The sequence below is a fragment of the Streptomyces sp. NPDC016309 genome, assembly GCF_043077235.1.
Lineage (GTDB): Bacteria > Actinomycetota > Actinomycetes > Streptomycetales > Streptomycetaceae > Streptomyces.
In genome coordinates this window covers 402,890-458,146 of record NZ_JBIBSG010000006.1, presented here as the reverse complement: position 1 = coordinate 458,146, position 55,257 = coordinate 402,890, and the positions used below count along the sequence as shown (strand labels likewise).

Genomic DNA, 55,257 nt, shown 5'->3' with positions numbered 1-55,257 from the left:
GGCGCGCGGGCGGCGACGGCCCTGTCGGTGCTGGTGCTGGCGGCGGGCGGGATCGGGCACGCCATCGTGACCGGGCTGGACACCGAGATCGGCCGGGTCGATCCGTTCAAGGACATGAAGAACCGCCCCGCGCCGGGGCACGGCACGAACATCCTGGTGGTCGGCACCGACGGGCGCGACAGGATCACGCCGCGGGAGAAGGAGAAGTACCGGCTCGGCGGCGCGCCCTGCCGCTGCACCGACACGATCATGCTGCTGCACGTCTCCGCCGACCGTAAGCGGGCCAGCATGGTGTCGCTCCCCCGCGACTCGTACGCCGAGATTCCGCCCCACACCGACGCCACCACCGGCAAGCACCACCACCGGCACCCGGTGAAGCTGAACGCCGCCTACGCGGAGGGCGGGCCGAACCTCACCGTACGGACCGTCGAGCACATGACCGGCGTCAAGATCGACCACTACCTGGAGCTGGACTTCACCAGCTTCATGCGGACCGTCGACGCCATCGGGGGCGTGGAGATCTGCACCGCCAAGCCGATGAAGGACGCGTACACCGGCCTGGACCTCGCGGCCGGCACCCACAAGCTGGACGGCGGCCAGGCCCTCCAGTACGTGCGCTCCCGCCATGTCGACGGGGCGTCCGACCTGGGGCGCATGCAGCGCCAGCAGCGGTTCATGGCGGCCCTCATCGACCAGGGGACGAGCAACGGCACCCTGCTGAATCCGGTGCGGTTCCAGCAGGTCGTCACCTCCATGCTCAGCTCCGTGCGGGCCGACGAGGGCTTCGGCGCGGAGCAGATGCTGGCCCTGGCGAAGGCGATGCGGGGCTTCACGGCGGCGTCGTCGGAATTCACCTCCGTACCCGTCAGCAGCGTCAGCTTCCCGGTCAAGGGCATCGGCTCCACCGTGAAGTGGGACCCGGTGAAGGCGAAGAAGCTGTTCGCGGCGGTACGCGCGGACAAGCCGCTCGCCCCGTACGCGGGACGCGGCGGCGTCCGCAAGAAGCTGGTGGAGGTCTCGCCCCAGCAGATCCGGGTGCAGGTCTACAACGGCACCCGGGTGCCCGGCCTGGGCGCCCGCCTGGACGCGGGGCTGCGGGCGACCGGCTTCCGGACGAACGCGGCGGCGCTGAACTGGCCGCGGCGGAACCTGTCCCGCACCATCGTGTGGTTCGACCCCCGCTGGGACCGCTCGGCCCGCTCCCTGGCCACCGCGCTGCCGGGCTGCGAGCTGCGGCCGGCGTGGGGCCAGGGCCCGGTGTTCAAGGTCACGGCCGGCGCGAACTTCACCGGGGTCCTCCCGGTCCGGGCGGAGGACGCCTTCCAGGGCGAGTTCGGCGCGGTCACCGGTGACCAGGTGATCTGCGCCTAGGGAGTGTCCGGAAAGTCTCGCCTGGCCCGCGGTGTCCTGCACGCGCGCGGGCGGGCAGCGTCGGGGTCAGTCCTCGTCGAGGCCCTCCGCCGCACGCTTCTCGCGGAGCTCCTTGATCGCCCGGCGGCGCGCGAGACGGTGCGTGCGCCGGATCTGCGCCTCCTGGTAGCGGCGCTTGTCACGCTCGGTCTCCGGGACCACCGGCGGGACGGGCCTCGGCTTGCCGTCCGCGTCGACCGCGGCGAACACCAGGTAGGCCGAGCCGACCTGGGTGGGCGGCGTGGACTCGTTCCACCGCTCGGCCAGCACCCGGACGCCGACCTCCATGGAGGACCGTCCCGTCCAGTTCACCTGCGCCTTCACATGGACCAGGTCGCCCACGCGGACCGGCTCCAGGAAGACCATCTCGTCCATGGACGCGGTCACGGCGGGACCGCCGGAATGGCGGCCCGCGACGGCGCCCGCCGCGTCGTCCACCAGCTTCATGATCACGCCGCCGTGCACGGTACCCAGGAGGTTGGTGTCACTGCCGGTCATGATGTGGCTGAGGGTGGTGCGGGATGCCGCGGTCGGCTTTCCCCGCAGCTCGGAGGCCTGATCTGTCATGCCCTCCACCCTATGCCCGAGTCCGTCCCGCCCCGTATTTGCATCAGCTTGGCTACAGCCCTGGCCCGATTCCCCACCCACCCTGTCGGGCCCCGGGCGGCGGCCTGCACACTGTTCCGCATGAACGACTGGCCCGAAGGATGGTCCGACGACCGCAACGCGCGTCACGGCCGTGGCAGCGCCGACGCCCAGCCCGAGGGCGCCCGGGTGATGCGGCACGTCCGGCGCCCCTCCGCGCCGCCGCGGCGCCCGCCGGTCCCGCAGCAGCAGTCGCAGGGGTACGACGACGCCTACGACAGCGGCTACAACACCGGGCAGGTCTACGGCACGCCCCAGGGCGGCGGCCGTGGCGGCGGCCCCCTCGTCCCGGACCGGGGTTCCGTCCGGGCGCCCGGACCCGCCCCGGACTGGCGCCGCCGCATCAAGATCGGCTCCATCGTGCTGCTGGTCGCGGTCCTCGGCACCAGCGTCGGCACGTACTTCTGGGCCGACGGCAAGATGCGCCGCGAGGTCGACCTCTCCAAGGTCATCGACCGCCCGCAGGAGGGCGACTGCACGACGTACCTGATCGTCGGCTCCGACAGCCGTGAGGGCATGACGGCCGAGGAGAAGAAGAAGCTGCACACCGGCTCCGCCGAGGGCAAGCGCACCGACTCGATGATGATCCTGGCGGCCTGCGGCAGCGGCAACACCATGATCTCGCTGCCCCGCGACTCCGACGTGGAGATCCCCAAGTTCGTCGGCTCCGAGTCCGGCAAGACCTTCCCGGCCCAGGGCCGCCGGGTGAAGCTGAACGCCGCGTACGCGGAGGACGGCCCCGAGCTGCTGGTCCGCACCGTCGAGCACAACACCGGGCTGCGCATCGACCACTACGCCGAGATCGGCTTCGCGGGCTTCGCCAACATCGTCGACTCGCTCGGCGGTGTGGAGATGAACATCGAGAAGGGCTTCAAGGACAAGAAGTCCGGGGCCGACTTCCGGGCCGGCAAGCAGACCCTCAACGGCGAGCAGGCCCTCGCCTTCGTCCGCACCCGGTACGCGTTCGCCGAGTCCGACCTGGCGCGGACGAAGAACCAGCAGAAGTTCCTGTCCGCGCTCGCCAGCCAGGCGGCGACGCCGGGGACGATCCTGAACCCCTTCAAGCTCTACCCCATGATGGGCGCCGGGCTGGACACGCTGATCGTCGACGAGGACATGTCGCTGTTCGACCTGGGCGAGATGTTCTTCGCGATGAAGGGCATCAGCGGCGGCGACGGTGTGTCGATGAACATGCCGATCAACGGCAGCCGCGGCGGCAACCTCGTCTGGGACAAGACGAAGGTGCAGCAGCTCGTGAGGCAGATCCAGAACGACGAGAAGGTCACGGTCACCGGCAACTAGGGGGTGTCCGCGAAGTACGGCGTCCGCCCGGAGGGCGGGCGAGACTTCGCGGACACGAGCTGGGCACGCCCCCCGGGGCCGGCGGCCGGTCTCACCGGCGCCGTACGACGAAGTCGTCCGCGGTCCGGCCGTCCGGCCCGAACACCACCTCCAGGCGCCCGCTCAGCACGTGGTCGCCGTACGGCGAGTGCGCCACCGTCGACGGGCCCCGCACCGGCCACGGGCCGCCGGCCGCCACCCGGGCGGTGCGCCAGTGGTCGCCGGAGCGCAGGACGTGGACGGCGTCGGCGCCCCTGGGGTTGGCCAGGTCGTTGGTCACCGCGACCAGGGCCCCGTCCGGCCTCAGGGCGAGCCCGTCGCCTCCGTACAGGGGCGCGGGCAGGGCGACCTCGCCGAGGCGGCGGGGGTCGCGCAGGGGTACGCGCAGCAGGCGGCCGTCGCCGTAGTTGACGGCGAGCAGATGGCCGGCCGGGTGGACGACGAGCCCGTTGACGCCGGTGCCGTGGCCGTCGGTGAGCCGGGCGTCCCGGACCAGCACGGAGGCGCGGCCGTGCCGGTCGACCCGGTAGAGGGCGTCGCCGCTCACGTCCGAGACGTACGCGGTGCCGTCCGGCCCGACCGCCACGTCATTGACGGCGTACCGCTGCTGGCGGGGCGAGAGCGCGGTGAGGTCCACCAGGTGCAGCGGCCGCCCGGTGCGCAGGTCGTAGATCCCGAGCCCACCGGTCCGGTGCGCGGTGCCGGGACCCGACCGCTCGGCGACCCCGAGATCGGCGTACGCGACGAGGAGACGCCCGCGCGCCGCGTCCACGTGCACGCCGTACGTGGAGACCAGGCGCGGGTCACTGACGAGCGTGCTGGTACGCCCGTCGGGCCGGACGACGGAGACGGTGCCGTGCCGCACGGACGACACCAGGAAGGCCCGGCGGGTGGGGTCCCACGCGATGCCCTCCGGGTGCAGCGAGCGGGCGTGTCCGGTGATCTCCCGGGGCACCGGGGCGGGCGCGTGGGCGTACGCCGCGGTGCCCACGGGCGCGGCGGGGACCGGAGCGGGGGCCGTCGTGGACAGGAGCGCCGCGGCGGCGAGCGTCGCGGCGGCCAGGTGCTTGATCGTCATGCCAGCAGCCTGTCCGGCCCCGCCCCGCCCCGGGAGTGCCTGCTTGTCGTGGTGGTGCCACCACCACGAACCCGGCGGGCGCCCGGGTGTCAGACGGCGAAGGGGTTCGTGTGACCGGGGAGCTGCTGGCCGGGGCGGAGGAAGCGGCAGCGGCCGTCCTCGTCGCGCACCGGTACGAAGCCGGCCGCGCGGAGGCGCTGGGCGATGCGCTCCCGGCGGGCCTCGCTGATCCTGACACCGCCCACCAGCAGGCCCGCCAGGGCGGCGCCGCCCGCGAGGGCGCCGACGTACATCCCGCAGATCAGCAGCGTCACCACCAGGGCGGCCACGCACACCCAGGCGAAGCCCATCTTGCGCGCACCGGCCATCTGCGTCATGACGTCGTACCCGATGCGGTCCTTCGTCCGGGCGACCGCCTCCGCCGCCTCGGCGGTCGGCTTCAGCGTCCCGGGCTGGAGCCCGGGCACCGTACCGCCCATGCCCGCCCGCGGGTGCGCGGCGATGGTCGCCGCCTCCCGGGCGCGGGCCTCGGGGGCGGGGTCGCGGTACAGGTAGACCGCGAGGGTGCGGCTGTTGTGCCCCTCGCGCCGGGTCTCGGCGTACTCGAAGCCGTAGTGCTCGACGACGTGCGCGAGCGTGGCGGCTCGTCCCGCGTGGGAGAACTCGTTGGTGACGACCACGACGTCCTGGGTCGCTATCTGCTTGAGCAGTGCGGAGATCTGGCGATCCACACTCATGAGGACTCCCACTGGTGCTGTGCTGGTGTGCGGCAGCGCAGCCTAACCGCAACGGCCCCCGGCGGAGCGCCGGGGGCCGTCGTGCGGTGTGCGGGGGTGTTACGGCAGGTTGCGGGCCATCACGATCCGCTGGACCTGGTTGGTGCCCTCGTAGATCTGGGTGATCTTGGCGTCGCGCATCATGCGCTCGACCGGGTAGTCGCGGGTGTAGCCGTAACCGCCGAGGAGCTGCACCGCGTCGGTGGTGACCTCCATGGCGATGTCCGAGGCGAAGCACTTCGCGGCGGCGCCCAGGTAGGTGAGGTCGGCGTCGCCGCGCTCGGAGGCGGCGGCGGCCTGGTAGGTGAGGGCGCGGGCGGCGGAGATCTTCATCGCCATGTCGGCCAGCATGAACTGGACGCCCTGGAAGTCGGCGATCGGCTTGCCGAACTGCTTGCGCTCCTGGACGTACCCCTTGGCGTAGTCCAGGGCGCCCTGGGCGATGCCGAGCGCCTGGGCCGCGATGGTGATGCGGGTGTGGTCCAGGGTCTTCATCGCGGTGGCGAAGCCGGTGCCCTCCTCGCCGATCATGCGGTCGGCGGGGATGCGGACGTTGTCGAGGTAGACCTCGCGGGTCGGGGAGCCCTTGATGCCGAGCTTCTTCTCCGGCGCGCCGAAGGAGACGCCCTCGTCGGACTTCTCGACGACGAAGGCGCTGATGCCCTTGGAACGCTTGGACGGGTCGGTCACGGCCATGACCGTGTAGAACTCGGAGACGCCCGCGTTGGTGATCCAGCGCTTGACGCCGTTGAGGACCCAGAAGTCGCCGTCGCGGACGGCCTTGGTCTTCATGCCGGCGGCGTCGGAGCCCGCGTCGGGCTCCGAGAGGCAGTACGAGAACATGCCGTCGCCCTTGGCGAGCGGGGTCATGTACTTCTTCTTCAGCTCCTCGGAGCCGGAGATGATGACCGGCAGCGAGCCCAGCTTGTTCACGGCCGGGATCAGCGAGGACGAGGCGCAGACGCGGGCGACCTCCTCGATGACGATCACGGTCGCGAGGGCGTCGGCGCCCGCGCCGCCGTAGGTCTCGGGGACGTGCACGGCGTGCAGGTCGGAGGAGAGGAGCGCGTCGAGCGCCTCCTGCGGGAAGCGGGCCTCCTCGTCCACCGCGGCGGCGAACGGCGCGATCTTGGCCTCGGCGAGCGAGCGGACGGTGTCCCGGAGCATGTCGTGCTCTTCGGACGGGCGGTACAGATCGAAGTCAGGCGTTCCCGCCACTATCTCTCACTCCCCTGAGCTGCTGCTAACTACCGTTAAGTAACCCGAATTTTAGTGGGAGCGGCCGGGCCAGGCATACGTGAGCTTGACGACAGCGCCGGTCCTGCGGGAACCGTGCCCGGCCGCGGGCACGACTATGCTCGGGCCCGCACTCCCTCCCGTACGTCAATGGAGCACCGTATGGCCCTCAAGATCACCGTGATCGGCACCGGATACCTCGGCGCCACCCATGCGGCGGCCATGGCGGAGCTCGGCTTCGAGGTCCTCGGTCTGGACGTCGTCCCCGAGAAGATCGAGATGCTCTCGGCGGGACGCGTCCCCATGTACGAGCCGGGGCTGGAGGACCTGCTGCGCAAGCACGTCGCCGGCATCGAGGGATCCACCGGGCGGCTGCGCTTCACCACCTCCTGGGAGGAGGTCGGCGAGTTCGGCGACGTCCACTTCGTGTGCGTGAACACGCCCCAGAAGCACGGGGACTACGCGTGCGACATGCGGTACGTCGACGCCGCCTTCGGCTCGCTGGCCCCGCACCTGCGGCGCCCCGCGCTGGTGGTGGGCAAGTCGACCGTGCCGGTCGGCAGCGCGGAGCGGCTGGCCCGGCTCCTGGCCGACCGGGCGCCGGTGGGCGCCGACGCGGAACTGGCGTGGAACCCCGAGTTCCTGCGTGAGGGCTTCGCCGTCCGCGACACCCTGCACCCGGACCGGATCGTCGTCGGGGTCGAGAGCGCGGCCGCCGAGAAGCTGCTGCGCGAGGTGTACGCCACACCGATGGCGGAGGGGTCGCCGTTCGTGGTGACCGACTTCCCCACGGCGGAGCTGGTGAAGACCGCCGCGAACTCCTTCCTGGCGACCAAGATCTCCTTCATCAACGCCATGGCCGAGGTCTGCGAGGCCGCCGGCGGCGACGTGGTGAAGCTCGCCGAGGCCATCGGCCACGACGAGCGGATCGGCGCGAAGTTCCTGCGGGCCGGCATCGGCTTCGGCGGCGGCTGCCTCCCCAAGGACATCCGGGCCTTCATGGCCCGGGCCGGTGAGCTGGGCGCCGACCAGGCACTGACCTTCCTCCGTGAGATCGACTCCATCAACATGCGCCGCCGCGGCCAGATGGTCGGCATGGCCCGCGAGGCCCTCGGCGACGGCGCGTTCCTGGGCAAGCGGGTGGCGGTGCTGGGCGCGACGTTCAAGCCCGACTCCGACGACGTCCGCGACTCGCCCGCGCTGAACGTGGCCGGCCAGATCCACCTCCAGGGCGGCCAGGTCACCGTGTACGACCCCAAGGGCATGGACAACGCGCGGCGGATCTTCCCCACCCTCGGGTACGCCGACACCGCCCTGGAGGCGGTGCGCGGCGCCGACGTCGTGCTGCACCTCACCGAGTGGCGCGAGTTCCGCGAGCTCGACCCGGCCGAGCTGGGCGAGGCCGCGGCGGCCCGGATCATCCTGGACGGCCGCAACGCCCTGGACGCCGACCGCTGGCGCGAGGCCGGCTGGACCTTCCGCGCGATGGGCCGCCCCCGGGCCTGACCCCTGCGGCGGCATGGGGGGGACGCCCCCGGGCCGGACCCCACGGCAGGCATGGCCGCCCGCCGCACGGGCACCCGGGCGCCATGGCTTTTGCGACGCTCACGCTCACCGCGATCGACTGCCCCGAGCCGCGCCGGCTCGCCGAGTTCTACGCCGCGGTCCTCGGCGGCGAGATCAAGGACGACCAGACCGAGGACGACCACTGGATCGACCTCCACCTGCCGGACGGGCAGCGGCTGGCGTTCCAGCGGGCGACGGACCTGCGCCCGCCCGAGTGGCCCCGGGCCGACCGCAACGCCCAGCAGCTCCACCTCGACCTGGACGTCGAGGACATGGACGACGCGCACGAGCGGGTCCTCGCTCTGGGCGCGCGGCCGCTGGACGTCGACGACAAGGGGGGCGAGCGGGGGTTCCGGGTGTACGCGGACCCCGCGGGGCACCCGTTCTGCCTCTGCCGGGCCTGACGGTTCCGGGGCCCGACGGTTCCGGGGCCCGACGGTTCCGGGGCCCGACGGTTCCGGGGCCTGGCGGCCGGCCCGCCATGGGCTACGCCGGTTGCGCGGCGTTCGCCGCCTCCCGTACGACACGGGCCGCGTTGCCCCAGGTCAGGGCGGCGACATCGGCCTCGGCCCAGTCCCGGTGCAGCAGCTCGGCGATCAGGTTCGGGTAGCACGACGCGTCTTCCAGGCCGATCGTGTGCGGGGCGTCGGTTGTCATGCCGTAGGAACCCGACAGGCCCACGCTCTCCGGTCCGGCGACCTCCCGCACGTGCTCCACGTGGTCGGCCACGTCCCACAGGGTGGCGGGCTGGTCGGCCCGGCGGGTGACCTGGTCCGGGGCGAAGCTCACCATGCACACACCGGCGTTCGCGCGCAGCCGGCGCAGCACGTCGTCGGGGGCGTTGGCCGTGTGCGGTGTGAGGGCCTGGGCCGCCGAGTGGGACAGGATGACCGGCGCCTTGGACACGTCCAGGACCCGGTCCATGGTGGCCTCCGAGGCGCCCGACAGGTCCACCAGGACACCGAGGCGGTTCATCTCGCGCACCGCCTCCTCCCCGAACGGCGTCAGCCCGTCGGGATCGGCCGTCCACGGCGTACCGGCGATGTTCACGCTCCGCACGCCGAGCGCGTGGTAGGCGCGGAGCGTGCCCAGCGAGTCCCCCAGGGCGGCGCCCGACACCGGGCCCAGCAGGGACGCGATCCGCCCGCAGTCGCGGGCCTGGACCATGTCGGCGGCGGTCAGCGCGAGCCGCAGGGCCTCGGGGCACGACGCGATCAGGGTGGACACGGCGTCTATTCGGTCCAGCGTCTCCTGCACGGCCGACGGGCCCGGCGCCACGTGCAGCGACCAGAACTGCGCGCCGACGCCGCCGGCGCGGATGCGGGGGATGTCGGTGTCGAGGAGCGCCGAGCCGTACTGGAGGTCGTGCCAGTGCGTGCGGTCCAGCTCCTGCGCGAGCGTGTTGTGGCCGTCGACCACGAGCTGCGCGGCGAGCAGTACACGGGCCCGCTCGAGGTCGACCTCGGCCGGGGTGGGCGCCTCGGCGAGACCGTCGGGCGGGTCGTCGAGCTCACCGATCGCGGAGGAGTCCGCGTACGGGTGGTCCTGAAGGTCTGCCATGGGGGAGCTCCGCTCCGGGGTGTCACGACGAGCCGTTGTTCCGTACGGCCAAGGTGGCACGAGCCGGTACGGCGGTCTCGGTGACGTACTGCGTTCGGGTGACGCGCCCTCACCCACCGGCAGGCGCCGCCCAGCAGGGACACGGGCGGGGCCGTACCGGGGGCGGGGCCGTACCGGGGCGTGCCCGCGGGGTCAGGCGTCGGGGGTGGGGAGCGTGGCGGTGGAGGGGGCGCGGTGGGACAGGGTGCGGGAGACGGACTCCGCGTCGCGCAGGGCCCGCACCGGGTTCTCCCATGTGAGCTTCGCGATGTCGGTGCGCGACCACTTGCGCGTGAGGAGCTCCGCGATCAGGTTCGGGTAGCCCGCCACGTCCTCCAGGCCCTCCGGCGTGAACGCCGTGCCGTCGAAGTCGCCGCCGATGCCGACGTGCGCGATGCCCGCGACCTCGCGCATGTGGTCCAGGTGGTCCGCGACCGTGGCGACGGTGGCGACCGGCCGGGGGTCGGCCTCCTCGAAGGCCGCGTGGACGCGCATCGCCTCCGGTGTGGTGTCCAGGTGGTGGAAGCCGTGCGCCCGCATGTTGTCGTCCGCCCGCCGGGTCCACTCGACGGCGGCGGGGAGGACGAACTTGGGGACGAACGTGGCCATGGCGACGCCCCCGTTCGCGGGGAGCAGGGCCAGGACGTCGTCCGGGATGTTGCGCGGGTGGTCGCACACGGCCCGGGAGGACGAGTGGGAGAAGATCACCGGCGCCTCGGACGTCGCCAGCGCGTCGCGCATCGTGGTGTCGGCGACATGCGAGAGGTCCACCAGCATGCCGAGCCGGTTCATCTCCCGGACGACCTCGTGGCCGAAGGCCGACAGGCCGCCGACGCCGGGGGCGTCGGTGGCGGAGTCGGCCCAGGGCACGTTGTCGTTGTGCGTGAGCGTCATGTAGCGGACGCCCAGCGCGTACAGGGCGCGGAGGGTGGCCATCGAGTTGTTGATGGAGTGGCCGCCCTCGGCGCCCTTGAGCGAGGCGATGCGGCCGGAGGCGCGGGCGGCCTCCATGTCGTCGGCCGTCAGCGCGGGCGCCAGGTCCGCCGGGTGGCGGGCGAGGAGCCGGTCGACGCAGTCGATCTGCTCCAGCGTCGCGCTGACCGCGTCGTCGCCGGCCATGCCGGTGCGGACGTACACCGACCAGAACTGGGCGCCGACCCCGCCGGCCCGCAGCCGGGGGATGTCGGTGTGGAGCCGGCCGGTCTGGTCCGCCGCGACGTCGAGGCGGTCCAGGTCGTAGCCGGCGTTCTCCCGCAGCGCCCAGGGCAGGTCGTTGTGGCCGTCGACCACGGGGTACGAGGCGAGCAGTTCGCGCGCCTCGTCCACGGGCCGCGTCACTTGGCGAAACCGAACGACGCCGAACCCTCGACCTTCGCCCGCAGCCGCTTGCCCTTCTCGGTGGCCTGGTCGTTGAGCTCCTGCTGGAAGTCGGTCATCCGGGAGAGCAGGTCCGGGTCGGAGGTGGCGAGGATCCGCGCGGCGAGGAGGCCCGCGTTGCGCGCGCCGCCGACCGAGACGGTGGCCACGGGGACCCCGGCCGGCATCTGGACGATCGACAGGAGGGAGTCCATGCCGTCCAGGTACTTCAGCGGGACGGGGACGCCGATGACCGGCAGGGGGGTGACGGAGGCCAGCATGCCGGGCAGGTGCGCGGCACCGCCGGCGCCCGCGATGACCGCCTTGAGGCCGCGCTCGGCGGCGCGCTCCCCGTACGCGATCATCTCGCGCGGCATCCGGTGCGCGGAGACGACGTCGACCTCGTAGGGGATCTCGAACTCGTCGAGCGCGGAGGCCGCGGCCTCCATGACCGGCCAGTCGGAGTCGGAGCCCATGACGATGCCCACGAGCGGGGTGTCCTGTGGGTTACTCAACGATCGTCCCTCGCAGGTAGCCGGCGGCGTGACGCGCGCGGTCCAGCACGTCGTCGAGGTCGTCGCCGTAGGTGTTGACGTGGCCCACCTTGCGGCCGGGCTTCACGTCCTTGCCGTACATGTGGATCTTGAGCTGGGGGTCCCGGGCCATGCAGTGCAGGTAGGGCCGGTACATGTCGGGGAAGTCGCCGCCGAGCACGTTGCACATGACGGTCCAGGTGGCGCGCGGACGGGGGTCGCCCAGCGGCAGGTCGAGGACGGCCCGTACGTGGTTGGCGAACTGTGAGGTGACCGCGCCGTCCTGGGTCCAGTGGCCGGAGTTGTGGGGGCGCATCGCCAGCTCGTTGACGAGGATGCGGCCGTCGCGGGTCTCGAACAGCTCGACGGCGAGGTGGCCGACGACGCCCAGCTCCTTGGCGATGCGCAGCGCCAGCTCCTGTGCCTGGCCGGCCAGGTCGGGCGACAGGTCGGGCGCCGGGGCGATGACCGTGTCGCAGACGCCGTCGACCTGGCGGGACTCGACGACGGGGTACGCCACGGCCTGGCCGTGCGGGGAGCGGACGATGTTCGCCGCCAGCTCGCGGACGAAGTCGACCTTCTCCTCCGCGAGGACCGGCACGCCCGCGAGGAACGGGTCGCGTGCCTCGTCCTCGGAGCGGACGAACCACACGCCCTTGCCGTCGTAGCCGCCGCGCACGGTCTTGAGGATGATCGGGAACCCTCCGGTCTCGGCGGCGAAGGCCGCCGCGTCCGCCGGGTCCGTCACGATGCGGTGGCGCGGGGACGGGGCGCCGATCTCGTCGAGCTTGGCGCGCATCACCCCCTTGTCCTGCGCGTGCACCAACGCGTCGGGCCCCGGCCGGACGGGGATGCCGTCCGCCTCCAGGGCCCGCAGGTGCTCGGTCGGGACGTGCTCGTGGTCGAAGGTGATCACGTCGCAGCCGCGTGCGAACTCACGCAGCGTGTCCAGGTCGCGATAGTCGCCGAGGACGACGTCGCTCACCACCTGGGCCGCCGAGTCCTGGGGGGAGTCGCTGAGGAGCTTGAACTTGATGCCGAGGGGGATGCCCGCCTCGTGGGTCATTCGGGCGAGCTGACCGCCGCCCACCATGCCTACTACCGGGAACGTCACCCTCTTAGGGTATCCGGCCCGGGCGGCGGCCTTTCCTCCGTCCCCGAGCGGGGCCGTGGGGCGGTGGTTAGCATGGCTTGGTTGACCCACTCGACCGGACGGGGCTGAAAGATCACCATGAGTGAACGAGGCGCACTGCGGGTGCGGCTGGACCAGCTCGTCCGCGAGATCGCCAAATTCGGTCTGGTCGGCGGTCTCGGGCTGCTGGTCAACATGGCGGTCTTCAACCTGGTGCGGCACACCACGGAGCTGCCGGTCGTCCGGGCCAGCCTGCTCGCCACGGTCGTCGCCATCGCCTTCAACTACGTGGGCTTCCGCTACTTCACGTACCGGGACCGCGACAAGGGCGGGCGGACGAAGGAGCTCACGCTCTTCCTGCTGTTCAGCCTGGTCGGGCTGGTGATCGAGAACGGTGTGCTGTACGCGGCGACGTACGGCATGGGCTGGGACAGCCCGTTGCAGAACAACTTCTTCAAGTTCTTCGGCATCGGTGTGGCCACCCTGTTCCGCTTCTGGTCGTACCGCACCTGGGTGTTCCGTACGCTGCCGGCCCGTGAGGCGGTCCAGACCGCCGAATCGTTCCTGGAGCAGCGCCGCCACGCGCCGGAGCCGGCCGGCGAGCCGGTCGCCGGGCCTCGGGCGGGGGCGCGCTAGGGAGTGTCCGTGTGCGGGACACCGCGGGCCAGGCGAGACGTCGCGGACACGACCTAGCGGACGGTCGGGGGTTCGGGCTCGGCGCGGCCGCGCACCTCGCGGCTGAGGAACAGGGCGAAGACCGGCGGCTGCTGCTGGAGCAGTTCCAGGCGGCCGCCGTCCGCCTCGGCGAGGTCGCGGGCGACGGCGAGGCCGATGCCGGTGGAGTTGCGGCCGCTGATGGTCCGCTCGAAGATCCGCGCCCCCAGGTCGGGCGGTACGCCGGGACCCTCGTCGGTGACCTCGACGACGGCCTGGTTGCCGATGACCCGGGTGCGCAGGGCGACGGTGCCGCCCCCGTGCATCAGCGAGTTCTCGATCAGGGCGGCCAGCACCTGGGCCACCGCGCCCGGGGTGCCGACGGCCCGCATGCCGACCTTGCCGGACCGGACGATCGCCCGTCCCGCGCTGCGGTAGGCCGGCCGCCACTCCTCGATCTGCTGCTTGACGACCTCGTCGAGGTCGAAGGCGACCGCCGAGCCGCTGCGCGGGTCGCGCGCGTTGGTCAGCAGCCGCTGGACCACGTCGGTGAGCCGCTCGACCTGGGTGAGCGCGATGTGCGCCTCCTCCTTGACCGTGGACGGGTCGTCGGTCTCGGAGATCTCCTCCAGCCGCATCGACAGCGCGGTCAGCGGGGTGCGGAGCTGGTGCGAGGCGTCGGCGGCGAGCCGCCGTTCGGCGGTGAGCATCCGGGCGATCCGTTCGGCGGAGGCGTCGAGGACGTCCGCGACCCGGTCGAGCTCGGGCACGCCGTACCGCTTGTGGCGGGGCCTGGGGTCGCCGGAGCCGAGCCGTTCGGCGGTCTCGGCGAGGTCGGTGAGCGGGGAGGCGAGGCGGTTGGCCTGGCGTACGGCGAGGAGGACGGCGGCGATCACCGCGAGCAGCGCCACGGCGCCGATGATCAGCAGGGTGCGGCCGACCTCGCGGGTGACCGTGGAGCGTGACTCCTCGACGGTGACCTTCTCGCCGCGCTTGCCGTCGGCGCTGCCGCGGATGACGCTGCCGCCGGGCCGTACGCCGATCTCGATGGGGGCGCGGCCGGGGATCTCGACCAGGGCGTACCGCTTGGCGCCGCTCTGCCGGGCGAGGATGGCCGGGTTGACGGGCTCGCCGCCGACGAGCCGGCTCTCGACGATGCTGACGAGCCGTACGGCCTCGGAGTCCACGCTCTCCTGCGCGCTGCTGCTGATGGTGCGCGTCTCGACGATGACGAGGGAGACCCCGAAGACGGCGATGACGACGAGGACCACGGCGAGCGTGGAGTTGATCAGACGGCGGCGCACGGTGCGTACCTAGCTCTTTTCGAAGCGGAAGCCCACGCCGCGCACGGTGGCGATGTAGCGGGGGTTGGCGGCGTCGTCGCCGAGCTTCTTGCGCAGCCAGGAGATGTGCATGTCGAGGGTCTTGGTGGACGACCACCAGGTGGTGTCCCACACCTCGCGCATGAGCTGGTCGCGGGTGACGACCCGGCCGGCGTCGCGGACGAGGACCCGCAGCAGGTCGAACTCCTTGGCGGTGAGCTGGAGCTCCTCTTCGCCCATCCAGGCGCGGTGCGACTCGACGTCGATGCGCACGCCGTGGGTCGCGGGGGCGGGGGCGGGTTCGCTGGCGCCGCGCCGGAGCAGGGCCCGGACCCGGGCGAGCAGTTCGGCGAGGCGGAACGGCTTGGTGACGTAGTCGTCGGCGCCCGCGTCGAGCCCGACGACGGTGTCGACCTCGTCGGCGCGGGCCGTGAGCACCAGGATCGGCACGGTGAGGCCGTCGGAGCGCAGCCGCCTGGCCACCTCCAGGCCGTCCATCCCGGGCAGCCCCAGGTCCAGGACGACCAGGTCGACATGGCCCTGGAGCCCGGTGTCGAGCGCGCTGGGTCCGTCCTCCCGCACCTCGACCTCGTAACCCTCCCGCCGCAGGGCGCGGGCCAGCGGTTCCGAGATGGATGCGTCGTCCTCGGCGAGCAGTACACGGGTCATGGGGTGATGGTAGTCCGCGCCGGTCAGGGGGCGTGGGGGGATCGCACGATGATCGACACGGCCTGCGACTATGGGGTGCCATCCAGCGGAATACCTTGGAAACAGGCCTGGCGGTTCCAGCGACACCTGTGATCCATCTCTCAAGTCCTTCCATATGCATCCCTGTCGTGTCGTATGGTGGCGAGACGCCTGATGCACCATCCGGGGACCTTTGGCCCACTACGAGCCAAAGGTCTCTTTCTGCGTGAGGCCGGCCCGGCCGGTCTCGAGACAGTGAATGACCTGTGGGCCGGGCCCCGTGGCGCGATGTCGCCGCCGGGGCGTGGATGCCGGTGCGGCCTGTCCCCCCGTCTCCGTACGCGTACGGAGCGGACCCTCGTGGGCGCGGGGGTGGGGCGGGGCCCGTGCCGGTGCCGGCCGCCCCCCACCGGGCGCGTGACCGCTCACGAAGCGCGCGCGTCCCGAGCAAGCAAGGATCGACCATGGCGTCCAGCCTGACGAAGGACTCGCCCCGCACCACCGGCGGCGACAAGGCCTTCTTCGGCCACCCCCGCGGCCTGGCCACTCTCTTCCTGACCGAGATGTGGGAGCGCTTCAGCTACTACGGCATGCGCGCCCTCCTCGTGTACTACCTGGTCTCGGGCGGCGCCGACGCCGCGACGGGCAGCCAGGGCGGCGGCCTGGCGATGACCGCCGCCACCGCGACGGCCATCTACTCCGTCTACGTGTCGATGGTCTACCTGATGGCCATGCCGGGCGGCTGGTTCGGCGACCGTGTCTGGGGCGCCCGCAAGACGGTCGCCATCGCCGGCTCGGTGATCATGGTGGGTCACCTGAGCCTGGCGCTGCCCGGCCAGGCGATGTTCTTCGTCGGCCTGATCCTGGTCGCGGCCGGTTCGGGTCTGCTGAAGGCCAACATCTCCACGATGGTCGGCCACCTCTACGACGGTCCCGAGGACCCGCGCCGTGACGGTGGCTTCACCCTCTTCTACATCGGCATCAACCTCGGTGCCTTCGTCGCCCCGTTCGTCATCGGTACGGTCGGCAAGGAGCACAACTGGCACTTCGGCTTCGCGCTCGCCGCGCTGGGCATGGGCCTGGGCCTGATCCAGTTCCTGCTCGGCACGCGCCACCTGAGCCCGAAGAGCAGCGTCGTCCCGAACCCGCTGAGCCCCGAGGAGCGCCGCGCGGTGCTGCTCAAGGTCAGCGGCGCCGTCCTGGCCGTCGCCGTCTTCTACGGCGTCGTGGTCGCGCTGGGCGCCTACACGCTGAACTGGGCCCTGGTGCCGCTCACCCTCGCCGGCCTGGTCATTCCGGTCGCCGTCCTCGTCCGCATCAAGCGCGACAAGGACCTGTCGTCCGCCGAGCAGTCGAAGATGAACGGCTACATCTGGTTCTTCGTGGCCGCGGCCGTCTTCTGGATGATCTACGACCAGGGCGGTTCGACGCTGTCCCTGTTCGCCGACGACAAGACCGCCGGCAGCGTCTTCGGCTTCGACTTCTCGGCCACCTGGTACCAGTCGCTGAACCCGCTGTTCGTCATGGCGCTGGCCCCGGTCTTCGCCTGGCTGTGGCTGTGGCTGGCCCGTAAGAACCAGGAGCCCAACACCATCGTGAAGTTCGCGATGGGCCTGGTCCTGGTCGGCGCGTCCTTCTTCGTCTTCATCGTCCCGATGGGCATGGCGGGCGACGGCACCAAGGTCTCCCCGATGTGGCTGGTCTCGATCTACATGATCCAGACCATCGGTGAGCTGTGCCTCTCCCCGGTCGGCCTGTCGGTGACCACGAAGATGGCGCCGCAGAAGTACGCCTCCCAGATGATGGGCGTCTGGTTCCTCGCGGTCACCGCCGGTGACTGCACCACGGGTCTGCTGTCCCTGGCGGGCGTCGACCTGAACGGCACCGGGATCATCGCCATGGAGGCGACCCTGGCGGCCGTGGCCGGTCTGGCGGTGTACATGTACCGCAAGAAGGTCCGGACGATGATGGGCAACGTGCGCTGACACGTACGACCCCGCGTCCCGCGCCGAGGGCCGCCGCACCGGACACGTCCGGTACGGCGGCCCTCCGCCGTACCGGCGCCGGCACGAGGGCGGCGGTCCCGCGGTCGTGGGGAGGAAAGACAAAGAGCACGGCGTATCGCCGTGCTCCACCATCGCGCCGGGGATCCGGGGCGCTAAGCGGGGGCCGCCAGTTCCGCCCAGACCGTCTTGCCGGGCAGGTCCTCCGACCGGACCACCCCCCAGTCCAGACAGAGGCGCTGGACGATGAACATGCCGTGCCCGCCCGGGCGTCCGGCCTGGTGCGGGGTGCGCGGCGCCGGCCGGCCCTCGCTCCGGTCCTCGACCTCCAGGCGCAGCACCTTCGAGTCCAGCGAGACGCGGAGCTCTTCCGGGCCGTCGGCGTGCAGGCACGCGTTGGTGACGAGTTCGGAGACGACGAGCAGGACGTCCTCGGCGGCGGCCCGCCGGTCGGCGGTGGCCGCCGGCAGCCAGCCCCAGTCGTAGAGCGCCTGCCGGGTGAAGTCCCGGGCGAGCGGAACGATCCCGCTGGCGCTGCCCAGCGAGAGCCGCCGCGTCCGGCGCCCCGCGGGCGTGGCCCCGGGGCCGGGCCCGGACACCGCACCTGACATGTCGGACCTCATCTCCGGCGATGCGGGAGCGGTGGGGGAGGCCGGGACCGAGGCACCGACACCGAGGGCGGAGCCGTCCGGCTGGGGGCCGAGATCGCTCGGCGGATGCTGCTGGGTGGTACCCATCAGCGCTTCACCTCACCGAATTCACCAAGTCGCCATTACGTCGTCACAGGGCAGCCACAGGGCCGTCACAGAGAGTGTGGAGCCCCTCCGTACAGTTGCCGCGGGGTTCTTCTGCCCGGCCGATCCGGGACGACACCCGCTTTGTCGCTTCAGTCGGCCAGTGCCGCTTCCACCGAGTCGTGGACGGTGAAGACCGCCTCCGCACCAGTGATCTCGAACACCCTGGCCACCACGGGCTGCATGCCCGCGAGGTGCACTCCTCCGCCCGCGGCCTCCGCCTTCAGGCGTGCCCCGAGCAGCACGTTGAGCCCGGTGGAGTCGCAGAACGCAAGCTGCGAACAATCGATCACCAAGCGTGTGCGGCCCTGTTCGAGTGCGGAGTCCAGCGGCTCGCGCAGCAGCTCGGCCGTGTGGTGATCGAGCTCACCCGCCGGCGTGAGAACCTCACTGCGGCCATCCGTCCGGACCCCGACCTTGAGCCGGCCCTGATTCGCGCTGCCGACCGTCCCGCGGTCCATGCCGTCCCTCTTCGCCGATGCCGTTGAGTCGGTAGAACCCTACGCCTTCTGAACGGTGGCCGGTAGTCGAGACTTAACCACAAACCGTACATATGGGACAATTGACACTTGCAACGATCCAGTCGAAGCGGGTAGGGCTAGTAAGGACACAACCAACACGGCCGGCTTTGGAGGCGCCGCACACCGCAGCCACTTTCTTTCGGCATCGGCGGCCATATGCCGAGAACGATGGAGGAGACCATGTCACCCCGGCTCGACGAAACGCGTACCCCGGACGCGCCGTCGGCAACTCCGCCCCAGCAGATCCACCGTTACGAGCGGATCGCGACCGACCGGTTCGATCTGCCCGACATCCCCCCGTACGACACCGTCGAACCGCTCGACGCGAGGGCGCTGTCCAAGACGCTCTTCGCGCGCCTCGAAACGCTCGAGGAAGGGACGCACGAGCACGCGTACGTCCGCAACACGCTCGTGGAACTCAACCTCGCACTGGTCAAGTTCGCCGCCTCCCGGTTCCGCTCCCGCAGCGAGCCGATGGAGGACATCATCCAGGTCGGCACCATCGGTCTCATCAAGGCCATCGACCGCTTCGAGCTCAGCCGAGGGGTCGAGTTCCCCACCTTCGCGATGCCAACCATCGTCGGAGAGATCAAACGCTTCTTCCGTGACACCTCCTGGTCCGTGCGCGTCCCGCGCCGCCTCCAGGAACTCCGCCTCGACCTGGCCAAGGCCGGGGACGAGCTGGCCCAGCAGCTCGACCGCTCCCCCACCGTGGCCGAGCTCGCCGAGCGGCTCGGGATCACCAAGGAGGAGGTCGTCGAGGGCATGGCGGCGAGCAACGCCTACACGGCCAGCTCGCTGGACGCCCAGCCCGAGGAGGACGACACCGAGGGCGCCCTGGCGGACCGCATCGGCTACGAAGACCACGGGCTGGAGGGCATCGAGTACATAGAGTCCCTCAAGCCGCTGATCGCCTCGCTCCCGGCGCGCGACCGGAAGATCCTCTCCCTGCGCTTCGTCGCCGGGCTCACCCAGTCGGAGATCGGCGAGGAGCTCAACATCTCGCAGATGCACGTCTCGCGCCTGCTCTCCCGCACGCTGGGCAAACTCCGCAAGGGCCTGACCCTGGACGAGTGACCGCGCGCACCCGCTTCCCGCGCACCCGCTCCCGGAAGCCCGGAAAGCCGGAAGACCGGCCCCGGGAGCACCGGAAGCCCTGGAAGGGCCCGTTCCGTCAAGGGACGGGCCCTTTCGCCGTCTTGACGGCCTCGTCCCTTTCGGGCCACATTGGCCGGGGCTCAGGGGGGACCACATGGTGTACGCCGCTCTGGAAGAGATGATGCGCGGGCGCCTCGGCAGGGAGTGCCTGTACGTGCCGTCCTGTCGGCTCGGGCTGTACGTGGCGCTGCGCCACTGGTGCCCGCCCGGCGGCCGGGTGCTCATGTCGCCGGTCAACGACGACGTCATCCTGTTCGTCGTCCTGGCCGCCGGGCTGCGTCCCGTCATGGCACCGCTCGACCCCCTGGACGCCTCGATCGACGTGGCGGCCGTCCCCGAGAGCGTGTGGAGCGGGCTGTCGGCCGTCCTGACCACCAACCTGTACGGGAACCCCGACCCCGCGCCGGAACTGGCCGCCCGATGCCGTGCGTCGGGCATCCCGCTGCTGGAGGACGCGGCGCACGCGATCGGCAGCACCGTCGGCGGCCGGCCCGTCGGCACGTACGGCGACGCCGCCGTCTTCAGCCTCTCCAAGCACACCGGCGCCGGGACCGGCGGCTTCCTCGCGGTGCGGGACGCCGGCCTGCGTACGGAACTGGCCGGCGCCCGCGACGCGTTGCTGCACCCCGTCCGCGCCGGCGCCGAACTCGCCCACGCCGTCCGCCCCTACGCCGAGGCGGCCGTGCGGGGCCTGCGCCTGGTGCGGGCCGCGCGCGCCGGACTGCGGCTGCTGGGAAAGGAGGAGCGCGCCGGGATCAGAATGCCCCTGCGCCCCGGTGAGCTGAGGACCGCCCTGGCCGGCGCCCCGGGACTCGACCCCTTCCACTCCTGGGTACGGGTCGACCTGCACGACTACCGGCTCACCCCCGGGCGGGCCCGGCTGCGGCGCACCCGGCGGCTCCTGGGGCGCCTCGGCGCGACACTGGCGGCCCACCGCACCGGCACGGAGAAGCTCCTCGCCTCCCGGTGGGCGGCACCCGGCGCCCCGGTGCGGCCGCTGTTCCGCGTCCCGCTCCTGGTCGCCGACCGGGACGCGGCCGTCGCCGCGCTCGCCCGGGCCCGGGTGACCACCGGCTACCTCTACGACCCGCCGCTGGACGACTACGCCGGCGAACCGTTCGTCGACCCCTCCCCCGCGCCGGGGCCGGCCCGCTGGTTCGCCCGCCACGCGCTGCCCGCCGACCCGCTCCGGGCGGACCTGGTCCTGGAGGTCCTGCGTGCCTCCGGCACGCGGCCCGCGCCGCCCCGCGGTGGCTGACACGGCGGTCCGCCGGGGCACCGGGACGAAGGGCGCCGGGACGGGAGGCACCGGGGCGGGGGCCGCCGGGTCGGCGGGCGCCGCCCGGGACGGGCGGGCCGGCGGCGACTCGCTGTTCCGCAACGCCTACGCCCTCATGCTCTCCACCGGCGTCTCCGCCGCGCTCGGCCTCGGCTTCTGGCTGGTCGCCGCCCGCCACTACACGGAGCAGGCCGTCGGCCAGGGCTCGGCCGCCATCGCCGCGATGCGGCTGCTCTCCTCCCTCACCGCCACGACCATGATCGGCGCGGTGGTGCGGTATGTGCCGCGCGCCGGCCGGGCGACGGGGCCGCTGGTGTGGCGCGCCTACGCGGTGAGTTCGCTGGTGGTGGCGGTGGCGAGCGTGGCGTTCCTGCTGACGCTGGACCTGTGGGGGCCGTCGTACGCGCCGCTGCGCGGGCCCGCCGCGGGCCTGTTCTTCACCGTCGCGTGCGTGGCGTGGGCGCTGCTCACCCTCCAGGACGGGGTGCTCACCGGGCTGCGCGAGGCGGTGTGGGTGCCGGTGGGCAACGCCGTCTTCTCGACGGGCAAGCTGCTGCTCCTGGTCGTCTTCGCGACCGCGCTGCCCGCCCTGGGGATCTTCGTCTCGTGGGCCGCCGCCACCGCCCTGTCCGTACTGCCGCTGGGCTGGCTGGTCTTCCGCCGCCTCATCCCGCGCCAGGCCGCCGCCGACCGGCACCGGGAACCGCCCGTCCTCGGCGAGATGGGGCGGTTCCTCGCCGGGGACGCGGTGGGCGCCCTGTTCAGCCTGGCGATGATCAACCTGCTGCCGGTGATGGTCGCCGTCCGCTTCGACGCCGCCCACAACGGCTGGTTCTACACCGCGTACACGGTGGGCGGGACGATGGAGTTCATGGCCATCAACATGGCCTCGTCCCTCACCGCGCACGCCTCGCACAGCCCGGAGTCGCTGGCCGAGGGGGTGCGCGGCGCGCTGCGGCGGATGGCGCTGCTGCTGGTGCCGGTGGTGCTGGTGCTGGTGGTGTTCGCCCCGCAGATCCTGACACCGTTCGGTCCCGCGTACGCCGGGAACGGCAGCCTCGTGCTGCGGCTGCTGGCGGCGGCCGCCCTGCCGCGCGTGGCCGTGGAGCTGTACATCGGGGTGCTGCGCGTCCAGGGCCGCACCGGCGTACTGGCCCTCGTCCAGGGCGCGATGTGCGTGCTGGTGCTCGGCGGCGCGGCCGTGCTGATGCGCCCGGCCGGGATCGCCGGGGCGGGGCTCGCGATGCTGCTGTCGATGCTGGTGATGGCACTGGTGTCGGTTCCCGGACTGCGCGGGGCGCTGCTCGGCCGGCCGCCGGGGCGGGTGCGGCGCCGGGCGGGGAGGGGCGCCGAGGGGCCGGAGTACGGCACCGAATGGGCGCGCCGGCGTGCCGCCGCGTCGGCGGAGCGGGCGCTCGGGCCGCCCGGGCGCGTACCGGCGGCCGGGCCCGTCGAGGGGGGCGGCGAGCGGTGGCATGTCCGGTGGCTGTGGCTGCTGCTGGGGCTGTCCGCCGTGCTGTTCTGGGTGCCGCTGGCCGGTGCCCGGGGCGGGGAGCGGGTCTCCGGGGGCGGCCGCCTGTCGGGGGCCGGGCTGCTGGCGCTGCTGCCGCCGGTCACCGTCACGGCGGGCGTCCTGCTGGTCGTCGTGCACTGCGCTGCCGTCGCGCTGGAGCGGCCGCGTGCCGCCCTGACCGGAGCGGCCCTGCTGGTGACGGTCGCCGCCCTGCACTCGGCGCCGCCGCTGGTGGGCGTGCGCCCCGACCCGGTGGGCGGGCCGGGGGCCGGGGTCCTGGCGCGGTGGGCCGCCGGCGGGGTGGGGCCCGCGGGGCGCGAGCTGGTGCTCGGCGCGCTGCCACCGCTGCTCCAGGTGCTGTGCCTGGGCCTGGCGGCGGTGGCGCTGCGAGCGGTGGGGGTGGGCGGCCGGGTCGTGGCGGCGGCGGTGTGGGTGCTGGCGGTGGCGGGATGGGCGGCGCAGCGGCCGTTCGCGGCGGCCGCGCTGCCCATGGTGCTGGGTTGCGGCGCGGTGGCCGTGGCGGCACTGGTGGTGGGCCGCTACCGGGGCGGGACCGGCTGCCCGAAGTAGTCGTCCTGTCCGGCCAGCCGGTAACCCTCCAGACCGGGGCCGGAGTCGACCGTCAGGTCGCAGCCCTCGCCCGGCACCGGGCGGTTCCAGTGGACCATCGCCTTCACCCGGGGCAGGGTGGGCGCCACCTCGGGGATCCGCGCGTACCAGTCCCGTTGGCGCAGCGGCCGCCGGGGGTCGGGCGCGGTGGCGAACTCGGCCAGCATGACCGGCTTGTCGCCGGACACGTGCGCGCGCAGCCAGTCGTAGGAGGGGCGCTGGCTGCGGTCGAAGTCCAGCCAGTGCGGCGACCGGTGGCAGAGGTAGTAGTTGTACTGGTCCATGCCGATCCAGTCGACGTACGCGTCCCCGGGGTAGAGCCGTTTCATCTGCTCGGCGTGGCCGAGGTATCCGGAGACGGTCCACACCCAGACCACGTTGTCCACGCCCAGCTCCCGGAAGCGGTCGTGGACGTGGCGCCAGGCGGCGACGAACTCGGCGGGCGTGCCGGCGCCCTCCTTGATCCGGAAGTCGGCCTCCTGGTCGAAGGAGAGGAACAGGCGCTTGCCGTACGCCTTGACGCGGCGGGCCTGCGGGTCGATGAGCTCCTCGTCGTGCGCGCCGGAGGCGATGTTCCTCCAGCCGAGCTGCCGTTCGGTCCAGTCGGCGTGGTGGGGCTCGGTCCAGACGGTGGACTCCCACGCCAGCATGAGCAGCCGGTCGCGGCCGAGGTCCTGCTCGTCGGGCGTGAGGAGCTGTCCGTCCAGCGGGGTGCCGGACATGTCGTGGTAGTTGTAGACGAGATCGAGCCCGCGTCCGATCCGGCGCTCGAAGGCCAGCACCGCGTCCTTGAGGGAGCCGTTCGCCGCGTACGGCACGTAGGCGCCCCACCAGGCTCCGCACGGCGGTTCCAGCAGCGCGGTCGGCGCGCACGGGCCGTCCGGTACGTCGCCGGAGGCGGCGTCGCGGGGCAGGTCGCCGGGGGTGCCGCCGGACCGGGTGGCCGCCCAGACGCCGAGCCCGATGAGCAGCGCGCCGACCACGGCGAGCACCAGCGCGGTGTACGTCCCGGCCCGGGCTCCGCCGGAGCGGCGGCCGTTCATCCGTCTCCCCCGCCGGACGTGGCGCGCCCGGCCGCGCCGCGTGTCGCCGCGGGCAGCGGCACCCCGGGGAGGGCCGCCGCGACCGTCGCGAACGCGGCCAGCGCCAGCAGGAACGCCGTGGCGGAGAACCCCCGCACCAGGAACAGCGCGGTCGCGGTGAGCGCGGCCGACGACAGACTGAGCGGTGCCGCCAGTGCCAGGGCCTCCAGCCGGGCCCCGGGCCGGAGTCCCGGCGGCTGCGGGTGCAGCAGCGCGAGGCCGGGCCCGAAGGTGACGAAGAGGAGGACGGGGGCCCAGCGCAGGGGCGACCCGCCGGGCAGCAGGGTGGCGGCGACCGCGAGCCACCCGGTCGCGGCGGCCACGGCCCCGATCGCCACCCCGCGCCGACGGGCGGAGCCACGGCCGCCGTGCTGCGACGGGGCGGGATCCGGCCGCCCGTACGGCCCGGCGGAGTCCGGCCCGGCGTGCGGCGGCCCGGCGGAGTCCGGCCCGGCGGGGTTACGGCCGGTGCCGTCCGGGTGGCTGGTGTGCGGTTGCATGGCGGTCTCCCCCGTCATCGCGGTGGCCGGTGTTCCAGGACGGTGCCGTGCTCGTTCTCCTCCACCACGCGGAACAGCGGGGAGCGCCGCAGGGCGGCCACCATGCGGTCGTAGCCGCCGGGGGGCAGATAGCCCTCGCCGGTGACGGCCTCCTCCTGCGTCCGGGTGAGGATCACGTACGCCCGGCGGCCCTCCGGAATGCCCCGTGCCAGGTAGGCGGCCGGGTCGCGGAGCATCTCCAGGTTCCCGGGCACGTCCTGCTCGGTGAAGAACCAGCGCTCGTAGGCGTCGTAGCGGATGTACGCGCCCGGGAACGAGCCCGTCGTCGCGAGGATCAGGGAGCCCTCCGGTGCCCGGTCGTAGGCCCGCCGTACCAGCGCCGTCTCGGCGGGCGGGGCGTAGTGCATGCCCTCCTTGCCGTAGTAGGAGGGGAGGAACCCGGCCAGCAGCGCGGTGAGCGCCACGGGCAGGGCGACGGCGGTGGCGCGCCGGGCGAGGCGGACCGGCCGTCCGGTGGCGCCGGCCGCCGGGACCAGCGCGGCGGCCGCGAAGAAGGCCGTGCCGGGCAGCCCGAACAGGTAGACCCGGAACAGCATCTCGCCGCCGTAGTCGTTCACGGCGAACAGCGGGACCGGCGCGGCGGCCGCCAGGAGCAGCGGCAGGGCGCTGCGGACCAGCCGGCGGCGCAGCACCACCGCCGTGCCGGCGAGGGCGGCGAGGGTGAGCACCATGAGGACGTTGGCGGCGCCGACCAGTTCCGGTCCGGGGCCGGTGGGCTCTCCGGCGTACCCGGCGCGGGAGTTGCCCAGGAGATCGCCGGCCGAGTCGCGGAGCGTGCCCAGCGTCTGAAGGAACAGCGGCCGGCCCATCGTCAGGTCCCAGGCGACCATGATCAGGCCGGTGACGACGAGCAGTCCCGCGTTGCGGTAGCGGCGGGTGAGGCAGAGCGCGAGCAGGGTGGCGCACAGCATCACGGGCGTGAGCTGGTGCGAGGCGTTGACGGCCACGACGAGCGGCGCGACGACCAGCACGCCGACCGCGCGCTGCCGGGTCCCGGTGGGCGGCGGGACGGCGGCCGCCGCCGGGTCGAGCCGGGACCGGTCGCGCAGGGGACCGGCGGATCCGGGGCGGACGAAGTGGCGCAGGACGACGGCGAGGACAGTGAGGTACAGCAGGTAGGAGAAGCCCTGCGGGGAGAGGTAGTCCTGGCCGACCCAGTTGGCGAGCTGGAAGATCCACACCGCGGTCCACACCAGGCGCCAGTCGTCGGTGAAGGTGCGGTAGACCAGCAGCAGTACGGGCAGCGTCAGCACGCCGAGCACGACCGGCGCCCAGTTGACGTACGACGCGGCGGTGTCCACCCCGAAGGCCCGTACCAGCGCGGCGTTCAGCGAGAAGAACCCCGGCCACTGGTCGTACGCCGACATCCCGCCCGACAGCTCGGTGTACGGGTGGACCGTGCCCTCCGTCAGCAGCCGGGTGATGACCTCGTCGTGCTTGGCCGCCCACGCGTACCGGACCGAGTCGTAGAGCACGGCGGGCGGTGCCTTGAGCGCCGCCAGCATCGCCAGGCAGTACGCCGCCGGCCATCCGGGGGCGGTGCCGGCACGGCGCAGGCTGACCAGGAACCCCGCGGTCAGGGTGAGGAGCGCGGCGTAATAGGCGGGCGGGAACCGGTCGAGCAGCCCGTGGTCCCCGATGTCGCGGAACCCGGTGCGGGGCAGCGCGTACACCCACAGGGCGGCTGCGAGCGGGAGCGGCAGGAAGCCGAGGACGGTCCGCCAGGACCGGCCGCGGGACCGGGCGGCGGGCGGCGGCGCTCCGGACCGGGCCCCGGCCGCCGCGTCACCGGCCGCCGCGTCCACGGCCGGCGCGGGCGCGCGCTGTTGTTGCTGCACTGTGCCTCTCCCCCCAGCGTGTGGCCGTTTCGGCGACGTACGGGAACGTCCTTCTCAGCCGGCGAACGCGGGCCGGCCCCGGAGCGTCGCCCTCGCCCGCCGGTACAGTCGCCAGCCGACCGTCGCCGGTGAGTCCCGGTACGGCGCGGTCCGTGCCCCGCGGCCCGCCATCCAGGCCTCGACGTCGGCGACCGTGTGGGTACGGCGCACGATGAGCCGGGCGATGCGGTACGTCTCGTCCGCGTCCGAACTGAGCGCGTGCCGTACGGCGACGGCGGACGCGTAACCGGCGTCGGACGCGGCCCGGCGCACGGCGCCGTTGTTGTAGCCGTGCGGGTAGGCCAGGTGCGCCACCTCGTGGCCCAGGACGTCCTCCAGGACGGCCTTGGCGTCGCGCAGTTCCCGCCGGACCTGGCGGGCGGGCAGGGTGTCGAGCTGAGGGTGGGTGACCGTGTGGGCGCCGACCTCGATGCCGTACTGCTCCAGCAGGGGCGCCTCGGCGAGCGCCATCATCGGCGCGGGCGGCAGGAGACAGGCCCGGCCGGGGGTGATCGCCCCGGTGGTCAGGTAGGCGGTGGCGGGCAGGTCCCGGGCGGCGAGGGCCTCGGCGGTGGGGCCCGGCAGGTCGGCGAAGCCGTCGTCGAAGGTGAGGACGACGGGCCGGGGCGGCAGCTCGCCCTTCCCGCGCAGGTGGCCGGCGAGCGCGGAGAGGGGGACGGGGGTGCGTCCGCTCGCCACGACGGCGTCGAGCTGGGCCGCGAAGTCGCGGGGCGTGACGCTGAATTCGGCGATCCAGGGGGGCGGGTCGTCCGTCACCGCGTGGTAGAGGAGGACCGGGACGGGGACCTTCATCCCGCCTCCCGGGCTCTGCCGCGGGCGGCGCGCAGCCGCGCGCGGGCGTAGCCGACCGGTCCGTACAGCATGCCGCGCCGTTCCAGCCGCGAGAGGCTGCGCGGCCAGGGGTGGTGGTACGCGCCGTGCTCCCCGGGCGCGGCGGGTCCGGTGACGGGTGCGCCGGGTGCGCCGGGCGCGGCGGGCCCCGGGGAGGCGGTGCGGGCGGCCGTCATCGCCCGGGCGTGGGCGAGGCCGCGCGGGAGGCGGGCGAGGAGGGCCGGCAGCAGGGCGGGGCGGCGCACGGCCAGGGCGGTGAGGCAGGCGGTCAGGCCGGCGCCGTAGCCGTACGCCTGGTCGCGCAGGTCCTGCCAGGTCTCGCGGTGGTGGTGCCGGACGAGGGCGTCGGGCGTGTAGCGCAGCCGGTGTCCGGCGGCCAGCACGGCGACGAAGGCGTACAGGTCGTCGCCGCCCCTGGCGGGGGTGCCGGTGCCGGTGGCCGGGTCGAAGCCGCCCGCGTCCCGCAGGGCGGTGGCGCGGAAGGCCATGTTGGCGCCCGACCCGAAGCTGCCGGCGGTGAACGGGAACAGGGGCTGGTCGGCGGGCGGCCGCTCCGGGTCGTAGGTGCGGGGCGTGAAGCCCTTGGCGAAGCCGCCGTGGCTCTCCAGGAGGACCTGGGCGGGTGTGCGCAGCCGCGCGGGCAGGATCAGCCCCGTGACGCAGCCGATGCGCGGGTCGTCGGTGAACGGCCCGGTGAGGGCGGTGAGCCAGTGCGGGTCGGCGACCACGTCGTCGTCGGTGAAGGCGATGACGGTGCCGTCGGCGGCGGCGACGCCCCGGTTGTGCGCGGCGGCGAGGCCGGGCGCGTCCTCGCGCACGTAGCGCACCCGCCCGGTGTACGTGCGCTCGACCAGCTCCCGGGTGGCGCCGGTGCGGGGCGCGTTGTCGACGACGACGACCTCGTAGTCGGGGTGGTCCTGGGCGAGCAGCGAGTCCAGGGCGCGGGCGAGCTGTCCGGCGCGTTCCCGGGTGGCGACGACGACGGACGTGCGGGGCAGGTCGCCGTACGTCTCGGGCGGCGGCTCCCGGTGGCCGGTCAGCCGCTCGCGGGCGAGCGCGGCGAGGGTGCGGGCGGGGTCGGCGCCGGGCGGGACGTGGCCGAGGACGGTCCCCACGGGGCGGCCGCGGAGCCGCACCAGGGCGTGGACGTCGCCCTCGGGCGTGTCGGCGCAGTGGAAGGACAGGACGTCCCCGCCGAGTTCCGCGAGGTCGAGGTCGGCGACGGCGATGGGCCCGGGCGGCCTGGGCGTGGGCATGGGACCTCCTTCAGCGGCCGCGCAGCCGGCCGGCCCGGTCGAGCGCCTGCCGGACGCGGCGGGCGAGCCGTGGCCGTGCGCGGACGAACCGGTGGGCGCGGCGGGCGGGTTCACGGCTCAGCCGGTGGAGGCCGGCGAGCGGCCCGGGGCCCGTGGCGGCGCCCTCGTACACGCGCAGTTCACCGGTCTTGAGGGCGTCCTTGTACTCGGCCGCGCCGCGTCCGAGGTCGAGCATCCCGATGCCGGCGCCCGCGGCCGCCTCCGCCATGCGGAGGTGGAGGACGAGGCCCGGCGAGTACGGGGCGTAGGCGGGGTCGTAGGCCGGGAACCAGCACGACAGGACGGTGCGGGAGCGGAGCCCGAAGTGCGCGGCGACGGGCCGGTCGGCGACGTACAGGACGGACAGGAGGCCGGAGCAGCCAGGGGCGCGGGTGGTGTGCAGGTCGCGCACCAGGGTGCTGATCCAGTCCTGGGCGAACCGGTCGCGGCGGCCGGTGCGGCGGTACTGGGCGGACTTCCAGGCCATGAGCGTGCGCAGTACGGCCGGGTCGCGCTCGTCGAGGACGAGACGCACCGGACCCTCCCGGCGGCCCAGGCGCCGCTCCTTGGCGAGGGTGGTCCGCAGGAACGTGGGCGACCGGACCCGCAGCACGGCCTCGTACGCGGCGTAGCCCTCCGTCACGTCGATGACCGGTGCGGCGAACTCCTCGGCGGCGCCGGTCAGGAAGGTGCTCTGGCCGGCCTCCAGGTTGTCGAACTCCCAGGCGGCCAGTCCGCAGCCGCGCAGCAGTTCCGGCGCGGTGACGCCGAGCCCCGCCCGGAGCACCGCCCCCTGGCAGTCGGACACGCCGAGCCCGATGGCCCGGCCGCGCCCCAGGGGGCCGGTCTCGTACGGGAGGAAGCCGACCGGGTCGCCGCCCTCGCGGAGCACGGCGACCCGGGCCCGGGGCCGTACCCGGCCCACGGCGCGCGTGAACTCGGGCTCCATGAACGGATTGGCGGGTGCGCCGGACGTGGCGCGCAGTGCGCGCCAGACATCGGCCTCGTCGTCGCCGAGCTCCCCCGGCCCGACGACATGGATGCGTACAGCGCTCAACTCCGACCCCCCGGTCTCCCCCTGAGCCGTGCTGGACAGGACGGTACCGGCCGAAATCACTCCAGGACAGGGTCAGTCACCCATGTCGTGAGGCGAGGGGAAGAAGTGATCACACGTGATCAAAGGGACAGGGCGGCGGTGACGGCGGCCTCGGCGTGCAGCCGGGTGGTCGGGAACACCGGGACGGGGCTGTGTTCCTGCCCGATCAGCAGCTCGATCTCGGTGCAGCCCAGGATGACGCCTTCGGCGCCGTCGGCGACGAGCCGGCCGATGACCCGCTGGTAGGCGGCGCGGGAGGTGTCCTCGACGATTCCGAGGCACAGTTCCTCGTAGATGATCCGGTGCACTTCGGCCCGCCCCTCGGCCTCGGGCACCAGGACGGTGAGGCCGTGCCGGGCGAGCCGGTCGCGGTAGAAGTCCTGCTCCATGGTGAAGGCGGTCCCCAGCAGCCCGACCGTCCTCACCCCGGCCGCGCGCACCGCGTCGGCGGTGGCGTCCCCGAGGTGCAGCAGCGGCACGGGCACGGCGTCCTGCACCTGTCCGGCGACCTTGTGCATGGTGTTCGTGCAGATCAGCAGCAGGTCCGCCCCGGCCGCGGCCAGCCCCCGCGCCGCTTCGGCGAGCACTTCCCCGGCCTGCTCCCACTCACCGGACGCCTGGAGCCGCTCGATCTCCGCGAAGTCGACCGAGTGCAGGATGCACCGCGCCGAGTGCAGCCCGCCGAGGCGCTCGCGTACGAGCTCGTTGAGGAGCCGGTAGTACTCCGCGCTGGATTCCCAGCTCATGCCGCCGATCAGTCCGATGGTCTTCATCGGGACAGACTCCCATGATCGTCGAACGACCTTGCCGGTTTCCTCACATCTCCTCACAGAAATCGCTAGCCTGTGCTCCCATGAGCAACAGCATCCCGGTGGACGACACCACCCATGCCCAGGTCACGCTCCTGGCGCGCGCCTGGAACGTGACACCCGGTCAGGCGGTCGCCCGGCTGGTCGAGTTCTTCCAGCGGCCCGTCCCGGCGTCCCCGGAGGGCGGGGCGGCCGGGGGCGCGGGCGACGACTCCGGCGGGGGCGCGGACGGTGGGGGCGGCGGTGGCGCGGGCGGTGGCAGTGCGGGCGGTGAGCGGGTGCGCGTGCACGCCATCTACGGCGGGGTGCGGATCGCCGGTCTGTACGACCCGGTGACCCGCGCCCTCACGGTGACCGACGGCCCCGCCTCCGGCGCGTACCGCACCCCCAGCGGCGCCGCGAGCGCCGTCCTGCAAGCCCTCAAGCCCGAGGTGAACCCCAACCGCAACGGCTGGAGCTTCTGGACGGTCGACAGCAGCGGCGCCCTGCTCCAGAGCCTGCGCCGCCGCTGATCCGATCGTTCCGCCCCCCAGGGGCCGACTCCTGCGTCATACTCGATGTGCTGCTCAACTTCCCTGCGTGGCGCCCCGCTTGGCCTGCCCGCCGACGGAGCGCCCGCTTCCGCCTCCTCCACCCACCGGGAGCCGCACGTGCCCGACGACCGCGATCCGCTGCTCAGTCAGCGCTCCGCCCTCATCTTCCTGCTGGGCGCCCTGGTGGGCATCGGAGCCGGCCTCCTGACGTGGTGGAAGGGCGCGGGGGCGGCGACCGCCCTCATCGCCACGGGCACCGCCTTCGCGGCCGGTGTGTGGTTCTTCCACAGCACGGTCGCCTAGGTCGTGTCCGCACGGTACCGGCGCCCGCCCGCTGTCAGGCCACCTGCCGTGCCAGCGCGGCCAGGTGGGCGAGAGCGGCGTCGGTGGACGGATCCGGCAGGGCGACGATGACATGGTCGATGCCCTGTTCCGCGAGTTCGCCGCAGCGCTGGACGCTCTCGTCCACCGACTGCCCGTCGGGCACCCGCATGTGGAGGGTCTTCTCGATCGCCTCGTAGGGGCGCCCCTCCGCCTCGCAGTGCGCGCGCAGCACGTCCAGCTTGTGGCGGACGTCGGCGCCGAGGAACAGGTTGCAGGCGTCGCCGTAGCGGGCGACCAGCCGGAGCGTCTTCCGCTCGCCGCCGCCCCCGATGAGGATCGGCGGGTGGGGCCGCGACAGCGACTGGGGCGAGTTGAGCGTGCGGGACAGTTGGTAGTGCTTCCCCTCGTACGGGGTGTCCTCGGCGCTCCACATCCGCTTGGCGATGCGCAGCGTCTCCTCCAGGCGCTCGAACCGCTCGGCGACCGGCGGCAGCCGGAATCCGAGCCCCCGGTGCTCGTCCTCGTGGAACCCGGCCCCGATCCCCAGCACGGCCCGCCCCCCGGACAGCACGTCGAGGGTGGTCACCTGCTTGAGCAGCAGCCCGGGCTGACGGTAGGTCACACAGGTGACGAGCGCGCCGAGGGTGACCCGGCGGGTGAGGGCGGCCGCGTACGACAGGGCGCTGTAGGCCTCCAGCATGGGGTCCTCGGCGGCGCCGAAGTTCGGTATCTGGAAGAGGTGGTCCATGACCCAGAAGCTGTCGAGCCCGGCGTCCTCCGCGCCACGGGCCACGTCGGCGAACCGGGCCGCGATGGCGGCGGGTCCGCCGGGCCAGTCGAACCGGGGACAGGTGAGTCCGAGCTTCACGACGGTCTCCTCAAGGGCTTGGCTTCATGGTCGCGGCGCACGCCGGGCGAACGAAAAAAGCCTGCCGGTCGGTCGGCAGGCTGTCGCTGGGGATCAGCGGGAGCTTACGACGAGCGCGCCGCGCGGGTCGAGTTCGACGTGCGCGCCGAAACCGCCGCTGATCCGGTCCAGGGTGGCCCGCAGCCATGCGAGGTCCTCGTCCGGGGCGTGTTCCAGGCGCATCCGCCGGGCCCGCATCGGAACGATCCGCACGTCCGGCGGCCGGCCGGAGCCCGGGTCGACCGCGACCAGGTACAGCGGCCGGAGGTCGTCCCGGTAGCGCTCGTACCCGGTGATGCCCTCGTAGTCGTCGATGAGGTCGCCGCAGCCGTACAGGACCAGCCCGTCCCGGTACAGCTCCAGGGGCCGGGGGTGGTGCGAGGAGTGGCCGTGCACCACGTGGACGCCGCCGTCGACCAGCGCGTGGGCGAACCGGACCTGGTCCCGGCCCGTGGCGTAGCCCCAGTTGGAGCCCCAGTGGACGCTGGCCACGACGACGTCACCGGGCCGCGCGACCCGCCGTACCCGGCGGACGACCGAATCCGCCGCCTCGGGGGTGGCCTCCGGCACGAAGGCGACCCCGGGCCGGTCCCCGGTGGCGGCCCAGCCGGGCGGGATGCCACTGGACGCCATCCCGAAGGCGGTCACCACGACCCGGCGCCCGCCCAGCGGGACGACCGCGGGCCGCCACGCCTCGTCCGCGTCGTGCCCGGCCCCGACGGTCCGCAGGCCCGCCCCGGCCAAGGCGTCGAGGGTGTCCTCCAGCCCCCGCCGGCCGAAGTCCAGCACGTGGTTGTTGGCCAGCACGCACGCGTGGGGGCGGGCGACGGCCAGGGCGGGCAGGTTCCCGGGGTGCATGCGGTAGTGGACGTCCTTCCCGGCCGCGAACGTCCCGTCCCCGGTGACGCTCGTCTCCAGGTTCACCACCCGCACGTCCGGCGCCCACGCGTCCAGCACCGCCAGCGCGTCCCCCCACGGCCACCCGGGCCCGACGGGCCGCGGAACCGGCCCGTTCACCGCCTCGGCCAGCTCCACGTACGCCCTGGCATCGCGGACGTACGCCTCCCGCAGCGCCGGATCTCCGGGGCGCGGCAGGATCTGGTCCACCCCGCGGCCGAGCATCACGTCGCCGCAGAGGAACAGCGTCACCGCGGAGGCGGTCATGCCTCCAGGGTAGGGCGGGACCCGGTGCGGTCGCCGATTGCACCAGCGACCGGCCGGTTGATAGTCATGTCGTACGCATGATCGTTTCTCCGGGCGCGTCGCGGTCCGCCGAAGGGCCACGGGGGAAGCGGAGCCGCGCGACGACGTGCCGGTGCCCACCCCTCGCTCCCTCCATGCGTCCGTCCGTCCATCCGTCCGCACGCACGCGCGTGTGATGACACCCCGTGGAGTCCCGTCCCCATGAGCACGCCGCCCTCCCACCAGGTACCGCCGCAGGCCGGTCAGGCCCTTCCCCAGGGGTACGGCACCCCGCCGGCCGCCGCCCCCGGCGGGCCCGCGCCGTACCCTCTCCCCGTGTACGGCGATCCGGCCGCCCCGCGCGCGTGCCGCTTCTGCGGCGGCCACCCCACGGTCGACACGTCCGTGCGGGCGCACCAGGGCATCCTCGTCATCATGCGCTTCCAGAAGGTCGACGGGCCGTTCTGCCGTGGCTGCGGGACCGCCGTGGTCCGGGCGGTGACCACGCAGACGCTGTGGCAGGGCTGGTGGAGCCCCTTCTCCCTGGTGTTCTTCACGCCCTTCACCCTGCTGTGGAACCTGGTGGCCCATCTGCGCCTCGCCCGGCTCGCCCCGGCCGCCCCCGCGCCCGGCCGCGCGGCTCCGGACCAGGGGCAGCCGGTGTACCGCCGGCCCCTGGCCTACGTGGCGCTGGTGCCCGTCGTCTGGGCCGCGTACTTCATCACCGCCGTGGTCACCGGGTCCGCGTGACGGCCGCCGCGCCGGCGGCTCGGGGCAGCGGTTCCCCTTCGTCGTAGGAGGCGTAGGAGTCGTAGGAGGCGTACGCGTAGCCGCCCCGGTGCGGCCCGTTCACGGTGACGTCGATGCTCACCGGGCCCGGCCGGGTCACGTCGAGGTGGCGCTGCACGAGGGACCCGTCGCACACCTCGGCGGGCCCGGGCGGGGCTTGGGCGGCGCCGACGGAGAAGCGCAGGGCGACCGTCGCGTTCCCCGTGCACAGGAACGCGAGCGTCACGCCGCGCACCCCCGCGGGCGGGCCGGGCAGGGTGTCGCCGAAGTGCGCGGAGAGCGGGCCGGAGCCGGCGGCGAGAGAGCGCCGGCCGGTGAAGGCCCGGTCCAGGGCGGCGGTCAGGCCGGCCGCGTCGTCCGGTGGTGGGATGGACGGGGCGGGCACCGGGACCCGGGTGCGCGTCGGTGCGTCGGGCCGCGCGTCCCGGGTGCACGCCGGGACGAGGAGCGTGGTGGCGGCGACGAGGCACAGCCCCGCCCTCCGGTGCGCTCCGCCGGACAAGCCCAAGCCCATGGTGTCCCCGCCCCTCCGCCGTGCCGCCCCGGGTCCGCGTCACCGTACCGGGACGGCCGGCGGGCGTCCCCGGGGACGGCGCGGCCGTGGCCGGTTCGGACCGGTGCGCCCGCGGGCGGCCCGGGCCCCCGGGCGGTGGGCCCGGGGGCGCGGGGCGGTGGCGGCCGGGTGGCGGGGGCCGGTCAGAGGACGCGTTCTCCGTGGCGCCAGACCGCCGACACCAGGGGGACGCCGGGGCGGTAGGCGAGGTGGACGTGGGAGGGGGCGTCGAGGAGCGTGAGGTCGGCGCGGGCGCCGGGGGTGAGGCGGCCGATGTCGGTGCGGCGGAGGGCGGCGGCGCCGCCGGCCGTGGCGGACCAGAGCGCCTCGTTCGGGGTCATGCCCATGTCCCGTACCGCCAGGGCGATGCAGAACGGCATCGAGGACGTGAACGACGAGCCCGGGTTGCAGTCGGTCGACAGGGCGACCGTCACGCCCGCGTCCAGCAGGCGGCGGGCGTCCGGCCATTCGGCACGGGTGGAGAACTCGGCGCCGGGGAGGAGGGTGGCGACGGTGTTCCCGGCGGCCAGGGCGTCGACGTCCGCCTGCGTCAGGTGCGTGCAGTGGTCGGCGCTCGCCGCGTCGAGTTCGACCGCGAGCTGGACGCCGGGGCCGTACGAGAGCTGGTTGGCGTGGATGCGCGGGTGGAGGCCGCGGGCCTTGCCGGCGGTGAGGATCGCCCGGGCCTGGTCGCCGTCGAAGGCGCCCTTCTCGCAGAAGACGTCGATCCAGCGGGCGTGCGGGGCGCAGGCGTCCAGCATCTCGCCGGTGACCAGGTCGACGTAGCCGGCCGGGTCGTCGGCGTGGTCCGGGGGGACGATGTGCGCGCCGAGGTAGGTGACCTCGTCGGTGTGGCGGGCGGCGATGCGCAGCGCGCGGGCCTCGTCCTCGACGGTGAGGCCGTAGCCGGACTTGGTCTCGAAGGTGGTCGTGCCCTGGTGCAGTGCCTCGCGCAGGTAGCGGGTGACGTTGGCATCGAGCGCCTCGTCGGTGGCGGCGCGGGTCGCGGCGACGGTGGTGCGGATGCCGCCGGCGGCGTACGGCTGCCCGGACATGCGGGCGTTGAACTCCGCGGTGCGGTCGCCGGCGAAGACCAGGTGGGAGTGGGAGTCGACGAAGCCGGGGACGACGGCCCGGCCGTCCGCGTCGATCCGGTTGTCAGTGGCGGGTGCTTTGCTTGATTCACCGATCCAGACCACGCGGTCGCCGTCGATGACGACGGCCGCGTCCCGGATCAGGCCGAGGGGGGATCCGTCACCGAGGGAGGGGTCGTTGGTGACCAGGCTGGCGATGTTGGTGATGGCGGTGGCCGTCGCCGCGACGGCGTTGTTCGCCGTCGCGGGGGCGGCCGTGGCCGGGGGGTTGTTCGTCGTGTCGGGGCCGCTGTTCGTGCTGTTCATGGTGCGGGGTGTCTCCTTCAGCGGTGCAGCGCGGCGATCGAGTCCGTCAGGGCCCGGGGCACGTCGGGCACGAGGCGGTGGGCCCCGTCCTGTACGACGTGGCGCCCGCCCACGACCGTATGGCGCACATCCGCTGCCGACGCGGCGAATACCGCTGTCTCAGCTCCCAGACGCGGTACCGGTCCCGCTGTCCTGACGGTGTCGAGGGCGATGGTCGTGAAGTCGGCGAGCGCCCCGGTCTCGAGGCGGCCGGCGTCCGGCCATCCGAGGGCGGCGTGTCCGTCGGCGGTGGCGGCGCGCAGCAGCGCGGCGGCGGTCCAGTGGCCGCGGGTGCGGGAGCGGAGGCGCTCGTCGAGCTCCATCGCCCGTGCCTCCTCCAGCAGGTCGATCACCGCGTGGCTGTCGCTGCCCAGCGACAGGGGCGAGCCGGCGCGCTGGAGGGCGACGGCGGGGCCGATGCCGTCCGCGAGGTCGCGCTCGGTGGTCGGGCACATGCACGTGCCGGTGCCGGAGCGGCCGAGCAGGGTGATGTCCTCGGCCGTGAGGTGGGTGTTGTGGACGCCCGTGGTGTGCGGGCCGAGCACCCCGTGGTCGGCGAGCAGCCGGGTGGGGGTGCACCCGTGGGCGGCCAGGCAGGCGTCGTTCTCCGCGGTCTGCTCGGAGAGGTGGACGTGCAGGGGTGCCCGGCGTCCGGTGGCCCATCGGGCGACCGTGGAGAGCTGGTCGGCGGGGACGGCGCGGACGGAGTGGATGGCCGCGCCGATGCGGACGCCGTCGCGCTCCTTGAGGAGGGAGGCGCGTTCGGCCCAGGCTTCGGCGGTGCCGTCGGAGAAGCGCGTCTGGTGCCGGTCGGGTTCGGCGCCGAAGCCGGAGGACAGGTAGGCGGTGTCCAGGAGCGTGATGCGGATGCCCGCCTCGCCGGCCGCGGCGATCAGTGCCTCGCCCATGGCGTTGGGGTCGGCGTAGGGGGTGCCGCCGGGCGCGTGGTGCAGGTAGTGGAACTCGCCGACGGCCGTGATGCCGGCCAGCGCCATCTCGGCGTACACGGCCCGGGCGAGCGCGAAGTAGGACTCGGGGGTGAGCCGGGAGGCGACCTGGTACATGACCTCGCGCCAGGTCCAGAAGGTGCCGGAGCCCACCTGGACCGTGCCGCGCAGGGCGCGGTGGAAGGCGTGGCTGTGCGCGTTCGCCAGGCCCGGGAGGGTCAGGCCGCGCAGGGGGACGGCGCCGGGCGGCGGGGCGTCGGCGCCGGTGCGTACGGCGGTGATGCGGCCGTCCGCCACGTCCAGGGCGACGCCCGGCTCGACATGGGTGCCGAGCCAGGCGTTCTCGCACCAGTAGGTCAGCGGCACGCGAGGCCCTCCAGTACGTCGGCGAGGGCCAGCACGCCGGCCACGCAGTCGTCCTCGGCCGCGTGTTCGGCCGGGGAGTGGGAGACGCCCGTGGGATTGCGGACGAACAGCATGGCGGTGGGGACGGACGCGGACAGGATGCCCGCGTCGTGTCCGGCGCCGGTGCCGAGGACCGGGACCTGGCCGCCGAGGATCTTGCCGAGCTCGTCCCGCAGGGCGTGCTCGAACTCGACGACGGGCGTGAAGGACTCGCGCACGACGGTGAGGTCGACGCCCTGGCGGGCGGCGGCTTCGTGGGCGGCCGCCTCGATGCCGGAGACGACCGTGTCGAGCGTCGCCTGGTCGGCGGCGCGGGAGTCGAGCCAGCCGCGGACGAGGGAGGGGATGGCGTTGACGCCGTTCGGCTCGACGGCGATCTTGCCGAAGGTGGCGACGGCACCGGCGAGTTCCGCCTCGCGGCGGGCGGCGAGGACCGTCTCGGCGTACGTCAGCATCGGGTCGCGCCGGTCGGCGAGCCGGGTGGTTCCCGCGTGGTTGGCCTCGCCGTGGAAGTCGTACCGCCAGCGGCCGTGCGGCCAGATGGCGGAGGCGATGCCGACCGCGTCCCCGGTCAGGTCGAGGGCGCGGCCCTGCTCCACGTGGAGTTCGACGAACGCGCCGATGCGTGCCAGGCGCTCCGGGTCGGGGCCGATGGCCTCCGGGTCGTACCCGGCCGCCTCCATGGCCTGGGGCAGGGTGGTGCCGTCGGCGTCGCGCAGCCGGTGCGCGGCCTCCTTGGTGAGCTGCCCGGCCGCGAGGCGGGAGCCGACGCAGGCGAGTCCGAAGCGGGCGCCCTCCTCGTCACCGAAGTTGGTGATGGCCAGCGGGCGGCGGATGTCGGCGCCCCTGCGGCGGAGTTCGTCGAGTGCCGCGAAGGAGGAGACGACGCCCAGCGGGCCGTCGAAGGCGCCGCCGTCGGGGACGGAGTCCAGGTGCGAGCCGGCGACGACGGCGTCCTCGCCGCGGGGGTCGCCGAGCCAGGCCCACTGGTTGCCGTTGCGGTCGGTCTCGTAGGTGAGGCCGCGGGCCTCGGCCTGCTCCTGGAACCAGGTGCGGCAGTCGGCGTCGGCGCCGGTCCAGGCGTAGCGGCGGTAGCCGCCGGAGCCGGTGTCGCGGCCGAGGGGGGCGAGCTGCCGCCACATCTCCTGGAAGGTGGGCGGGTGCGTCCCGCTGGGCGAGGGTGTCCCGGTGGGCGGGGGCGGGCTCGCGGGCCGCCCCTGGGCGGGGCCGCCCGCGAGCCCGTCGTCGAAGCGGGTCACGACCGGTCGCCCTCCCGCATCGGGACGCGGACGCCGCGCTCGCCGGCGACCGACTCGGCGATGTCGTAACCCGCGTCGACGTGGCGGATGACGCCCATGCCGGGGTCGTTGGTGAGGACGCGGCGGATCTTCTCGCCGGCGAGCGGGGTGCCGTCGGCGACGGTGACCTGCCCGGCGTGGATGGAGCGGCCCATGCCGACGCCGCCACCGTGGTGGAGAGACACCCAGGAGGCGCCGGAGGCGACGTTCACCATGGCGTTGAGGAGCGGCCAGTCGGCGATGGCGTCGGAGCCGTCCAGCATGGCCTCGGTCTCCCGGTACGGGGAGGCGACGGAGCCGCAGTCGAGGTGGTCGCGGCCGATGGCGAGGGGGGCGGCCAGCTCGCCGGAGGCGACCATGTCGTTGAAGCGCTCGCCGGCGCGGTCGCGCTCGCCGTAGCCGAGCCAGCAGATGCGGGCGGGCAGGCCCTGGAAGTGGACGCGCTCGCCGGCCATCTTGATCCAGCGGGCCAGCGACTCGTTCTCGGGGAAGAGGTCGAGCATCGCCTGGTCGGTCTTGTGGATGTCGGCCGCGTCGCCGGACAGGGCCGCCCACCGGAAGGGGCCCTTGCCCTCGCAGAACAGGGGGCGGATGTAGGCGGGGACGAAGCCGGGGAAGTCGAAGGCCCGGTCGTAGCCGGCGAGCCGGGCCTCGCCGCGGATGGAGTTGCCGTAGTCGAAGACCTCGGCGCCGGCGTCCATGAAGCCGACCATGGCCTCGACGTGCCGGGCCATCGACTCGCGGGCGCGCTGGGTGAAGTCGGCGGGCTTCTCGGCCGCGTAGGAGGCCATGTCGTCGAAGTCGACGCCGAGCGGCAGGTACGACAGAGGGTCGTGGGCGGAGGTCTGGTCGGTGACGATGTCGATGGGGGCGCCCTCGGCCAGCATGCGCGGCAGCAGCTCGGCCGCGTTGCCGAGGAGGCCGATGGAGAGCGGGCGGCGGGCGTCGCGGGCCTCGGTGGCGAGCTGGAGGGCGTGCTCCAGGGAGTCGGCCTTGACGTCGAGGTAGCGGTGCTCGATGCGGCGCTCGATGGCGCGCGGGTCGCAGTCGATGCAGATCGCGACGCCGTCGTTCATGGTGACGGCGAGGGGCTGGGCGCCGCCCATGCCGCCGAGGCCGGCGGTGAGGGTGATCGTCCCGGCGAGGGTGCCGCCGAACTTCTTGGCGGCGACTGCGGCGAAGGTCTCGTAGGTGCCCTGGAGGATGCCCTGGGTGCCGATGTAGATCCACGACCCGGCCGTCATCTGGCCGTACATGGTCAGGCCGAGCTGCTCCAGGCGGCGGAACTCCTCCCAGTTGGCCCAGTCGCCCACCAGGTTGGAGTTGGCGATCAGGACGCGGGGGGCCCACTCGTGGGTCTGCATGACGCCGACGGGCCGGCCGGACTGGACCAGCATGGTCTCGTCCTGCTTGAGCGTCCGCAGCGTGCGGACCATCGCGTCGAAGGAGCGCCAGTCGCGGGCGGCCTTGCCGGTGCCGCCGTAGACGACGAGCTTGTCGGGGTGCTCGGCCACCTCGGGGTCGAGGTTGTTCTGGAGCATCCGCAGGGCGGCTTCCTGCTGCCATCCCAGGGCGCTCAGTTCCGTACCGCGCGGGGCCCGTACGGGGCGGGGTCCTGACATGGGGATGCCTCCTCGGATGCCGGTGGGGCCGGCGACGGTTGCAGATTCAGTTATTCACATAGTGGCGGTCTGAATAGATGTAGTCAACGGCTGCGGCGCCGGACAGCGGATGATTGGCTGGGGAACATGGCTCCAGACCGTCGCGACCAGGCCGTGCGCGCGGCCGTCGACCAGTCCCTCGTCACCGCCGCCGAACCGGTCGCGGCCCTCCTCGACGTCACCGGCGTCCGCGCCTCCGCGGCCGCGCTCCAAGCCGCCTTCGCCGAGGTCACCGCCGCGCCCGTGCTGCACGCCTTCGCCGTCAAGGCGTCCCCGCTCGTGCCCGTCCTCCGGCTGCTGTACGAGGCGGGGCTCGGCGCCGAGGTGGCGAGCCCCGGCGAGCTGGCCCTCGCCCGCGCGGCCGGCGTCGACCCCTCCCGGATCGTGCTCGACTCCCCCGCGAAGACCCCGGCCGAGCTCCGTGAGGCCCTCGCCCTCGGGGTCGCCGTCAACGCCGACAACCCCCAGGAGCTGGCCCGCCTCGACGCCCTCCTCCGGGAAGCGCCGACCACGTCACCGCTCGGGCTCCGCGTCAACCCGCAGATCGGCGCGGGCACCATCGACGCCCTGTCCACCGCGACCGCCACCTCCAAGTTCGGCATCGCGCTGCGCGACGAGGGCGCCCGCGCCCGGGTCGTCCGGGCGTACCTCGACCGGCCCTGGCTCACCCGGCTGCACACCCACTCCGGCTCCCAGGGCGTCCCGCTGTCCCTCCTCGTCACCGGCGTCCGGGAGGTGTACGAGCTGGCCGAGGAGATCAACGCCGCCGCCGGGCGCCGCCAGGTCGACACCATCGACATCGGCGGCGGCCTGCCGGTCAACTTCGCCTCCGACGACGAGACCCCGACGTACGCCGAGTACGCCCGGCTCCTCGCCGCCGCGGTTCCGGGGCTGTTCGACGGCCGCTACGGACTGGTCACCGAGTTCGGCCGGTCGCTGCTGGCCAAGCACGGCACGGTGCTGGCCCGCGTCGAGTACACCAAGACGTCCGGATCCCGCCCCATCGCCGTCACGCACGCGGGCGTCCAGGTGGCCACCCGTACCGTCTACGACCCGGCCTCCTGGCCCCTGCGGATCGCCGCCTACGACGGGGAGGGCCGGCCCAGGTCCGGCGACCCGGTCGACCAGGACGTGGCCGGCCCGGCCTGCTTCGCGGGCGACCTGCTGGCCGTCGGCCGCGCACTGCCCCTGCTGAGGCCGGGCGACATCGTGGCCGCGCTGGACACCGGGGCGTACTACTTCGCGCACCACTACGCGTACAACTCGCTCGTCCGGCCCGGGGTGTACGGCTACGTCGGCCACGAGGACGGGTCGGTGCGCTTCGCGACCGTACGGCCGCCGCAGACCGTCGCGGAGATCGTCGCGGAGGCGGGCGGGGACCGCCTGGACGGCCTGCTCGCGCTCTGAGGGCATCCCCTGCCGGGGCGAGGGCAGAACTGCTCCATGACCACCACCGAACCAGCCGCGGGCGCCCAGGAGGAGCCCTGCGGGCGGGCGTCCTGGTCGCCATCGGGGTGGCGCTGTGGGCGCTCAACAAGGTGGTGATGCGGGCCGGCGGAGAGGCGTAACCGGCGACCCTATCCCCTCCGGCGCACGTTCCTGCGGAAAATGCCAGAACTCCCACCAGCCAGGGGAACGTTGCGTAGCGTCATGGTCACAGCCTTGGATGCGTAACGGGGAACAGGGAGGGGAGCCCGCGTGCCCGGAATCGACGAGTGCCTGCGCGAAGCGATGAGCCTGCCGGGCGCGCTGGGGGCGGCACTCGTCGACTGGACCAGTGGCCTCGCCCTCGGTACGGCCGGCGAGTCCCCGGTGGGGGACCACGAGACGACGGCGGCGGAGACGGCGGAACTGGCCCGGGCGGCGGCGGAGTACGAGTCGTTCAGCCCGGACGCGATACCCGCCCCGCCCCCGGACCGGGCCGCGCTCCCACCCGCCGGACGGACGGCGGCCCCCGCGGCGGCCCCGCCGCCGGCCACGGGCCTGCCCCCGGCCCTGGGCCCGGTACCGAGCCCGTTCCTGGGCCGGCTCCCGGGCCCCGACCGGGGTCCCGGTCCGAGCGCCGACCGGGGTCCCGTTCCCGGTTTCACCCATGGACCCGGCCAGGGCCCTGCCACCGGCCCCGCCCATGGACCCGGTCCGGGCGCTTCCCCGGGCCCCGCCCTGGGCGCGGCTCCCGGCCCCGCCCCGGGGCCGCCCCCGGGCCTCTCCCCCGCCCCGCCCCGGAGCACCGCCACGGCGTCGCCGCTCCCGGTGCTGCCGGGCGGCACGGACCCCGGAGCCCCGCCCATCGAGGACGTCATCGTGACGACCCGCACCGGCTACCACGTCCTGCGGTTCGTCGAGACGACCTTCGACAGCAGCGTCTTCCTCCACCTGTGGCTGGACCGCTCCACCGGCAACCTGGCCCTCGCCAGGCTCCGGCTGCGGGAACTGGCGGAGCGGCTGGTGCTGGTATGAGCACGCGTACCGCCGGAGCCACCGCCACCAGGACCGTGGTGTCACCGATGCTGCTGCGGCTCGCCCACGAGCACGCGACCGGGGCGCTGATACGGGACCACGGGACGCTCTACCTCGTCGACGGGCGGGTGGCGCACGCGGAGAGCCCGGTCGCGCCCGGCCCCGACGTCCTGCTGACGGCGGGCGGCCGGCAGCCCCGGCAGGGCCCGGTCTCCCCGGGCGAGCTGGAGATCTGCCACCTGGGTGCCCTGTTCGACGCGGCGTTCTTCGCGCTCGCCCCCGGACGCGGCCCGGCCCGGTTCCAGTACGGCACCGTGCACGGGACGCACGCCGTGCGGGCCGTACGCCCCGTGTCGGCGGCCGACCTGGAGCGGGAGACGCTGCGCCGCCGAGAGCTGCTCGACAACGTGTGGCCCTACCCCGCCGTCGACGCCGCGCCCGTCGTCCCGCGCCCCGCCGCCCCGGGCCAGACCCTCACCGCGCGCCAACGGGCCCTGCTGGCCCACGCCGACGGCCTCCGCACCCCCGCACAGCTCGCCTGGGCGCTGGGCAGGCCCGCGTTCCACACGCTCCTGGAGATCCGGCGGCTGGCCGCGGCCGGGCTGGTGACGACCCCGCCGGACCCGGTCCTGGACTCCACCCTGGACCTGGGCCCGGACCCGGCCCTGGATCCGGTTCCGGTGGGCCCCCACCCGGGCTCCGGCCCCGACCGGTCGCCGCCCGCCCCGGACGCGTACCGCGCGGGCCCGCCCTGGACGACGACCCCGCGCGGGACGGCCCCGTACCAGCCGGCCCGGTACGCCCCGTTCACCCCGGCCGGCCTGGCATCCGACCCGGACATCGCCCTGCTCCGCCGGCTCCGTGACGCCCTGGAGGCCCATCTGTGACCGCCCGTACGCCCCGCACCAGCTCATGAGGCGCGCCTTGCGACAGCTCGCCGAGAGAACCGAGCGCAGTGAGAGGAGCGAGAGGAGACAGCTCATGACGGCGGCCGAAGCCGAGGTGCTCGGCGAGCTCAGACGGCTGCGGGCCCGTGTCCCCCAGGTGACCGGGGCGCTCGCGGCCAGCGCCGACGGCCTGGTCCTGGCGAGGGACACGGCCGACGCCGACGCCGCGGAGGGCGTCGCCGCGCTCACCGCGGCCGCGCTCGGCGTGGCCCTGCGGCTCACCGAGGCCACCGGCCAGGGCGGCTTCCGGGAGCTGCTGGTCCGCGGCGAGCACGGCTACGTCGCCACCTACGCGGCGGGCACCTCCGCCGTCCTGACGGTCCTCGCCGAGCCCCGCATCAACGTGGGCCGGCTCCATCTGGAGGCCCGCCGGTCCAGCGCCCGCATCGGCGAGCTGGTCGACGGCGCCCTCCAGCGGCGCACCGCGCAGTTCGAGGCGCGTGCCGCCCCCACGACGGCCGCGTCCACCGCGGCGAACCGAGCCGTACCGCCCCTCCCGTCCCACAAACCGAAGGAAGCGTGACACTCATGGCCAACACCGAAACCGCCCTCAAGGAAGCCACCACGGTCATCGACGGTGCCCTGGGGGCCGCTCTCGTCGACTACACCAGCGGCATGGCGCTCGGCACGATCGGCGGCGGCAAGGACCTGGACCTGACGGTCGCCGCCGCGGGCAACACCGACGTGGTGCGCGCCAAGGTGCGCACCATGGAGATGCTCGGCCTGAACGAGGAGATCGAGGACATCCTGATCACCCTCGGTACGCAGTACCACCTGATCCGGCTCCTCAAGGGCCGGGGCGCGAACGGCCTGTTCATCTACCTGGCGCTGGACAAACAGCGGGCGAACCTGGCGATGGCCCGTCACCAGCTCCGGAAGATCGAGGCCGAGCTGGACGTCTGACACGGGCTCAGCGGCGCCGCGCCCCGCCCGGCGCGGCGTCGCCCGCCGCGATGCCCGTCGACCGGTACGCCTCGACGGGACCGCCGGCCGGGCCCTTGGTGAGCCGGTCCACGGGAACCCACCAGAGGGTCTCCTCGGTGCGTTCCCGGTGACCGATCCACCGGGCCTTCAGCCACAGTCCGGCCCCCGCGCCCGCCAGCCACAGCCCGCCCGCGCCGGGCGCCGCGAACGACGCGCCCACGGCGGCGGTGAACGCGGCCAGGAACCACCACCGGCGGGCGCGCCGCCGGACCCGCAGGGTCACCGCCCGGTCCTGGAGGAAGTCCGCCCGCGCCGCCCTGGTGGCCTCGGCGGCCAGCCGCGCATAGCGGCCGCGCCGCGCCAGGGCCACGGCGGCGGCGGTCACCAGGAACAGCGCGGCCCCGGCGAGCAGCCCGGCGCGCCGCCCGGTGAGGCCGGGCGACAGCGTCCCCGCCCCGGCCGCCAGGAGGCCCGCCCACCACAGGGGGGCTGCCCCCGCCCGTACGACCACGGCCACTCTCGCCAGCGCCTGTCCTCCGCGCGCCACGTCCGCCTCCCTGTCCGGCTGTCCGACTGTCCGCCCGTGCGCGGCCGTCCGGTGCCGACGGCCACCCGGTGCGGCGGGAGGGTAACGCCGTTTCCTTAACGTTGTCTGAGAGGCGGTCCGGAGGACCCCGGCTCCGGGGTCACTCCACGAAGAGGCCCCGCGCGGCGGCCGCCGCGTCGAACTCCTCCAGCCGCGCCTGGGCGTCCGGCAGCCCGTCGCACATCGCCTCCAGCAGCACCCGCCCCAGCAGCATCGGCGCGCACGCCGTGTCGAAGGCCAGCCCGGTGCCGACCGCCGCCGGGAGCAGCAGGTCGCTGTGCTTGGCCACGGGTGCGAACGCGGAGTCGGCGACCGTCACGACGGTCAGCCCGGCGTCGCGCGCGTACGCGAGGGCGTCCACGACCTCCCGGGGGTGCCGGGGCAGGGCGAAGCACAGCAGCACGGTGGCGCCCGCGCGCACGGACGCGTCGATCCGGTCGGTGAGCATCGTGCCGCCCTCGTCGAGCAGCCGTACGTCCGGGTGGACCTTCGCCGCGAAGTACGCGAAGCCCCGCGCCTGCGAGGACGCGGCGCGCAACCCCAGCACGGGCAGCGGCCGCGAGGAGGCGAGCAGCCGCCCGGCACGCTCGACCGGCCCGGGGTCGGCGAGGAGTTCCGCGAGGTGCCGCAGGTTCTCGATCTCGCCGAGCACCGCCTGCTGGTACTCGTTGTACGCGGACTCGCCCGCCGCCGGGCCGGCGGCCGGCTCGGCGGGGGCCACCTCGCGGAGGTGCCTGCGCAGCGCCGGGTAGCCGTCGAACCCGAGCGCCACGGCGAAGCGGGTGACGGACGGCTGGCTGACACCGGCCAGCTCGGCCAGTTCCACGCTCGACAGGAACGGTACGTCGCCGGCGCGCCGCACCATCGAGTGGGCGATCCGGCGCTGCGTGGGCGTCAGCCGGTGCCCCTCGAAGAGCGCCTGTAGCCGTGCGGCGGCGCTGTCGCTCATCCCGTCCCCCTCTGTGTCCACCGGGCTCTCCCACCCGATTATTCAGTCACTCAAGACTCTGCATGACGATATGCAGCCGAGCAAGCGGCCCGGGAGCACCGGACCGCTGCCCCGGGGGTGCTCCGGGGGGCGAAGACGGGGGCTAGCCCCACCGACACGGCGGCCGGGGCTCCGTACCGTGAAACCCATGGAAGCCCGCGACACGGAGCTCGCGAAGGAGCTCGACGCCACCCTCCAGGCCCGCCGCGAACTGGGGGCGGAGTACGAGCCGGCCCTCGTCGAGTCGTTCCTGGAGAAGCTGGAGCAGCGTCTGGACGACACGGTCGAGCGCCGGGTGCGCCGCCAGGTCGCCGAGCAGCGGATGGTCGTCGCCCGGGGAAGCCGCCCCGGCGGCGGCCCGCCCGGGGAGAACTTCGGCGAGCGCTTCGGCTTCGCCATCGTCTCGCTGATACTCGCCGTCCCGCTCTCCGCGATAGGCGTCGGCAACGCGGGCCTGAAGGGCCTGCTCGTCACCTGGGCCGGCATCGTCGGCGTCAACGCCTTCCAGGCCGCCCGCACCGCGCCCTGGGCCCTCGCCCGGCGCGCGCACGACGAGGAGCGATAGGCCGTGTCTCGTGTCCGCCTTCTGCACGAGACTCTCACAACTCGCAATCCCCGTGGGAAATAGCCCCGTTATTCCGACGAATCCGGCGCGGAGCCGGGCACGCCCGGCCCCCGGGTCCGGAATGCCGACATAGGATGCCGACACGAAATCGTGATCACCAGCATCGGGGGTTGGCGCCATGGGATTCGATGAGGAATGGGCCCAGTTGAGGGCCGAGGCCGCGAGCCGTCGGGAGACGTCCATGCGGCTCAACCAACTGCCCGCCGACCAAGGCGGGGGCGGCGGCCCGGACTTGGCGTCCTCCCCCGCCGAGAAGCGCGCGGCGGCCAACACCATCGAGACACTCATCGTGCCGGACACGAAGAAGGCCACCGACTGGGCGGACGAGGCCACGACGGGCGCCGTGGGTGCGCTCAAGGGCTGGGAGACCGCCACCGGGCTCAAGACGGTGCAGACGACGTGGGACAAACAGGTCAAGACCCTCACCGACCGGCTGAACCGGGAGAAGGGCGCCCTCCGGGCCACGGTCACCACCCTGGGCGGCGTGGACGTGGGCCGTGGTCAGGACATCGCGAGCATCCCGTCGAACATCCGCAGGTACTGACCGCTGCCGCAGCGCGTACGTGCCGGATGTCCCGTCGCCCCTGAGGAAACAGAATGCTGACCTATCACGAAGTCATGTCCACGGACTTCGGACCGCTCAACACCGCTGCCGACAAGTGGCAGAAGATGGCCGACGAAATACACAAGGTGGAAATCACCTACCGGGACCATGTGCAGAAGATAACCATGGGTCCGACGTGGCTCGGTCAAAGCGCCGTCGCGGCACACACGAACTTCGCCGCGACGCGTCATGAGTACCAGGCCGCTCAGACCCAGGCCAAAGCGACCGCCACGCTGCTGCGCAACGCCCACCAGCAGTTCGTCGAGCTGAAGAAGCAGCTCGAAACCGCTCGCACGGACGCCATCGAGGCCGGCATGAAGGTGTCCGAACAGGGCAACGTGGCCTACGACTGGGACAAGCTCACTCCGGCCGAGCGCAACGCGGCCCGTCACGACCCCGACCACGCCAGGACCGTGCGGGAGAGCGAGCAGTCCTGGGCCGAGTACATCAAGGCCTGTGTCAAGGCCGTCGACGACGCCGACAAGGACCTGAAGAAGGACCTGGAAGCGGTCGTCAAGGACGCTCAGGGCGGCAAGAACGACGAGACCCTGGGCACCGGGTTCAACGGCGACGCCGGGAAGGTCTCCGCCGCGGACGACAAGCAGAAGCAGGAGCGCACGGAGCTCAACGCGCTCAAGATGCGCGACGACGAGACCCTCGACGACTACGTGAAGCGCCTGCAGAAGGCGGGCATCGAGAACGTCACCGGCAGCAAGCGGGCCGCCGAACTGTTCGCCGCCGTGCAGAAGGGCACCCTCAGCGCCGCCGCGTTCGCCACCGCGACGGGCATGACGCTGAAGGGCTCGTACAAGCTGTACAAGGCCCTCAAGACCGGCAAGGAGGTCACGGCCCCGGGCACCATGCTCGCCAGGTTCATCAACGAGCGGCTGCCCGCGGCGCCGGGCAGCCTGCTGAGCCGCGTTCCCCCCGGCATGGTCACCGCCCTCACCGGCTCCGACGAAGCGGCGATGTTCGCCGGTGCCATGAAGAACGGCGTCTTCCACATGCCGTCGGCGGCGGAGGCCAACCTCATCAAGGTCGCCCAGAACGGCGGACTCGCGAACGCCGCCAAGGCCGCGGGCTGGATGCGCGGCGTGGGCGTGGTCGGAGGCGTGGCGGCCACGGCCTACGGCATGGCCAACCTCGCCACGTACGACACGGACATGATCAAGGCGAACCCCTCGAAGTTCGCCACCGACCTCACCGGCACGGCGTTCAGCGCCTCCATGACCGCCCTCACCGTGGCGCCCACCCCGGTGACGCTGGGCCTGGCCGTCGGTACGGGCATCGCGTACGGCGGCGCGGTGATCTGGGAGAACCGCGAGGCCATCGGCGACGGGCTCGAGAAGGCCGGGGACTGGGTCGGCGACAAGGCCTCGGACGTCAAGGACGGCCTCGCCAGCGGGGCGAAGAAGCTGGGCAGCGCCCTCAATCCGTTCGACTAGCGAGGAATTCATGCACACCACCATCAGCCCGTTCACCCTCACCCACTGGAGGGAGCGGAAGAAGGGCGAGCGGACCCAGTGGGGCTGGCAGGGCACCTCGCCGGAATTCGGTGACATCCGGGTGGTCCACCCGGCGCGGCCGTTCGCCCCGGAGAAGATCGTCACCGAGGTGAGCGGCGGTCTGATCCCCACGGCGACCTTCGAGGCGCGCGGACTCCACACGGAGGGGATGACCCGGCCCTCGCTCAACCGCGCGGTCCTCCGCGTGGGGGACGGGCACGTCCGGATGAGCCGGAACCGGTGGGGCATGACCCACCGGGGCCGCTCCCTGCACCTGACCTACCTCGGGGACGGCTACCGGCTGACGGCCGTCGACCGCCGTTCGTACACGCTGTCCCGGGTCGCGGACGCCGAGGACCCCGGCGTCGTCATCACCGTGCGGCAGTCGGGCCGGGGCCGGAGCAGGCGCATGACGGTGCAGGCGGAGGGCCGGGTGCTGCACGCCGACATCGCCCTCGCGGCGCTCTTCTGCGGGGTCGACCGTTCCGTACTCACCCGGCGGGGGGCCGTACGGGCAGGGTTCTCCCGGGTCTTCGACCTGTGGGCCGAGTCCCAGTACTGACCGCCTGACGGCTTCCGACCGGGCCCGGGGCGGGCTTCGGTGAGTGACTACCAAGTGAGTGAGACATGCCTTCGTTCGACGTTTCCAGGTCACGCTTCCGGCTGGCCGACGAGCACGTGGTGGTGCTCTCCGAACTGGCCGCCGGGGAGGAGGTGCCCGAGGAGTACACGACGGCCCACAAGGAGCTGGTGGAGTGCGGACTGATCCACCGGGACGGGAAGCTGTCCCACCTCCTGCTGCCCCTGATGAAGACGGTCCTCTCGCCCGTCGTGGTCATCTCGCTGGAGGCGGGCGGGCGGCAGGGCAAGCTGCACCACGGGATGATGATCGGCCAGGACGACGTCGTCGCCCATGAGGCGTGGCCCGGGCAGGCCGAGGCCGAGTACTCCCTCGTGGAGCCGAAGACGCTGGTCTGGAAGCTCGCCGACATGGTCGGCCTCCGGCAGGCCCCGGCCGCGCGGGAGGCGGCGCTCCCGGTGGTCGAGACCACTCTCGGCACCGTCGAGGCGGGGCTCACCGCACTGGAGACCCTGCCGCCGGGCGGCTCCGCCGACCAGGAGCGCGACTACATCGGCCAGGGCCTCGCCTCCGCCGGCACGCTCGACGGAGCGGCACTGACGCAGCTCACCGAGCTGATCTCCGAACTGCGGTCGAGCTGGCGGATGACCGCCGCCTGGCAGACGGCCCCCGGGGGCCTGCCGGCTGTCGAGGCGCGTGGCTTCGCCGTGTGGGACTGCGGGCCGCTGGGCTACTGGCTGCGGGAACTGCCGGCGGAGCCGCTGACCGCGGACGCCATCACCTCGGCGACTCCCTTCCGGCTCGTCCGCGTGGACGCGAAGACCATCTGGACGAGGATCACCGGCCTCCTGCCCGGAGAGGGGGAGATCCGCCGGGCCTGAGCGCGCCGGCGACGTCCGCCGGGACACCGGGCGGACCGCTCGACGGACGTACGGAGTGGCTCGCGGCCGCGCCGCCCGCGAGAACCACCGCCCGCGAGAACCACCGGGCACGAGAACCGCCGGGCAGCGCCCGGGAGCGGGAAGGTGGCGCGGGGACCGCCGCACCCCCGTTGCCGGGGGGCGGGACGACGGCGGTCCCCGCGAGGGGCACGGGCCGGGTCAGGACCGGTCTCCGTGTCCGCGGCGTTCTTGGAGGTCCGGGAGCCGCTCCGGTGGTCCGTGACGCCGACGAACACCACACTGCCGGAAGCGTGTTAAGCGAGTGCTGCGGCAGCGTGACGCGCTCGTACCGTTTCGGCGAAGCGGCTTCTCCGATCGGCTACTTGCCGTCCTTGGCGAGGAAGGCGAGCAGGTCCTGACGGCTCACCACACCGGTCGGCTTGCCCTCGACCAGCACGATCGCCGCGTCGGCCGTACCGAGCACGGACATGAGGTCCGCGACCGGCTCGCCGGAGCCGACCTGCGGCAGCGGGGCGCTCATGTGCTTGTCGAGCGCGTCGTCGAGGGAGGCGCGCTTGGTGAACAGGGCGTCCAGCAGCTCGCGTTCGACGACCGAGCCGACAACCTCGGCGGCCATGACGTCGGGGTGGCCGGCGCCGGGCTTGACGATGGGCATCTGGGAGACGCCGTACTCGCGGAGGACGTCGATGGCCTCGCCGACCGTCTCCTCGGGGTGCATGTGGACGAGCTTGGGGATGTCACCCTCCTTGTGGCGGAGGACGTCGCCCACGCTGGCGGACGGGCCTGCCTCCTCCAGGAAGCCGTAGTCGGCCATCCACTCGTCGTTGAAGATCTTCGACAGGTAGCCCTTGCCGCTGTCGGGGAGCAGCACGACCACGACGTCGTCCGGGCCGAGGCCCTCGGCGACGCGCAGCGCCGCGACGACGGCCATGCCGCAGGAGCCGCCGACGAGGAGGCCCTCCTCCTTGGCGAGGCGGCGGGTCATCTGGAAGGAGTCCTTGTCGGACACGGCGACGATCTCGTCGGTGACGGTCCGGTCGTAGGCGGAGGGCCAGAAGTCCTCGCCGACGCCCTCGACGAGGTAGGGGCGGCCCGACCCGCCGGAGTAGACGGAGCCCTCCGGGTCGGCGCCGACGACACGGACCGTGCCGCCGCTGACCTCCTTCAGGTACCGGCCGGTGCCGGAGATGGTGCCGCCGGTGCCGACGCCCGCCACGAAGTGGGTGATCTTCCCGTCCGTCTGGTCCCACAGCTCGGGACCGGTGGTCTCGTAGTGCGAACGGGGGTTGTTCGGGTTGGAGTACTGGTCGGGCTTCCAGGCGCCCGGCGTCTCACGGACGAGCCGGTCGGAGACGTTGTAGTACGAGTCGGGGTGCTCCGGGTCGACGGCCGTGGGGCAGACCACGACCTCGGCGCCGTACGCCCGCAGCACGTTGATCTTGTCGGTCGAGACCTTGTCGGGGCAGACGAAGATGCACTTGTAGCCCTTCTGCTGGGCCACGATGGCGAGACCGACGCCCGTGTTGCCGGACGTGGGCTCGACGATCGTGCCGCCGGGCTTCAGGGCGCCGCTCTCCTCGGCCGCCTCGATCATGCGCAGGGCGATGCGGTCCTTGACCGAACCGCCGGGGTTGAAGTACTCGACCTTGGCCAGGACGGTGGCCTGAAGGCCCTCGGTCACACTGTTGAGCTTCACCAGCGGGGTGTTGCCGACGAGGCTGATCATCGAATCGTGGTATTGCACCGTAGTCTCCGGGGTCTCCGTAATGGTCCCGCCAGCGTATGCGTAGTCGGAGTCGAGTTCGGGGCAGTTAGCTCTTGTACCGGATCGAGGAGGTGGCTGTCCCTATGTCGAGGGCGAGGGTGGCCCGGCGGATTGCCGCCGGCGCGGCGTACGGGGGCGGCGGCATCGGCCTGCTGGGGGCAGCGGCCGTCGGGGTGCTGCTGGCCGAGGTACAGCTCGCGAAGCGGTCGGTGGGCGGTGGTGTGGCACCGCTGCCGCCGGCGGCCGACGGGCTGTACGGCCGGGGGTACGGGGGCGGCGCCGAAGCCGTCCGGCTAGCCCTCCTGGGTGATTCGACGGCCGCCGGGCAGGGGGTGCGGCGTGCGGGCCAGACGCCGGGCGCGCTGCTCGCCTCCGGGCTGGCGGCGGTCGCGGAGTGTCCCGTGGAGCTGCGGAACGTCGCGCTGCCCGGGGCGCGCTCGGACGACCTGGAGCGGCAGGTCTCGCTGCTGCTGGCCCCTCCGGGGCGGATCCCCGACGTGTGCGTGATCATGATCGGGGCGAACGACGTGACGCACCGGATGCCGGCGACGGAGTCGGTCCGGTACCTCGCGACGGCCGTGCGCCGCCTCCGTACGGCCGGGGCGGAGGTCGTGGTGGGCACCTGCCCCGACCTGGGCACGATCGAGCCTGTCTACCAGCCGCTGCGGTGGCTGGCGCGGCGGGTGTCGCGCCAGCTGGCGGCCGCGCAGACCATCGTGGTGGTGGAGCAGGGCGGCCGGACGGTGTCGCTGGGCGATCTGCTGGGTCCGGAGTTCGCGGCCAACCCGCGCGAGATGTTCGGCGCCGACAACTACCACCCGTCCGCGGAGGGCTACGCGACGGCGGCGATGGCGGTGCTGCCGACCGTCTGCGCGCTGCTGAACGTGTGGCCGGAGACGGACCGGCTGGAGGCGGACCGCCGGGAGGGCATGCTGCCGGTCGCGAAGGCCGCCGCGGAGGCGGTGGAGGAGGCGGGTACGGAGGTCACGGGCGCCCGGGCCCCGTGGGCGCTGCTCAAGCACCGGCGCCGGCGGCGGCTCCCCTCGGTCCAGGACCCCGCCCCGCTCCGGGACGCCCACGGGTGAAATCGCCCGGTCCGGGCAGGAACCGGGTACGGGACCGGGGCCCGCGCGGACGCGGGCCGGGGCCCGAGGTGCTGAGCGAGCGCTTAGAAATGCGGTCGGCATCACACGTCCATCCCGATGACCCAGGCCATACGTACGGGTAACTTCCCTCTCAGTCCTGCCCCTCGCCCCTCTGGAGCCGTGATGCCCGAAGCCGTGATCGTCTCAGCCGCCCGCTCCCCCATCGGCCGGGCCTTCAAGGGCTCCCTGAAGGATCTGCGGCCGGACGACCTGACCGCCACGATCATCCAGGCCGCGCTCGCCAAGGTGCCCGAGCTCGACCCGCGCGACATCGACGACCTGATGCTCGGCTGCGGCCTGCCCGGCGGTGAGCAGGGGCACAACCTGGGCCGTATCGTCGCCGTGCAGATGGGGATGGACCACCTCCCGGGCTGCACCGTCACCCGGTACTGCTCCTCGTCGCTCCAGACGTCCCGCATGGCCCTGCACGCCATCAAGGCGGGCGAGGGCGACGTCTTCATCTCCGCCGGCGTCGAGATGGTCTCCCGTTCCGTGAAGGGCACCAGCGACGGCCTGCCCGACACCCACAACCCGCTCTTCGCCGAGGCCGAGGCCCGCACCGCCGCCCGCGCCGAGCAGGAGGGCGCCGACTGGCACGACCCGCGCGAGGACGGCCTGCTGCCCGACGCGTACATCGCGATGGGCCAGACCGCCGAGAACCTGGCGCGCCTCAAGGGCGTCACCCGCCAGGACATGGACGAGTTCGGCGTCCGGTCGCAGAACCTCGCCGAGGAAGCCCTCAAGAACGGCTTCTGGGAGCGGGAGATCACCCCCGTCACCACCCCCGACGGCACGGTCGTCTCCACGGACGACGGCCCGCGCGCGGGCGTGACGCTGGACGGCGTCCAGGGCCTGAAGCCGGTCTTCCGCCCCGACGGCCTGGTCACCGCCGCCAACTGCTGCCCGCTGAACGACGGCGCCGCGGCGCTGGTCATCATGAGCGACACCAAGGCGCGGGAGCTGGGCCTGACCCCGCTCGCCCGGATCGTCTCCACCGGCGTCTCGGGCCTGTCCCCCGAGATCATGGGTTACGGCCCGGTCGAGGCCAGCAAGCAGGCGCTGAAGCGCGCCGGGCTGACCATCGGCGACATCGACCTGGTCGAGATCAACGAGGCGTTCGCCGCGCAGGTCATCCCGTCCTACCGGGACCTGGACATCCCGCTGGAGAAGCTGAACGTCAACGGCGGCGCGATCGCCGTGGGCCACCCCTTCGGCATGACCGGCGCCCGCATCACCGGCACCCTGATCAACAGCCTCCAGTTCCACGACAAGCAGTTCGGCCTGGAGACGATGTGCGTCGGCGGCGGCCAGGGCATGGCCATGGTCATCGAGCGGCTGAGCTGAGCCGTAGCGGAGGGTAGGGGTCGCCCGAGGCACGAGGGCGGCACCTGCCCGCAGCGGTGGC

General features: G+C 73.4%; 53 protein-coding genes and 1 pseudogene (1 of these 54 running past the window's edge). 25 read left to right on the top strand and 29 right to left on the bottom strand.

What is annotated here, in order from left to right:
• Positions 1 to 1,371, top strand: the 3' portion of a protein-coding gene (locus tag ACF068_RS18420; protein ID WP_392275274.1) for an LCP family protein. The gene continues 168 nt to the left of window position 1, outside the view; only the last 1,371 of its 1,539 coding nucleotides appear in the window; the start codon falls outside the window, past its left edge; its stop codon occupies positions 1,369 to 1,371.
• Positions 1,372 to 1,437: 66 nt separating this feature from the next.
• On the opposite strand, the gene ACF068_RS18415 is transcribed toward ACF068_RS18420, so the two are convergent.
• Positions 1,438 to 1,977: an acyl-CoA thioesterase gene (locus tag ACF068_RS18415; protein WP_156694013.1), complete on the bottom strand. Its 540-nt coding sequence runs from the start codon at positions 1,975 to 1,977 to the stop codon at positions 1,438 to 1,440.
• A gap of 120 nt (positions 1,978 to 2,097) precedes the next feature.
• On the opposite strand from ACF068_RS18415, the gene ACF068_RS18410 reads away from it, so the two are divergent.
• The gene (locus ACF068_RS18410) at positions 2,098 to 3,357 is read left to right on the top strand and encodes an LCP family protein (RefSeq protein WP_392275273.1); all 1,260 of its coding nucleotides are present in this window, start codon (positions 2,098 to 2,100) and stop codon (positions 3,355 to 3,357) included.
• A 91-nt stretch (positions 3,358 to 3,448) separates the two neighbouring features.
• Here the strand turns inward: ACF068_RS18410 and ACF068_RS18405 are convergent, their stop codons facing one another.
• The 3 genes from ACF068_RS18405 to ACF068_RS18395 form a co-directional block, all read right to left on the bottom strand.
• The gene (locus tag ACF068_RS18405) at positions 3,449 to 4,474 is read right to left on the bottom strand and encodes an SMP-30/gluconolactonase/LRE family protein (protein ID WP_392275272.1); all 1,026 of its coding nucleotides are present in this window, start codon (positions 4,472 to 4,474) and stop codon (positions 3,449 to 3,451) included.
• 89 nt (positions 4,475 to 4,563) lie between these two features.
• Entirely contained in the window at positions 4,564 to 5,211 is a 648-nt protein-coding gene (locus ACF068_RS18400) for a hypothetical protein (protein ID WP_392275271.1), read from the bottom strand.
• Between the two features lie 99 nt (positions 5,212 to 5,310).
• A complete protein-coding gene (locus tag ACF068_RS18395) occupies positions 5,311 to 6,468 on the bottom strand; it encodes an acyl-CoA dehydrogenase (RefSeq protein ID WP_392275270.1) in 1,158 nt (385 codons plus the stop codon).
• A 180-nt stretch (positions 6,469 to 6,648) separates the two neighbouring features.
• On the opposite strand from ACF068_RS18395, the gene ACF068_RS18390 reads away from it, so the two are divergent.
• Positions 6,649 to 7,992 (top strand): UDP-glucose dehydrogenase family protein, encoded by a 1,344-nt coding sequence (locus ACF068_RS18390; protein ID WP_392275269.1) that lies wholly within the window; start codon positions 6,649 to 6,651, stop codon positions 7,990 to 7,992.
• An 83-nt stretch (positions 7,993 to 8,075) separates the two neighbouring features.
• Entirely contained in the window at positions 8,076 to 8,456 is a 381-nt protein-coding gene (locus ACF068_RS18385) for a VOC family protein (protein WP_392275268.1), read from the top strand.
• 82 nt (positions 8,457 to 8,538) lie between these two features.
• On the opposite strand, the gene ACF068_RS18380 is transcribed toward ACF068_RS18385, so the two are convergent.
• The 4 genes from ACF068_RS18380 to ACF068_RS18365 form a co-directional block, all read right to left on the bottom strand.
• A complete protein-coding gene (locus ACF068_RS18380) occupies positions 8,539 to 9,612 on the bottom strand; it encodes a dipeptidase (RefSeq protein WP_392275267.1) in 1,074 nt (357 codons plus the stop codon).
• A gap of 192 nt (positions 9,613 to 9,804) precedes the next feature.
• On the bottom strand, positions 9,805 to 10,989 hold the full coding sequence (locus tag ACF068_RS18375) for a dipeptidase (RefSeq protein ID WP_392275266.1): 1,185 nt from the start codon (positions 10,987 to 10,989) through the stop codon (positions 9,805 to 9,807).
• The gene (gene purE, locus ACF068_RS18370) at positions 10,986 to 11,483 is read right to left on the bottom strand and encodes a 5-(carboxyamino)imidazole ribonucleotide mutase (protein ID WP_392275324.1); all 498 of its coding nucleotides are present in this window, start codon (positions 11,481 to 11,483) and stop codon (positions 10,986 to 10,988) included. The genes ACF068_RS18375 and purE overlap by 4 nt, the downstream gene beginning before the upstream one ends.
• A 31-nt stretch (positions 11,484 to 11,514) precedes the next feature.
• The gene (locus ACF068_RS18365; RefSeq protein WP_392275323.1) at positions 11,515 to 12,633 is read right to left on the bottom strand and encodes a 5-(carboxyamino)imidazole ribonucleotide synthase; all 1,119 of its coding nucleotides are present in this window, start codon (positions 12,631 to 12,633) and stop codon (positions 11,515 to 11,517) included.
• A 138-nt stretch (positions 12,634 to 12,771) separates the two neighbouring features.
• Between ACF068_RS18365 and ACF068_RS18360 the strand changes: the two genes are divergently transcribed.
• A complete protein-coding gene (locus ACF068_RS18360) occupies positions 12,772 to 13,308 on the top strand; it encodes a GtrA family protein (RefSeq protein WP_392275265.1) in 537 nt (178 codons plus the stop codon).
• A 53-nt stretch (positions 13,309 to 13,361) separates the two neighbouring features.
• Here the strand turns inward: ACF068_RS18360 and ACF068_RS18355 are convergent, their stop codons facing one another.
• Positions 13,362 to 14,630, bottom strand: coding sequence for an ATP-binding protein (locus ACF068_RS18355; protein ID WP_392275264.1), 1,269 nt, complete (start codon positions 14,628 to 14,630; stop codon positions 13,362 to 13,364).
• A gap of 9 nt (positions 14,631 to 14,639) precedes the next feature.
• Complete coding sequence (locus ACF068_RS18350) at positions 14,640 to 15,317, bottom strand: response regulator transcription factor (RefSeq protein ID WP_392275263.1); 678 nt, start codon at positions 15,315 to 15,317, stop codon at positions 14,640 to 14,642.
• A 482-nt stretch (positions 15,318 to 15,799) separates the two neighbouring features.
• Here ACF068_RS18350 and ACF068_RS18345 point away from each other — a divergent pair, with 482 nt between their 5' ends.
• A complete protein-coding gene (locus ACF068_RS18345) occupies positions 15,800 to 17,320 on the top strand; it encodes a peptide MFS transporter (RefSeq protein WP_392275262.1) in 1,521 nt (506 codons plus the stop codon).
• A 173-nt stretch (positions 17,321 to 17,493) separates the two neighbouring features.
• On the opposite strand, the gene ACF068_RS18340 is transcribed toward ACF068_RS18345, so the two are convergent.
• Both ACF068_RS18340 and ACF068_RS18335 read right to left on the bottom strand, forming a co-directional pair.
• Positions 17,494 to 18,075 carry an ATP-binding protein gene (locus ACF068_RS18340; protein ID WP_392275261.1) on the bottom strand — a complete coding sequence of 194 codons (582 nt, stop codon included), beginning with the start codon at positions 18,073 to 18,075 and terminating at the stop codon, positions 17,494 to 17,496.
• A 149-nt stretch (positions 18,076 to 18,224) separates the two neighbouring features.
• On the bottom strand, positions 18,225 to 18,593 hold the full coding sequence (locus ACF068_RS18335; protein ID WP_392275260.1) for an STAS domain-containing protein: 369 nt from the start codon (positions 18,591 to 18,593) through the stop codon (positions 18,225 to 18,227).
• A 240-nt stretch (positions 18,594 to 18,833) separates the two neighbouring features.
• Between ACF068_RS18335 and ACF068_RS18330 the strand changes: the two genes are divergently transcribed.
• The 3 genes from ACF068_RS18330 (at position 18,834) to ACF068_RS18320 (ending at position 23,173) form a co-directional block, all read left to right on the top strand.
• On the top strand, positions 18,834 to 19,730 hold the full coding sequence (locus ACF068_RS18330; RefSeq protein WP_392275322.1) for an RNA polymerase sigma factor SigF: 897 nt from the start codon (positions 18,834 to 18,836) through the stop codon (positions 19,728 to 19,730).
• Positions 19,731 to 19,932: 202 nt separating this feature from the next.
• Positions 19,933 to 21,069, top strand: coding sequence for a DegT/DnrJ/EryC1/StrS family aminotransferase (locus ACF068_RS18325; RefSeq protein ID WP_392275321.1), 1,137 nt, complete (start codon positions 19,933 to 19,935; stop codon positions 21,067 to 21,069).
• Positions 21,062 to 23,173, top strand: coding sequence for a lipopolysaccharide biosynthesis protein (locus ACF068_RS18320; protein ID WP_392275320.1), 2,112 nt, complete (start codon positions 21,062 to 21,064; stop codon positions 23,171 to 23,173). Before ACF068_RS18325 ends, ACF068_RS18320 begins: the two co-directional genes overlap by 8 nt.
• Here ACF068_RS18320 and ACF068_RS18315 read toward each other — a convergent pair.
• The 7 genes from ACF068_RS18315 to ACF068_RS18285 all read right to left on the bottom strand — a co-directional run bounded on the left by ACF068_RS18315 (position 23,143) and on the right by ACF068_RS18285 (position 30,747).
• Positions 23,143 to 24,255, bottom strand: a complete 1,113-nt coding sequence (locus ACF068_RS18315; protein ID WP_392275259.1) for a glycoside hydrolase family 26 protein — start codon at positions 24,253 to 24,255, stop codon at positions 23,143 to 23,145. The two genes, ACF068_RS18320 and ACF068_RS18315, sit on opposite strands and share 31 nt — an antisense overlap.
• A complete protein-coding gene (locus tag ACF068_RS18310) occupies positions 24,252 to 24,794 on the bottom strand; it encodes a hypothetical protein (RefSeq protein WP_392275258.1) in 543 nt (180 codons plus the stop codon). The genes ACF068_RS18315 and ACF068_RS18310 overlap by 4 nt, the downstream gene beginning before the upstream one ends.
• Positions 24,795 to 24,808: 14 nt before the next feature.
• On the bottom strand, positions 24,809 to 26,692 hold the full coding sequence (locus ACF068_RS18305) for a hypothetical protein (RefSeq protein WP_392275257.1): 1,884 nt from the start codon (positions 26,690 to 26,692) through the stop codon (positions 24,809 to 24,811).
• A gap of 54 nt (positions 26,693 to 26,746) precedes the next feature.
• Positions 26,747 to 27,544 carry a polysaccharide deacetylase family protein gene (locus ACF068_RS18300; protein ID WP_392275256.1) on the bottom strand — a complete coding sequence of 266 codons (798 nt, stop codon included), beginning with the start codon at positions 27,542 to 27,544 and terminating at the stop codon, positions 26,747 to 26,749.
• On the bottom strand, positions 27,541 to 28,839 hold the full coding sequence (locus ACF068_RS18295; protein ID WP_392275255.1) for a glycosyltransferase: 1,299 nt from the start codon (positions 28,837 to 28,839) through the stop codon (positions 27,541 to 27,543). Before ACF068_RS18295 ends, ACF068_RS18300 begins: the two co-directional genes overlap by 4 nt.
• A gap of 10 nt (positions 28,840 to 28,849) precedes the next feature.
• Positions 28,850 to 29,935 carry a GNAT family N-acetyltransferase gene (locus tag ACF068_RS18290; protein WP_392275254.1) on the bottom strand — a complete coding sequence of 362 codons (1,086 nt, stop codon included), beginning with the start codon at positions 29,933 to 29,935 and terminating at the stop codon, positions 28,850 to 28,852.
• Positions 29,936 to 30,054: 119 nt separating this feature from the next.
• Positions 30,055 to 30,747: an aspartate/glutamate racemase family protein gene (locus ACF068_RS18285; protein ID WP_392275253.1), complete on the bottom strand. Its 693-nt coding sequence runs from the start codon at positions 30,745 to 30,747 to the stop codon at positions 30,055 to 30,057.
• A gap of 80 nt (positions 30,748 to 30,827) precedes the next feature.
• Between ACF068_RS18285 and ACF068_RS18280 the strand changes: the two genes are divergently transcribed.
• Both ACF068_RS18280 and ACF068_RS18275 read left to right on the top strand, forming a co-directional pair.
• Positions 30,828 to 31,295, top strand: coding sequence for a hypothetical protein (locus tag ACF068_RS18280; protein WP_392275252.1), 468 nt, complete (start codon positions 30,828 to 30,830; stop codon positions 31,293 to 31,295).
• Between the two features lie 138 nt (positions 31,296 to 31,433).
• Positions 31,434 to 31,619, top strand: coding sequence for a hypothetical protein (locus ACF068_RS18275; RefSeq protein ID WP_392275251.1), 186 nt, complete (start codon positions 31,434 to 31,436; stop codon positions 31,617 to 31,619).
• Between the two features lie 34 nt (positions 31,620 to 31,653).
• Here the strand turns inward: ACF068_RS18275 and ACF068_RS18270 are convergent, their stop codons facing one another.
• Both ACF068_RS18270 and ACF068_RS18265 read right to left on the bottom strand, forming a co-directional pair.
• Positions 31,654 to 32,508 carry an LLM class F420-dependent oxidoreductase gene (locus ACF068_RS18270; protein ID WP_392275250.1) on the bottom strand — a complete coding sequence of 285 codons (855 nt, stop codon included), beginning with the start codon at positions 32,506 to 32,508 and terminating at the stop codon, positions 31,654 to 31,656.
• A 93-nt stretch (positions 32,509 to 32,601) separates the two neighbouring features.
• Complete coding sequence (locus tag ACF068_RS18265; RefSeq protein WP_392275249.1) at positions 32,602 to 33,711, bottom strand: CapA family protein; 1,110 nt, start codon at positions 33,709 to 33,711, stop codon at positions 32,602 to 32,604.
• 240 nt (positions 33,712 to 33,951) lie between these two features.
• Between ACF068_RS18265 and ACF068_RS18260 the strand changes: the two genes are divergently transcribed.
• Complete coding sequence (locus ACF068_RS18260) at positions 33,952 to 34,479, top strand: hypothetical protein (protein ID WP_392275248.1); 528 nt, start codon at positions 33,952 to 33,954, stop codon at positions 34,477 to 34,479.
• Here the strand turns inward: ACF068_RS18260 and ACF068_RS18255 are convergent.
• The 5 genes from ACF068_RS18255 to hutU all read right to left on the bottom strand — a co-directional run bounded on the left by ACF068_RS18255 (position 34,463) and on the right by hutU (position 40,782).
• Positions 34,463 to 35,032: a hypothetical protein gene (locus tag ACF068_RS18255; RefSeq protein ID WP_392275247.1), complete on the bottom strand. Its 570-nt coding sequence runs from the start codon at positions 35,030 to 35,032 to the stop codon at positions 34,463 to 34,465. The two genes, ACF068_RS18260 and ACF068_RS18255, sit on opposite strands and share 17 nt — an antisense overlap.
• Before the next feature lie 182 nt (positions 35,033 to 35,214).
• A complete protein-coding gene (gene hutI / locus ACF068_RS18250) occupies positions 35,215 to 36,471 on the bottom strand; it encodes an imidazolonepropionase (protein ID WP_392275246.1) in 1,257 nt (418 codons plus the stop codon).
• 17 nt (positions 36,472 to 36,488) lie between these two features.
• Positions 36,489 to 37,823 carry a formimidoylglutamate deiminase gene (locus ACF068_RS18245; protein WP_392275245.1) on the bottom strand — a complete coding sequence of 445 codons (1,335 nt, stop codon included), beginning with the start codon at positions 37,821 to 37,823 and terminating at the stop codon, positions 36,489 to 36,491.
• Positions 37,814 to 39,004 (bottom strand): allantoate amidohydrolase, encoded by a 1,191-nt coding sequence (locus ACF068_RS18240; protein WP_392275319.1) that lies wholly within the window; start codon positions 39,002 to 39,004, stop codon positions 37,814 to 37,816. The genes ACF068_RS18245 and ACF068_RS18240 overlap by 10 nt, the downstream gene beginning before the upstream one ends.
• Positions 39,005 to 39,117: 113 nt before the next feature.
• A complete protein-coding gene (hutU, locus tag ACF068_RS18235; protein ID WP_392275244.1) occupies positions 39,118 to 40,782 on the bottom strand; it encodes a urocanate hydratase in 1,665 nt (554 codons plus the stop codon).
• Positions 40,783 to 40,908: 126 nt separating this feature from the next.
• Here hutU and ACF068_RS18230 point away from each other — a divergent pair, with 126 nt between their 5' ends.
• The 6 genes and pseudogenes from ACF068_RS18230 (at position 40,909) to ACF068_RS18205 (ending at position 45,131) form a co-directional block, all read left to right on the top strand.
• Entirely contained in the window at positions 40,909 to 42,228 is a 1,320-nt protein-coding gene (locus tag ACF068_RS18230) for a diaminopimelate decarboxylase (protein WP_392275243.1), read from the top strand.
• 291 nt (positions 42,229 to 42,519) lie between these two features.
• Positions 42,520 to 42,714 (top strand): annotated as a pseudogene (locus ACF068_RS18225) (hypothetical protein); the annotation flags it as partial.
• Positions 42,715 to 42,984: 270 nt separating this feature from the next.
• Complete coding sequence (locus tag ACF068_RS18220; protein WP_392275318.1) at positions 42,985 to 43,281, top strand: hypothetical protein; 297 nt, start codon at positions 42,985 to 42,987, stop codon at positions 43,279 to 43,281.
• Positions 43,278 to 44,168, top strand: coding sequence for a transcriptional regulator (locus ACF068_RS18215; protein ID WP_392275242.1), 891 nt, complete (start codon positions 43,278 to 43,280; stop codon positions 44,166 to 44,168). The genes ACF068_RS18220 and ACF068_RS18215 overlap by 4 nt, the downstream gene beginning before the upstream one ends.
• A 94-nt stretch (positions 44,169 to 44,262) precedes the next feature.
• Positions 44,263 to 44,751, top strand: coding sequence for a roadblock/LC7 domain-containing protein (locus ACF068_RS18210; RefSeq protein ID WP_392275241.1), 489 nt, complete (start codon positions 44,263 to 44,265; stop codon positions 44,749 to 44,751).
• A gap of 5 nt (positions 44,752 to 44,756) precedes the next feature.
• Positions 44,757 to 45,131 (top strand): hypothetical protein, encoded by a 375-nt coding sequence (locus tag ACF068_RS18205; protein ID WP_392275240.1) that lies wholly within the window; start codon positions 44,757 to 44,759, stop codon positions 45,129 to 45,131.
• 7 nt (positions 45,132 to 45,138) lie between these two features.
• Here ACF068_RS18205 and ACF068_RS18200 read toward each other — a convergent pair whose 3' ends face one another.
• Positions 45,139 to 45,699, bottom strand: a complete 561-nt coding sequence (locus tag ACF068_RS18200; RefSeq protein WP_392275239.1) for a hypothetical protein — start codon at positions 45,697 to 45,699, stop codon at positions 45,139 to 45,141.
• A gap of 139 nt (positions 45,700 to 45,838) precedes the next feature.
• Positions 45,839 to 46,687: a MurR/RpiR family transcriptional regulator gene (locus ACF068_RS18195; RefSeq protein ID WP_392275238.1), complete on the bottom strand. Its 849-nt coding sequence runs from the start codon at positions 46,685 to 46,687 to the stop codon at positions 45,839 to 45,841.
• Between the two features lie 187 nt (positions 46,688 to 46,874).
• Here ACF068_RS18195 and ACF068_RS18190 point away from each other — a divergent pair, with 187 nt between their 5' ends.
• The 5 genes from ACF068_RS18190 (at position 46,875) to ACF068_RS18170 (ending at position 50,921) form a co-directional block, all read left to right on the top strand.
• Positions 46,875 to 47,291, top strand: a complete 417-nt coding sequence (locus ACF068_RS18190; protein ID WP_392275237.1) for a hypothetical protein — start codon at positions 46,875 to 46,877, stop codon at positions 47,289 to 47,291.
• A 178-nt stretch (positions 47,292 to 47,469) separates the two neighbouring features.
• Positions 47,470 to 47,895: a hypothetical protein gene (locus tag ACF068_RS18185; RefSeq protein WP_392275236.1), complete on the top strand. Its 426-nt coding sequence runs from the start codon at positions 47,470 to 47,472 to the stop codon at positions 47,893 to 47,895.
• Between the two features lie 53 nt (positions 47,896 to 47,948).
• Positions 47,949 to 49,400: a hypothetical protein gene (locus tag ACF068_RS18180; protein WP_392275235.1), complete on the top strand. Its 1,452-nt coding sequence runs from the start codon at positions 47,949 to 47,951 to the stop codon at positions 49,398 to 49,400.
• A gap of 10 nt (positions 49,401 to 49,410) precedes the next feature.
• The gene (locus ACF068_RS18175) at positions 49,411 to 50,022 is read left to right on the top strand and encodes a hypothetical protein (RefSeq protein WP_392275234.1); all 612 of its coding nucleotides are present in this window, start codon (positions 49,411 to 49,413) and stop codon (positions 50,020 to 50,022) included.
• 65 nt (positions 50,023 to 50,087) lie between these two features.
• Positions 50,088 to 50,921, top strand: a complete 834-nt coding sequence (locus tag ACF068_RS18170) for a histidine kinase (RefSeq protein ID WP_392275233.1) — start codon at positions 50,088 to 50,090, stop codon at positions 50,919 to 50,921.
• A 379-nt stretch (positions 50,922 to 51,300) separates the two neighbouring features.
• On the opposite strand, the gene ACF068_RS18165 is transcribed toward ACF068_RS18170, so the two are convergent.
• The gene (locus ACF068_RS18165; RefSeq protein WP_392275232.1) at positions 51,301 to 52,686 is read right to left on the bottom strand and encodes a cystathionine beta-synthase; all 1,386 of its coding nucleotides are present in this window, start codon (positions 52,684 to 52,686) and stop codon (positions 51,301 to 51,303) included.
• Positions 52,687 to 52,790: 104 nt separating this feature from the next.
• Here ACF068_RS18165 and ACF068_RS18160 point away from each other — a divergent pair, with 104 nt between their 5' ends.
• Both ACF068_RS18160 and ACF068_RS18155 read left to right on the top strand, forming a co-directional pair.
• Positions 52,791 to 53,792, top strand: coding sequence for an SGNH/GDSL hydrolase family protein (locus tag ACF068_RS18160; protein WP_392275231.1), 1,002 nt, complete (start codon positions 52,791 to 52,793; stop codon positions 53,790 to 53,792).
• Between the two features lie 183 nt (positions 53,793 to 53,975).
• Positions 53,976 to 55,196: an acetyl-CoA C-acetyltransferase gene (locus ACF068_RS18155; RefSeq protein ID WP_392275230.1), complete on the top strand. Its 1,221-nt coding sequence runs from the start codon at positions 53,976 to 53,978 to the stop codon at positions 55,194 to 55,196.
• Positions 55,197 to 55,257: the final 61 nt, after the last annotated feature.

Coding starts and splice junctions, on each gene's coding strand:
- ACF068_RS18405 (WP_392275272.1), bottom strand. CDS start 4,474: ATGACGATCAAGCACCTGGCCGCCGCGACGCTCGCCGCCGCGGCGCTC.
- ACF068_RS18215 (WP_392275242.1), top strand. CDS start 43,278: ATGAGCACGCGTACCGCCGGAGCCACCGCCACCAGGACCGTGGTGTCA.
- ACF068_RS18280 (WP_392275252.1), top strand. CDS start 30,828: ATGAGCAACAGCATCCCGGTGGACGACACCACCCATGCCCAGGTCACG.
- ACF068_RS18300 (WP_392275256.1), bottom strand. CDS start 27,544: ATGAAGGTCCCCGTCCCGGTCCTCCTCTACCACGCGGTGACGGACGAC.
- ACF068_RS18190 (WP_392275237.1), top strand. CDS start 46,875: ATGGAAGCCCGCGACACGGAGCTCGCGAAGGAGCTCGACGCCACCCTC.
- ACF068_RS18185 (WP_392275236.1), top strand. CDS start 47,470: ATGGGATTCGATGAGGAATGGGCCCAGTTGAGGGCCGAGGCCGCGAGC.
- ACF068_RS18255 (WP_392275247.1), bottom strand. CDS start 35,032: ATGGGCTTGGGCTTGTCCGGCGGAGCGCACCGGAGGGCGGGGCTGTGC.
- ACF068_RS18160 (WP_392275231.1), top strand. CDS start 52,791: ATGTCGAGGGCGAGGGTGGCCCGGCGGATTGCCGCCGGCGCGGCGTAC.
- ACF068_RS18415 (WP_156694013.1), bottom strand. CDS start 1,977: ATGACAGATCAGGCCTCCGAGCTGCGGGGAAAGCCGACCGCGGCATCC.
- ACF068_RS18340 (WP_392275261.1), bottom strand. CDS start 18,075: ATGGGTACCACCCAGCAGCATCCGCCGAGCGATCTCGGCCCCCAGCCG.
- ACF068_RS18205 (WP_392275240.1), top strand. CDS start 44,757: ATGGCCAACACCGAAACCGCCCTCAAGGAAGCCACCACGGTCATCGAC.
- ACF068_RS18240 (WP_392275319.1), bottom strand. CDS start 39,004: ATGTGGCGGCAGCTCGCCCCCCTCGGCCGCGACACCGGCTCCGGCGGC.
- ACF068_RS18155 (WP_392275230.1), top strand. CDS start 53,976: ATGCCCGAAGCCGTGATCGTCTCAGCCGCCCGCTCCCCCATCGGCCGG.
- ACF068_RS18325 (WP_392275321.1), top strand. CDS start 19,933: ATGCGCGGGCGCCTCGGCAGGGAGTGCCTGTACGTGCCGTCCTGTCGG.
- ACF068_RS18400 (WP_392275271.1), bottom strand. CDS start 5,211: ATGAGTGTGGATCGCCAGATCTCCGCACTGCTCAAGCAGATAGCGACC.
- ACF068_RS18345 (WP_392275262.1), top strand. CDS start 15,800: ATGGCGTCCAGCCTGACGAAGGACTCGCCCCGCACCACCGGCGGCGAC.
- ACF068_RS18335 (WP_392275260.1), bottom strand. CDS start 18,593: ATGGACCGCGGGACGGTCGGCAGCGCGAATCAGGGCCGGCTCAAGGTC.
- ACF068_RS18350 (WP_392275263.1), bottom strand. CDS start 15,317: ATGACCCGTGTACTGCTCGCCGAGGACGACGCATCCATCTCGGAACCG.
- ACF068_RS18385 (WP_392275268.1), top strand. CDS start 8,076: ATGGCTTTTGCGACGCTCACGCTCACCGCGATCGACTGCCCCGAGCCG.
- ACF068_RS18180 (WP_392275235.1), top strand. CDS start 47,949: ATGCTGACCTATCACGAAGTCATGTCCACGGACTTCGGACCGCTCAAC.
- ACF068_RS18210 (WP_392275241.1), top strand. CDS start 44,263: ATGACGGCGGCCGAAGCCGAGGTGCTCGGCGAGCTCAGACGGCTGCGG.
- purE (WP_392275324.1), bottom strand. CDS start 11,483: ATGGGCTCCGACTCCGACTGGCCGGTCATGGAGGCCGCGGCCTCCGCG.
- ACF068_RS18260 (WP_392275248.1), top strand. CDS start 33,952: ATGAGCACGCCGCCCTCCCACCAGGTACCGCCGCAGGCCGGTCAGGCC.
- ACF068_RS18360 (WP_392275265.1), top strand. CDS start 12,772: ATGAGTGAACGAGGCGCACTGCGGGTGCGGCTGGACCAGCTCGTCCGC.
- ACF068_RS18410 (WP_392275273.1), top strand. CDS start 2,098: ATGAACGACTGGCCCGAAGGATGGTCCGACGACCGCAACGCGCGTCAC.
- hutI (WP_392275246.1), bottom strand. CDS start 36,471: ATGAACAGCACGAACAGCGGCCCCGACACGACGAACAACCCCCCGGCC.
- ACF068_RS18330 (WP_392275322.1), top strand. CDS start 18,834: ATGTCACCCCGGCTCGACGAAACGCGTACCCCGGACGCGCCGTCGGCA.
- ACF068_RS18265 (WP_392275249.1), bottom strand. CDS start 33,711: ATGACCGCCTCCGCGGTGACGCTGTTCCTCTGCGGCGACGTGATGCTC.
- ACF068_RS18195 (WP_392275238.1), bottom strand. CDS start 46,687: ATGAGCGACAGCGCCGCCGCACGGCTACAGGCGCTCTTCGAGGGGCAC.
- ACF068_RS18390 (WP_392275269.1), top strand. CDS start 6,649: ATGGCCCTCAAGATCACCGTGATCGGCACCGGATACCTCGGCGCCACC.
- hutU (WP_392275244.1), bottom strand. CDS start 40,782: ATGTCAGGACCCCGCCCCGTACGGGCCCCGCGCGGTACGGAACTGAGC.
- ACF068_RS18315 (WP_392275259.1), bottom strand. CDS start 24,255: ATGAACGGCCGCCGCTCCGGCGGAGCCCGGGCCGGGACGTACACCGCG.
- ACF068_RS18230 (WP_392275243.1), top strand. CDS start 40,909: ATGGCTCCAGACCGTCGCGACCAGGCCGTGCGCGCGGCCGTCGACCAG.
- ACF068_RS18365 (WP_392275323.1), bottom strand. CDS start 12,633: ATGGTGGGCGGCGGTCAGCTCGCCCGAATGACCCACGAGGCGGGCATC.
- ACF068_RS18285 (WP_392275253.1), bottom strand. CDS start 30,747: ATGAAGACCATCGGACTGATCGGCGGCATGAGCTGGGAATCCAGCGCG.
- ACF068_RS18380 (WP_392275267.1), bottom strand. CDS start 9,612: ATGGCAGACCTTCAGGACCACCCGTACGCGGACTCCTCCGCGATCGGT.
- ACF068_RS18175 (WP_392275234.1), top strand. CDS start 49,411: ATGCACACCACCATCAGCCCGTTCACCCTCACCCACTGGAGGGAGCGG.
- ACF068_RS18170 (WP_392275233.1), top strand. CDS start 50,088: ATGCCTTCGTTCGACGTTTCCAGGTCACGCTTCCGGCTGGCCGACGAG.
- ACF068_RS18310 (WP_392275258.1), bottom strand. CDS start 24,794: ATGCAACCGCACACCAGCCACCCGGACGGCACCGGCCGTAACCCCGCC.
- ACF068_RS18295 (WP_392275255.1), bottom strand. CDS start 28,839: ATGCCCACGCCCAGGCCGCCCGGGCCCATCGCCGTCGCCGACCTCGAC.